Below are 53902 nucleotides of genomic sequence, written 5' to 3'. Positions count from 1 at the left end.
AGCCTCGTCGCTCACGAGGTGGTGAGGCGCGGCGTGGGTGACCACGACCTGCACCATGTCGCCCGGTCGGACGTCGTGGTCGCCGGGCACGAAGTGCACCAGGCGGTGGTCCCGCGCACGGCCGGTGAGCCGCTTGGTCTCGTGGTCCTTGCGGCCCCCGGCGGCCTTGTGGTCGGAGACGAGCAGCTCGACGGTGCGTCCCTCCAGACGTCGGTTCTCCGTCCAGGCGACCTCCTCGACCAGGGCGGCCAGTCGCAGGTAGCGCTCCTGCACGACCGCCTTGGGCAGCTGCTCGGGCAGGTCCGCCGCCGGAGTGCCCGGACGCGCCGAGTACTGGAACGTGTAGGCGCTGCTGAACCGCGCCTCCCGGACGACCTCGAGCGTCTGCTCGAAGTCCTCCTCCGTCTCCCCCGGGAACCCGACGATGATGTCGGTGGTGATGGCCGCCTCCGGCATCGCGTCGCGGACACGCTCGAGAATCCCCAGGTACTTCTCGCGGCGGTAGGAGCGACGCATCGCCTTGAGCACCCGGTCGGACCCGGACTGCAGCGGCATGTGCAGCTGCGGCATGACGTTCGGGGTCTCGGCCATCGCGGCGATGACGTCGTCGGTGAAGTCCTTGGGGTGCGGGCTGGTGAACCGCACGCGCTCCAGGCCCTCGATCTGACCGCACGCCCGAAGCAGCTTGCCGAAGGCCAGCCGATCACCGAACTCCACGCCGTAGGAGTTGACGTTCTGCCCCAGCAACGTCACCTCCACCACGCCGTCGGCGACGAGTGCCTCGACCTCCGCGAGCACGTCGCCGGGGCGGCGGTCCCGCTCCTTGCCCCGCAGGCTCGGCACGATGCAGAAGGTGCACGTGTTGTTGCACCCGACGCTGATGGAGACCCACGCGGCGAAGACCGAGTCGCGCTTGGTGGGCAGGGTCGAGGGGAAGACCTCCAAGGACTCCAGGATCTCCACCTGGGACTCCTCGGCCACCCGGGCCCGCTCCAGCAGGACCGGCAGGGAGCCGATGTTGTGGGTCCCGAAGACGACGTCGACCCATGGCGCGCGCTCGGTGATCGTGGCTCGGTCCTTCTGCGCGAGGCAGCCACCCACCGCCACCTGCATGCCGGGGTTCTTCTCCTTCAGGTGTGCTGCGTGGCCCAGGTTCCCGTACAGCTTGTTGTCCGCGTTCTCGCGCACCGCACACGTGTTGAAGACGAGGAGGTCGGGAACGCCGCGGGCGCCGCCGTCCTCACCGCGGGAGTGTGCGGCGTACCCAGCAGTCTCCAGCAACCCGCTCAGCCGCTCGGAGTCGTGCACGTTCATCTGGCAGCCGTAGGTACGGACTTCATAGGTCTTGGTCATGACGCCCCGATCGTACGTGGCGACTCGCGCGGGGGCGAGGTCTGCCGGGCCCACTCAGCCGGTGGACGCCGTGAGCTCCAGGGCGATGTTGTCGGGGTCGCGGAACTCCAGGATCGCGATGCCGGCGTCCCCCAGGTCCTTGACCCCGTCGTGCGCGACCCCGAGGCCGTCCAGCACCTGCGCAGCAGAGTGCAAGGCGTCGAGGTCGGGCACCGAGAAGCTCACGTGGTCCAGCCCGGCACGGTCCTCGTCGAAGCGGTCCTCGCCGGGTGCCACGGGGCGCAGGCCGAGCAGTCCGCCCCCGAAGCTGTAGATCACGCCGCCGAAGAGGAAGGACAACGCCTCCCTGGTCTGCTCGTCAGGGTCCTCCGGCAGCTCGAAGGCGACGTCGAAGCCGAAGACGGCGTCGTAGAAGCGCCGGGAGGCCTCGATGTCGCTCACGGTGAGACGGACGTGGCTGAAGTCGTTCACGGTGACGGGCATGCGCTCGACGATGCCACGCCGCGCGTCGCCTCGCAGACCAACCAGGACGGCCGTCCCTGCCCGGTCGAGAGCGCCTCACTCCGTCTCGGCGAGGATCTCCTCCATCCGCGAGATCTCCGCCTGCTGGTCCGAGGAGATGCCGCCGGCGAGCTCGTTCAGCTGCTGCTCGGAGCCGTCGCGGAGCACGTCCGCCGCCATGTCGACGGCGCCCTGGTGGTGGCGGATCATCAGCTGCAGGAACAGTGCGTCGAAGTCCGAGCCACGCGCCTGCGCCAGTGCCCGCATCTGCGTCTCGGTGGCCATGCCCGCCATCTGGTGCTCCCCGTCGTCAGGAGCGTCCTCGCCGGTGCCGGCGTGGTCGTGCTCCATGGGAATGTCTCCGGCGTCGATCTGCTCGCGGGTGGGCGCCTCGTGCCCGAGGTCGTCGAGCCAACCGGCCATGAACACGATCTCCGGCTTCTGCGCGCCGTTGATCCGGTCGGCCAGGATCTTCACCCGCTCGCTGCCGCCCGCGGAGGGCGCGAGCTCGCTCATCTCCAGCGCCTGCGCGTGGTGCGGGATCATCATCTGCGAGAACCGGACGTCGGCGTCGTTGGCCTCGGCGGGCTCGACGACGGGTGACTCGTCCAGCTCCTCGACCGGGTCACCGGGGCGGTCCGGCTGCAGCACGGTCCCGTCGACGCTCGGCCGGGACTGCGCGTCGTCACCACCGCTGCACCCCGCGAGCAGAAGGCCGACGGCCACGGCCGCGGCCGACAGGACTCGGCACATCGATCGCCTCACGTGACCACCTCTCCCCTCGATCCCGGGGCCGCCGACATCGGGTGTCACTTCGATGACGTCTGCCATGCCCCCTTGTCGCGGGGCCCCCGGTCGGGTCAGGATAAGGGCCTTCGGGGGAAGGACACCACCATGGTGCACACTGCACGCCCACGAGCCGCCCGAGCGGCTCTTCTCACAGCAGCCGCGGGACTCGTCGCGGCCGGCCTCGTCGCTCCGCTGCAGGCGGTCGCGGACGAGAAGCCATCGGAGCCGGACCCGTGCGAGGGGGCGGTCACCCTGTCCGAGGCCGACCGCCTCGCGGGGAACTGCCTGCCCGGCAACGACGTCGCTCGCCTCCTGCAGCGGGGCGCGGGCCCCACGCTCGACGTCGGGGAGGAGGACAGCAGCGAGAACGTGGAGTTCCTCGCGAACATCCCCAAGCAGGGAGCCTTCGCGCCGGAGGACGCCCTGGGCAGCGACCTCGCCTTCCAGGGCAAGTACGCGTTCGCCGGCAACTACAACGGCTTCACGATCTACGACATCAGTCGACCCACCAAGCCGAAGGTCGTCTCCCAGGTCGTGTGCCCCGGCGCCCAGAACGACATCTCGGTCTACGACGACCTCCTCGTCCTGAGCACCGACTCCTCCCGCAGCGACGACTCCTGCCAGAGCTCGGGCCAGTCGGCCACCATCAAGGACTCCTGGGAGGGCGTCAAGGTCTTCGACATCTCCGACCCCCGCAAGCCGGAGTACGTCTCCGCCGTCGAGACGCCGTGCGGCTCGCACACCCACACGCTCGCACCCGGACCGGAGCGCAAGCCCGGCAAGAGCGAGGGCAAGGGGCGGGGCAAGGGCCCGAAGGGCAAGGTCCAGGACCTCTACGTCTACGTCTCCTCCTACTCCCCCGACGCCAGCTTCCCGGACTGCCAGCCTCCGCTGGACACGGTCAGCGTGGTCAAGGTGCCGCTGAAGAAGCCCGAGAATGCCGAGATGACGGCCCAGCCCGTCCTGTTCCCCGACGGGGGCAACCCCGGCGGCAACGGGTCCTCGCAGACCACCGGCTGCCACGACCTGACGGCCTACCCCGAGAAGGACCTGATGGCCGGCGCCTGCATGGGTGACGGCATCGTCATGGACATCAGCGACCGGGAGCAGCCCGAGGTCACCGAACGCGTCCGCGACACCGAGAACTTCGCGTTCTGGCACTCCGCCACGTTCAACAACGACGCCAGCACCATCGTCTTCACCGACGAGCTCGGCGGCGGCGGTGCACCGACGTGCAACGAGGAGACGGGGGAGACCAAGGGTGCCAACGGCATCTACGACCTCGCCAAGGACGGCTCGCTGGAGTTCCAGAGCTACTACAAGATTCCGCGAGCCCAGTCCAACACCGAGAACTGCGTCGCCCACAACGGCTCCCTCGTCCCGGTGGAGGGCAAGGACATCATGGTCCAGGCCTGGTACCAGGGCGGTTGGTCGATGTTCGACTTCACCGACTCCGCCAACCCCAAGGAGATCGCCTGGTTCGACCGCGGCCCCATCTCCGACGAGCGCCTGGTCGTGGGAGGGGCATGGTCGACGTACTACTACAACGGCCACATCTACTCCAACGAGATCCAGCGCGGCTTCGACGTCTTCCGCGTCGACGACCGACGGCTCGAGGGAGCCGATCGGGTGCGGTTCAAGGAGCTGAACCCGCAGAGCCAGCCGAGGTTCCCCGAGCGCCGCGGCGGGGGCAGGGACTGAGCACCAGCTGGACGCCGACGGCGGCCCGGGGCCTCGGGGCCCGGGCCGCCGTCCGTCCGGACCCGGTGACGTTCTGGTTACGGGCTTGCCTGCGGACCCGGCGGGACCGATAGGTTGCCGTCCATGGCTGACACACCCATGGTGGCGATGCGGGGCGTGCAGAAGCACTTCGGAGCCCTGCATGTGCTGCAAGACATCGACCTCGAGGTCGGGCGCGGCGAGGTCGTCGTCGTCATCGGCCCCTCAGGCTCGGGCAAGTCCACCCTGTGCCGCACGATCAATCGGCTCGAGACCGTGGACGAGGGTGACATCAGCGTCGACGGCACTCCCCTGCCCGACGAGGGCAAGGCCCTGGCCCAGCTGCGCGCCGACGTCGGCATGGTGTTCCAGTCCTTCAACCTCTTCGCGCACAAGACCGTCCTGGAGAACGTCACCCTGGGTCCGGTCAAGGTGCGCGGGCAGAAGAAGGCCGACGCCGACAAGCGCGCCATGGAGCTGCTGGAGCGCGTCGGTGTGCAGAACCAGGCCCAGAAGCTTCCCGCGCAGCTGTCCGGCGGACAGCAGCAGCGCGTCGCCATCGCGCGGTCCCTCGCGATGGACCCCAAGGTCATGCTCTTCGACGAGCCCACCTCCGCGCTGGACCCGGAGATGATCAAGGAGGTCCTGGACACGATGGTCGACCTCGCCCAGGGCGGGATGACCATGGTGGTCGTCACGCACGAGATGGGCTTCGCCCGGACGGCCGCGGACCGTGTCCTGTTCATGTCCGAGGGCGCCATCGTGGAGGAGAACACTCCCGAGGAGTTCTTCACCAACCCACAGACCGACCGCGCCAAGGACTTCCTCGGCAAGATCCTCAAGCACTGATCCGACCGCACCACCACGACAGGAGAACGACCATGAAGTTCCGCACCGGGTACACGAAGGCGCGATGGGTCGCCCTCGCGGCCGCCACGCTTCTCGTCGCATCAGCATGTGGCGATGCAGGTTCCGACGACAGCGAGACCGGCGAGTACGAGGTCGCCGAGAGCCCGGAGTTCGAGGAGGGCAGCCGCATGGCCGAGCTCGCCGACCAGGGCTCGATCAAGATCGGCGTCAAGTACGACCAGCCCGGCATCGGGTTCCGCGGAGCCGGCCAGGACGCCCCCACCGGCATCGACCCCGAGCTCGGCAAGATCATCGCCGGCCAGCTCGGCATCGGACCCGATGACATCGAGTGGGTCGAGACGATCTCCGACAACCGTGAGCCCTTCCTGGAGAACGGCACCGTCGACCTCGTGATCGCCTCCTACTCCATCACCGACGAACGACTGGAGATCGTGGGCCAGGCCGGTCCGTACTACGTCACCGGCCAGAGCCTGATGGTCGCGGCCGACGACGACAGCATCAACGGGCCGGACGACCTGGAGGGCAAGACGGTCTGCTCGGTGCGGGGCTCCACCTCCATCGACACCGTCGAGCAGGAGTACGGCGCCGAGCCGGCCGGTTTCGACACCTACTCCGAGTGCAACGACCAGCTGATCAACGGCTCGGTCGACGCCGTCACCACCGACGGAGCGATCCTGCTCGGCTACGCCGCCGAGAACCCCGATGAGCTGAAGGTCGTGGGTGAGCCGTTCTCCGAGGAGCGCTACGGAGTGGGCTACAGCCCGGACGCCCCGGAGATGTGCGAGTTCCTCAACGAGACGATCCAGTCCTCCTTCGACGACGGTGACTTCGAGACCGCCTTCGACCTCACCCTGGGCAAGTCCGGCAACGAGATGCCCGAGGAGCCGGCGCTGGATCCCTGCGCAGCCTGATCGACCCAGCCTGATCGACCCAGCCTGATCGACCCAGCCTCGGGCCGGGTCCGTCCGACGGACCCGGCCCGAGACCCCTGAGACCAGCGAAGGAGGTGGACCGTGGACGCCCTGATCGAGAACTTCGACCTGATCCTGGACGGGTTCTGGCAGACCCTGAAGCTGCTGTTCACCTCCGGGGCGCTGGCCCTCGTGCTCGGCACGCTCGTCGGCATCGCCCGGGTCAGCCCGGTGTCGGTGCTGCGCGGGACCGCGGTCGCCTGGGTGACGGTCTTTCGCAACACCCCGCTGCTGATCCTGCTCTTCTTCACCTACTACGCGCTGCCGCCGATCGGCATCGACTTCGGGTTCTTCATCATGGTGACGATGGCCATGGGGCTGTACACGTCCGCCTTCGTCGCCGAGGCCATCCGCTCGGGCATCAACGGGGTCGGGGTCGGCCAGGCCGAGGCGGCACGCTCGATCGGCATGCCGTTCACGCTGACGATGTCGCAGGTCGTCCTGCCCCAGGCCCTGCGCATCGTCGTGCCGCCGATGGCCAGCGTGTTCATCGCCCTGACGAAGAACACCTCGCTCGCCGCCGGGTTCGGCATCGCCGAGGCGACCTTCCGGCTGAGCGGCGGCCTGCGGGACTTCCCGGGTGACCGCTGGTTCCTCTTCGGCGGCATCGCCCTCGGCTACATCATCATCGTCGAGACCATCTCGGTCGGCGCCAACCAGCTCGAACGACGATGGGCGGTGACCTGATGAGCGCTGTGCTCTTCGACGTCCCCGGGCCCCGCGCGGCCCGGCGACACATGATCATCGGCGCGATCTGGATCACCGTGCTCGTCGCGACGGCCGCCCTGGTGGTCTGGAAGCTCTACACCGAGGACCAGTTCACCGCTGCGCAGTGGGAGCCCTTCGTCACGCCCGATCTCGTCCTCATCCTGCTGGAGGGTCTGGGGTGGACCATCCTGGCGGCGGTGCTGGCGATCATCCCCGCCGTCGTGTTCGGGCTGCTGTTCGGCGTCGGCAAGCTCTCGGACCACGCCGCGCTGCGCTGGCCCTCGTGGCTGGTCGTGGAGTTCTTCCGCGCCGTCCCGCTGCTGATGCTGATCATCTTCATCTGGAGCGTCCGCGGCTTCTCCCAGGGCGATCTGTTCGCCCTCGTGCTCGGCCTCGTGCTGTACAACGGCTCGGTCCTCGCGGAGATCGTCCGGGCCGGCATCAACGCCGTGCCCAAGGGGCAGGCCGAGGCCGCCTACTCCATCGGCATGCGCAAGACGCAGGTGATGTCCATCGTCCAGCTGCCGCAGGCCATCAAGATCATGCTCCCGTCCATCGTCAGCCAGTGCGTCGTGGCGCTGAAGGACACCAGCTTGGGGTTCTACGTCCTCGCCCCGGGGCTGACGTACGCCGGCAGGGAGCTGTGGCGGACGTTCAACAACTACCTGGCCGTCGCCATCGTGCTGGGCCTGATCTACATCATATTGAACCTGCTGCTGACCGCCCTGGCGAACCACCTCCAGCGTCGCTACAGCAGCTCCGGAGCGGGCGAGGTCACGATCGTCGCCGGTGAGGTGCAGGCGAAGGCCTGAGGTCGATCAGCGCGGCGTCACCCACAGGTGGATGGTGCCCTCGACGGTGACGGTCCCGTCGGGCAGCGCTGCCTGCACGGTCACCGGGACGTCGGGACCGCCCTCCCAGTCCTGCGGCGTCGACGTGGCGGTGCACGTCAGCGGCCCGTCGGACTTGGCGACGTAGCGCACCTCCATGCCCTTGGGCAGCCAGCGCGAGTCCTCGGGACAGGTGGCCTCGGCGAGGAGGCCCATCGCCGCCTCCAGGCCGTTGCAGGCGGCGATGGCATGGACCGTGCCGATGTGGTTCAGCACGCTGCGCCGCTTGGGGATCGTGACCTCACCGCGGTGCGGGGCCATGTCCTGCACCATCATGTGGATGGAGCCGAAGTACGGCGCCTTCCTGCCGTAGGCCAGGGAGAAGAGCCGCCTGCCCTGGGGCAGCGCGGACATGGTCGTGTACATGGAGTAGGTCGAGGCCATGGCGCCACTGTAGGACCGTGACAGTGCCACTGTCGCGATGTGTGACGCGTCCCGCACCCCCGGAGGACGTCGCAGTGTCGCGCCACGCCACACATCTTCCTACTTGGAACCGTACGATGTGTGCATGAGCGCCGGCCTGTCGATGACGTCCTATGCCCTGCTCGGACTTCTCGCGCTCGACTCCCGGACTCGTGAGCACGGCCTCACCGGCTACGAGCTCAAGCAACGCGCCGATCGCACCCTGCGCTTCTACTGGGTCTCTCCCGCGATGAGCCAGATCTACACCGAGCTGGACCGCCTGGCCGTCCAGGACTTCGTGGACACCGCCGATGCCACCGAGGGCCGCCGGCGGGCCCGCCGGTTCACCATCAACGACGCCGGCCACGCCGCCCTCCTGGACTGGCTCGCCACTCCCCCGGACGACCCCCTCCCGATCCTGAAGCACCCGGTGGCACTGCGCCTGATGCTCGGCGCCATGACCTCACCGGAGTCCGTGGTGGGCGTCCTCGACGACTACCTCGAGAAGCTCGCGACTCGCCGCAGCGAGCTCCAGGAGGTGCGAGACGTCCTCGCCGACCAGCAGGAGCTGCGGTACCCGGCCCGGGTGGCCGACTGGGGCCTGGCGTACTTCGACTCCGAGCACGACATCACCGAGCGGCTCCGGGGCGACATCGACGAGCGCGGCTGACCCGCTCAGGCGGAGTCCAGTGGCTCGGCCATGGCGGAGAGCTCCTCGCGCACCACGTCCATGACCATCGAGGACGGATAGCCCTTGCGGGCAAGCATCCCCATGAGCCGCCGCATCCGGACCGTGTCGTCCAAGCCGCCCATCCCGCGCAGCTTCTTGCGCACGAGCCGCTGCGCGGCCGCCCGCTCGTCCTCGGGGTCGAGGTCGGCGAGCACGTCCCGGGCGAGATCGTCGGCGATGCCCTTGCGCCGCAGCTCCATGGCGAGCACCGCACGCGCGGTTCCCTTGCTCCGTTGACGCGATTCCACCCAGGCTCGGGCGAAGCTCGCGTCGTCGATGAGCCCCACCTCCTCGAAGCGATCGAGCAGGGCCTCTCCCACGTCTGCGGGGACGTTCTTGCGTGCCAGCACCTCGGCGAGCTCGAAGCGGCTGCGGGGACGCTCGGTGAGCCGGCGCAGCAGGATCGTCCGGGCGACCGACTCGGCGTCGCCCTCGTCCACCTGCGGCCCGGCACCCCCGCCGGAGTCCTGCGGCGGGGGTCCCGTGGGGGCCATCAGAACTCGGTGGCGGGCAGGTCCCCGCCCTCGGCGAAGCCGTCGTCGGCCGGCTCGTCGACCACCGGTCCGACGCCCAGCTGCTCCTTGATGCGCTTCTCCAGCTCCTCGGCGAGGTCCGGGTTGTCCTTGAGGAACTGCCGCGCGTTCTCCTTGCCCTGGCCGAGCTGGTCGCCCTCGTAGGTGTACCAGGCACCGGCCTTGCGCACCAGGCCCGTCTCGACGCCGACATCGATCAGGCTGCCCTCGAGGCTGATGCCCTGGCCGTACATGATGTCGAACTCGGCCTGCTTGAACGGCGGGGCCATCTTGTTCTTGACGACCTTGACGCGGGTGCGGTTGCCGACCATGTCGGTGCCGTCCTTGAGCGTCTCGATGCGTCGCACGTCAAGACGGACCGAGGCGTAGAACTTCAGGGCCTTGCCGCCCGTGGTGGTCTCGGGCGAGCCGAACATGACGCCGATCTTCTCGCGCAGCTGGTTGATGAAGACGGTCGTGGTGCCGGAGCCGTTGATGGCACCGGTCATCTTGCGCAGGGCCTGGCTCATGAGGCGGGCCTGCAGGCCGACGTGGCTGTCGCCCATCTCGCCGTCGATCTCGGCGCGGGGCACGAGCGCGGCGACGGAGTCGATCACCAGGATGTCCAGCGCGCCGGAGCGGATCAGCATGTCGGCGATCTCCAGCGCCTGCTCACCGGAGTCGGGCTGGGAGATCAGCAGGGCGTCGGTGTCGACGCCCAGGGCGCGGGCATAGTCCGGGTCGAGCGCGTGCTCGGCATCGATGAAGGCCGCGACGCCGCCGGCCTTCTGGGCGTTGGCCACCGCGTGCAGCGCCACGGTGGTCTTGCCCGAGGACTCCGGACCGTAGATCTCCACGATCCGGCCACGCGGCAGACCGCCGATGCCGAGCGCGACGTCCAGCGCGGCGGCACCGGTGGGGATGATGTTCACGGGGACACGACCACGCTCACCCAGGCGCATGACCGCGCCCTTGCCGTGGGAGCGGTCGATCTGGGCGATCGCGTTGTCGATGGCCTTGGTGCGCTGATCGACGTCGACGGCCGTGACGGGGGCCAAGGGGGTCTTGGGGGGCATGGGGTGATCCGTTTCTCCTGGTGGGTGGCCGGTCATCTTCGACGCTACGAGGTCCCGCAGACATTCCCGGGCCTCATCGACCCGCCTGTGGATCCGACCTCGTGGGCGTCAGACCTGTGGACAGATTAGCCCGAACACCTGTTCGAGCCGTGGTGCGACACGCCGAGCCTTCCGTCACGCCCCACGCACGGCGACGGGCGCGACCGAGTCGTTCGGTCGCGCCCGTCGGCGTCGCGGCATCGGGGCCACCGGCCCCGTCACCGATCAGTCGCCGGAGGTGGTGTTCACCGTGATCTGCGCGATGCCCACGAGGAGGTCCTCGGTCACCGCGTCGGTGTCGAACGTGTCGTTCAGCAGCTCGGCGGCCACCGGGGAGACGTACACCTCGGTCCCCTCCAGGACCGCGGTGTCACCCTCGGCCTCCAGCGGGTTCAGCGTGTTGCCGTTGAGCGCGAAGAGGTAGGCGCTCTCCACCGCGGTCTCGCCGTTGACCGAGACGTCTCCGTAGACGCGCGAGGCGCCGGGGTCGACGTTGAGGTTGGTCAGCTCGACCGTGGTGTCGCCCGCCGTCAGGCTCAGGCCGGAGTCGACGTGCTGGATCTGTCCGATCACGTACGGCGAGACCTCGCCGGGCTCGAAGACGGTGACGTTTCCGCCGGTGATCGGGAACCGCAGGGCTCCATCGATCAGGTCGGCGCCGCCGACCACGCCGGGCTCCAGGCCGAGCGACTCCAGCGCGTCGGCGAATCCGGCATCCAGGGTGATCTGGGTGGCGTCGCCGGTCAGGGAGTCTATGGCCGCGACGGGCTCGGGAGCGCCCTCGGCGCTCTGCTCCGAGCTCTCGCTCGAGGCGGAGGCGGAGTCGGAGCCCTCGTCGGACTCTGACGAGCAGGCGGCCAGGGGAAAGGCGACCAGGGCGGCCATCGAGATTCCGGCGGCGAGCCTGCGATGCTTGGGGAGAATGGTGCTCATGTGATCCACATCCTTCGATGTGTCGGGTGACGTGCTGTCACCACCCATTCGGCACGGACACCGAGAACGATTGGTCCAGGAGTGCTCAGCGCTCGGAGGCGGGCAGCTCGAGCCGCGCGTGCACGGCGCGCCAGACCTGCTTGGGCGCCACACCGAGCTCCAGGGCCTCCTGGGGCGTGCGGCCCTCGAGCTCGGCCATGACCTGGGTGTCCGCCCACACGCGCGCGTAGGCCTCCCCCAGGTGGGCGTCCATCCGTTCCCAGAACTCGCTGTGCCTCATCGTCGCCAGCATGACACGCCGAGGCCCACGCCCACCGGGCACACTTGACCCTGACGCGGCGTGAGGCCCGATGGTGGTCCGCAGACCGAAGGAGAGGCTCGGAGATGAGATCCACGACAGGCGAGACGACGCACACCGTCGGCGCCCTGGCCAGGCTGGCCGGCGTCACGGTGCGCACGTTGCACCACTACGGGGACGTCGGGCTGCTCTCGCCCAGCGGGCGCAGCGATGCCGGCTACCGGCTCTACGGCCCCGACGACGTGCAGCGTCTGACACGGATCCTCTACTACCGCGACCTCGGCTTCGGTCTCGACGAGATCGCCGTCCTCCTGGACGGCGACACCGACACCGCCGCGCATCTGCGGACCCAGCACGAGCTCCTCACCGAGAGGCTGCATCGTGTGCAGTCCATGGTCGCGGCGGTCGAACGAGAGATGGAGGCACACATGTCAGGAGTGAGACTGACCGCGCAGGAGCAGCTCGAGGTCTTCGGCGAGGCCTGGGACCCGAGCTACCAGGACGAGGCCGAGCAGCGCTGGGGCGACACCGAGGCCTGGGCGCAGTCGCAGGAGCGCACCGCGCGCTACACCAAGCAGGACTGGATCGAGGTCAAGGCCGAGACCGACGCGGTGAACGCGCGCTTCGTCGAGGCCTTCGACCAGGGTGTCGAGCCGGGGTCTGCACGGGCCGACGGGCTCGCGGAGGAGCACCGGGCCACGTTGAACCGCTTCTACGACGCGAACCACGAGCTGCACCGTCAGGTGGCGTCGCTCTACACCGACGACGAGCGCTTCGCGGCGACCTACGAGGCCCTGGCGCCCGGCCTGGCCGCCTGGGTGCGCGCCGTGGTGGAGGCGAACGCGAACCAACAGCGCTGATCAGGCAGGGGTCGTCGGGCCGAACGGCCCGACGGCCCCGTGCCTCAGGCCGCGGAGACCTCGACGTCGCCGGGGGCAATCGAGGAGACGCTCGCGAGGTCGGTTGCCTCCTCGATGGCCAGCAGCGTGCTGACGTCGAGCAGGACCTCCGAGAGCGGCACCTCCAGGGCGGTGGTCAGTGCTGCGAGGAGCTCGGAGCTGGGCTCCTTCTGGCCCCGCTCGACCTCGGAGATGTAGCCCAGGCTCACTCGTGCCCGGCCGGAGACGTCACGCAGGGTCAGGCCCTGGGCGAGACGGCGGGCGCGCAGGACCTCACCGACGAGCTGTCGCATCGTGTTCATCGCGCACCTCCGGTCTGGACTCAAGGACGTCAACGACGTCGGCCCTGCGTTTCTTCCCCCAGCCTAGCGACCACGAACGACAACGCGGCAGCCACCGTCTGCTCGCGGATGCTCCTGCGGTCGCCGGTGAGCTCGAGCGCCCGCACGTCGGTCCCCCTGGCGTCGGCCAGGGCGACGTAGACCGTGCCGACCGCCTTGCCCTCGCTCGGCTCCGGGCCGGCCACGCCGGTGGTCGAGACGGCGAGCGTCGCGCCGGGCACGACCGCCAGGGCGCCTGAGGCCATCTGCCGCGCCGTCTCGGGATCGACCGTGCCCTGCTGGGTCACCACCTCGGTGTCCACGCCCAGCAGCCCGGTCTTCACCTCTGCGGCATAGGCGACGACTCCCCCGGCCACGACGTCGGAGGCTCCGGGCACGTCCACGAGGGTCGCGCACAACAGGCCACCGGTGAGGGACTCGGCGGTCGCGACCCGATGGCCACCGTCCCGCAGCGCCTGCACCACCCTGCCGGCCAGCGCGGTCATGAGGCCACAGCAGTCATGAGCCCTGCGTCTGCTCCGCCCGCAGCCGGCGCGCATCGGCCACGTACTGCACGGCGGTGACCACGGTGATGGCGAACGCCACCGCGAAGGTCGCGTGCGTCGCGGCCCGCATGATGGTGCTGAACGTGCCCTCCCAGAGCTCGAAGGGCAGGACGTACCCACCGATCGCGAGCGCCTGCATCGTCGTCTTGATCCGTCCGCCCTGGCTCGCCGGCATGACGCCGTACTTCTTGACGACGAAGCGCATCAGCGTGATGCCCCACTCGCGCACCAGGATGATGACGACGGCCGTGGTGAACCACCACGACTCGAAGATGATGGCCAGCCCCACGAACGCCATGCCGGTCAACGCCTTGTCGGCGATCGGGTCGGCCAGCTTGCCGAAGTTCGTGACCAGGTTGCGGCTGCGGGCGAGGTCACCGTCGATGCGGTCGGTGATCATCAGCAGCCCGAAGGCGATGAACGCCCAGACACGCATCTCGATGCTGTCGCCGCCCTGGGTGAGCAGCAACCACCCGAACACCGGCACGCCCACGATGCGCAGCACCGTGAGCGCGTTGGCGATGTTGAGGTTGGGAGGGGACTCGGCCGGCTGCATGGGGCCCTTTCGGCGTGGACGGGGGACGTTTCAGTATGCGGCAGCCGCCTGGCGACGCGCCAGCTGGACCTCCGCCTCCCCCACCGAGGCCGTCGTGGCGAAGCCGACGGGCGCCCGGTGGATCCGCGACCCGTCGGGGCTCACCACCTTGATGCACGGGTCGTGCCGGCCGACGCGGGGCTCGACGTGGATCGCGGCCATCTCCCGCCACAACAGGCCGACCCACTGGCGTCCCACGCGCAGGCGGATCCCGTGGGCGTCGGCGACGAAGAGTGGGGTCCGGACGTCCAGCAGGCCCGGCAGGGAGATGAGGAACAGCAGCGCGAAGAACCCGCACCCGGCCCACAGCACCGGCTCGCGCTCGGACCAGGCGAGCCAGCCGAAGCCGCCGGCGATGGCCAACGGCACGAGCACCGCCGCGACGTACAGACCGACCCGGCGGCGGACCTCGAAGGGCTCCTCGACCACGACGTCCTCGGCGCGTGGCTGCGCCGCTGCCTCGCGGGTCATCCGACCTGGATGGACGCCAGCACGTCCTCGAGGTCGTCGGGCTTGATGAGCACGTCGCGCGCCTTGGAGCCCTCGCTGGGACCGACCACGCCGCGGCTCTCCATGATGTCCATCAGGCGGCCGGCCTTGGCGAAGCCGACGCGCAGCTTGCGCTGCAGCATCGACGTGGAGCCGAACTGCGTCGTGACCACCAGCTCGACGGCTTGCAGCACGAGGTCCATGTCGTCGCCGATGTCCTCGTCGATCTCGCGCGAGGCCTGCTGCGGAGCCGTGACGTCCTCCCGGTAGCTGGGCTGCAGCTGGGCCTTGCAGTGCGCCACCACCTCGGCGATCTCGGACTCGTTGATCCACGCGCCCTGCATGCGCATCGACTTGTTGGCGCCCATCGGCAGGAACAGGCCGTCGCCCTGGCCCACGAGCTTCTCGGCTCCGGGCTGGTCCAGGATCACGCGGCTGTCGGCGAGCGAGCTGGTGGCGAAGGCCAACCGGCTGGGGACGTTGGCCTTGATGAGGCCGGTCACGACGTCGACGCTGGGCCGCTGGGTGGCCAGGACGAGGTGGATGCCGGCGGCGCGCGCCAGCTGCGTGATGCGCACGATGGAGTCCTCGACGTCGCGAGGCGCGACCATCATGAGGTCGGCCAGCTCGTCCACGACCACCAGCAGGTACGGGTACGGTGCGAGCTCGCGCTCGCTGCCCGGCGGCACGGTGACCTTGCCGGCGCGCACGGCCTTGTTGAAGTCGTCGATGTGGCGGAACCCGAAGGTGGAGAGGTCGTCGTAGCGCAGGTCCATCTCGCGCACGACCCACTGCAGCGCCTCGGCAGCCTTCTTGGGGTTGGTGATGATCGGCGTGATCAGGTGCGGGACGCCCTCGTAGGCCGTCAGCTCCACCCGCTTGGGGTCGACCATGATCATGCGGACCTCGTCGGGGGTGGCGCGCATGAGCAGCGAGGCGATCATCGAGTTCACGAAGCTGGACTTGCCCGATCCCGTGGCGCCGGCCACCAGCAGGTGCGGCATCTTGGCGAGGTTCGCCACCACGAAGCCGCCCTCGACGTCCTTGCCGAGCCCGACGATCATCGGGTGGTGGTCGCCGCGTGCCTTGCCCGAGCGCAGGACGTCGCCGAGGGAGACCATCTCCTTGTCGACGTTCGGGATCTCGACACCGATCGCGGACTTGCCGGGGATGGGGCTCAGGATGCGCACCTCGTTGGAGGCGACGGCGTAGGAGATGTTCTTGCTGAGCGCGGTGACCTTCTCGACCTTGACCGCCGGGCCGAGCTCGACCTCGTAGCGGGTCACCGTCGGACCGCGGGTGTAGCCCGTGACGGTGGCGTCGATCTGGAACTGCTCCAGCACCTCGGTGAGGCGCTCCACCACGGCGTCGGAGGCCTCCGAGCGCGCCTTGTGCGGGCTGCCCTCGCGCAGCACGGTGCTGTCGGGAAGCGTGTAGACGACGTCGCCGGACAGCGCCAGCTGCTCGGCACGGACCGGCAGCGGCTCCATCGGTGGTGCGACGACCACCTCGTCGGACGTCTCGGTGGCAACCGGCTCGACGACCGGCTCGGCCTTGGGGCGTCGCTTGGGTGAGGCGTCGACCGGCTCCACGTCCTCGGGGCCGTCGACCAGCGGGTTCTCATAGGGCAGGTCGGCGCCGGTGCGGGGGTGCCGCTTGCGCGCTGCGGGCTTCTCCTGCACCTCGGCGTCCGCGTCGGGCTTGTCGCGGCCGAGCGCGCGGTCGCGCGCCTCGGCGAACCGGGTCGGGACGGCGTGCAGCGGCGTGCCGGTGACCACGAGCAGGCCGAACAGCACCACGAGCACCAGCAGCGGGACGACGACGTAGCCCGTCTTCAGCAGGTCGATCGGGACGGCGGAGAACAGGAACCCCAGTGCACCGCCGGCCTCGCGGACGGCCGCCATGTCGTCGGGACGCGGCACGCCGTGCGAGAGGTGCACGAGTCCGAGGACCCCACCGCAGATGGCGGCCCAGCCGATGAGCTGACGCCCGGCCGGTCCGTTGCGGTCGGGATGGCGCAGCGTGCGCCAGGCGACCACCAGCAGCACGAGCGGCACCGCCCAGGCCAGGACCCCGACGGTGCCCGTCGTGGCCGTGCGCACCCCGTCGCCCACGGCTCCGGGGACCTGCCACCACACCGAGGCCGCGGCAACGATGGCGATGGCGACGAGGCCGAAGCCCACCCCGTCACGTCGCTGGTCGGGGTCGAGGTCGGCCGCTGAGTGCCCGATGCTGCGCGCGACGGCGCCCACGGCACCGGCCAGGCCCAGCCAGAAGGCCGTGGAGGCACGCAGGATGCCGCCGCCGAGGGTGGCCAGCGGGCCAGGGCCGGACGGACGGCGTGCGGGCTTGCGCTTGGTGCTCGACGAGCTGCGGGAGGCAGGCCGCTTCTTCTTGGCCTGGCTGCCGGACGGCCGCTTGCGCGGCGGGGAAGACGTTCGGGTCGCCATGGCCGAAAGCCTAAAGCACAGGTCGAGGTTGACACTGTTCCCACGCCCGCTGGACGGGGCGTTTCCCCGCCCGCACCGTCGCCGGCACCACAGGCACGAGCGTCACAGGGAGGGTGCGCCGACGCCGAGCGCCTGGTGGAAGCGCGCGACCACCAGAGCGGCGATCCGCGGGTCCGGCGGACCGCCGTCCAGCAACGGAGCCGTGACGAGGTCCGCCCCGCAGTGCCGGAGCATGTCGGCGAAGCGGCCGGGTGTGAGCAGGTAGGACGCCACCACGACCCGGCCCCCGTGGGTCCGGGCGAAGTCCACGGCGTCGGTCAGCGGGGTCTCCCGCCCCCCGATGGCACCGATGTGGACCGGGCCTCCCCACACGGCACTGACCAGACGGGCCGCGCGGGTGTAGCCGTCGATCGACGACTCGTGCTGCCCACCGGCGACTCCGAGGACGATCGTGTCCTCCTTGCGGGCGCCGGCCTCGATGAGCCGCTGCACGCAGATCTCGGCGAGGCTCCAGTCCGGGCCCAGCGAGGCGGCGACCTGCAGGCTGGGATCGCTGCGGCGGGCCACGGCGAGGGCCGCTGACACGTCCGTCCCTTCCGTGAGCGTGAGCGGCACGGCGACGCGGACCGGCAGCTCGAGGTCGTCCGGAGTCAGCATCTCCACCGGGGTGTCCCGCACGTCGACCGACGGCGCGTCGCGCCGCACGGCGTTGACGAGCGCACCGAGCGCGGCTCGTTGCACCGGATCGGCGCTCCCGGAGGAGCATGCGAAGAGGACCTCACCTGTCGAGCGTGCCGCCACGTCCTCATCCCCTGCCCTCGGACGGCGGACGCGGCCGACGAGTTCCGTGCGCAACATCCCTCGCCGACCGCGGCCGGTGTCCCACCAGGTTCGGCCCCGCGCCGAACATGACTCGAGACTAGGAAGGCGTTGTTTCGGGGTGGGCAAGGTCAGGTTTCCACCGCGTAACGGTTGGGCCACGTCCGCGTCGAGGTCGGGACCCTCGGGTCGGGCTCAGGCCTGCAGCACGATGGGGATGATCATCGGGCGGCGACGCAGCTTGCGACCCGCCCACGACCCGACCACCCGCCGGACGACCTGCTGCAGCGCCTTGGTGTCGTGCGTCCCGTCGGCCAGCGCCTGTTCCAGGGCCTCGGCCAGACGCGGCTTCACCTCGTCGAAGGCGGAGTCGTCCTCGGCCAGGCCGCGGGCGTGCACCTCCGGGCCGGTGATGATCTTGCCGGTGGTGGAGTCGATCACCGTGACGATGGAGATGAAGCCCTCGTCGCGCAGGATGCGGCGGTCCTTGAGCTCGGAGTCGGTGATCTCACCGACCGAGGAGCCGTCGACGTAGACGTAGCCGCAGTCGACGGCGCCGACGATCGAGGCGTGCCCCTCGTGCAGGTCGATGACGTAGCCGTCCTCGGCGAGCAGGACGTTGGGGACGCCGGTCTGCGTCGCGAGGGCACCGTTGGCGTGCAGGTGACGGATCTCGCCGTGGACCGGCAGGACGTTCGTGGGCTGGACGATGTTGTAGCAGTAGAGCAGCTCGCCGGCCGAGGCGTGACCCGAGACGTGCACGAGCGCGTTGCCCTTGTGCACCACCCGTGCGCCGAGCTTGGTGAGCCCGTCGATCACACGGTAGATGGCGTTCTCGTTGCCCGGGATCAGCGAGGAGGCCATCAGCACGGTGTCGCCGGGCTGCAGGCTCACCTGCTGGTGGCTGTTGTTGGCCATGCGTGACAGGGCCGCCATCGGCTCACCCTGGGAGCCGGTGGACATCAGCACCATCTTGTTCGGCGGTGCGGCGTCGATCTTGTCCACGACGACACCGTCGGGGACGTGCAGGTAACCCAGCTCGCGGGCGATCTGCATGTTGCGGACCATCGAGCGGCCGACGTACGCGACCTTGCGCCCGTGCTTGGCAGCGGCGTCGATGACCTGCTGCACGCGGTGGATGTGCGAGGCGAACGAGGCCACGATGATGCGCTGGTTGCTCGTGGCGAAGACGGCGTCGATGGCCGGGGTGATGCTGCGCTCGGGCACCGTGAAGCCGGGGACCTCGGCGTTGGTGGAGTCGGTGAGGAAGAGGTCGACCCCGGCCTCTCCGAGACGGGCGAACGCCCGCAGGTCGGTGATCCGGTCGTCGAGCGGCAGCTGGTCCATCTTGAAGTCGCCGGTGTGCAGCGCGACGCCGGCGGGGGTGGTGATCGCCACGGCGAGGGCGTCGGGGATGGAGTGGTTGACGGCCACGAACTCGCACGAGAACGGGCCGAGGTCCAGCACGTCTCCCTCGGACACCTCGTGCTTGGGAGCGTCCTTGAGCCGGTGCTCCTTCAGCTTGGGCGCCACGAAGGCCAGCGTGAGCTTCGACCCGATGATGGGGATGTTCCCGCGCTCGCGCAGCAGGAACGGCACGCCGCCGATGTGGTCCTCGTGGCCGTGGGTGAGCACGATGCCGACGACGTCGTCCATGCGGTCACGGATGGGCCCGAAGTCCGGGAGGATCAGGTCGACGCCGGGATGGTTCTCCTCGGGGAAGAGCACCCCGCAGTCGACGATCAGGAGCTTGCCGCCGAACTCGAAGACGGTCATGTTGCGACCGATCTCGCCGAGCCCGCCGAGCGGGATGACGCGCAGGGCGTCGGGGGCGAGCGGCCCGGGGGCGGACAGCTCTGTGTGCATGTGGCTCATCCGCGCTCTCCCTGCGGCTCGAGAAGGTCGGAGCGGCCGCGTCGCGCGGCGCAGCCGGGGTGCATGTGGCTCATGGAGTGCCTCAGTTCGTGAGAAGTCCCGCGGACACCAACGCGTCGCGCACGATCGCGACCTCGTCGTCGGTGGCCTCGGGAAGGGGAGCACGGGTGGTGCGGTGGTCGAGGACCCCCAGCAGCTGCAGTGCAGCCTTGGACGTGATCGCACCTTGCGTGTGGGTCATGATCGCGCGGACGACCGGCAGCAGCCGATCGTTCAGCCCTCGCGCGGTGGGCAGGTCGCCCGCGTCGATTGCGGCGACCATGTCGACGTACTGCCGGGTGGCGACGTGGCTGACGACGCTCACGATGCCGCTGGCGCCCAGCGTCAACCAGGCGAAGTTCATGGCGTCGTCGCCGGAGTAGAGCTTGATGCCGGTCTCGCGCATCAACCAGGCGCCACGCTCCAGGTCACCGACGGCGTCCTTGACTGCGAGGACGAGCGGGTCCTGCACGAGCTCGGCGTACGTCGACTCCTCGATCTGCACGGCCGTGCGACCGGGGATGTCGTAGAACATGATCGGCAGGTCCTCGCCCGCCCGGCTCACCTGCCGCACGTGCGCGACGATGCCGGACTGCGGGGGCTTGCTGTAGTACGGCGTGACGAGGAGCAGCCCGTGGGCGCCGGCCTTGCGGGCCTGCTCGGCCAGCTCGACGCTGTGCCGCGTGTCGTTGGTGCCGACCCCGGCGATGACCGTCGCCCGGTCGCCGACCGCCTCCACGACCGCGGCCAGGAGCCGGCCGTCCTCCTGCACCGTCGTGGTGGGCGACTCCCCCGTCGTGCCACTGATGGCGAGACCGTCGTTGCCGGCCTCCACGAGGTGCGTGGCCACCCGCTGTGCCGCGTCGAGGTCGAGCTCGCCGTCGGCGGTGAACGGGGTGACCATGGCGGTCAGGACCCGGCCGAACGGCGCGGCCTCTGTAGCGAGCGGGGACGTCATGGTCCGAGGCTATCGCGAGCACCGTCACCCCGGCGGTGCAGGATGGGCGCATGTCCGACTCCTGCACGCCCGACGGGGAGCTCGATCGAGCCGTTGCCACGACCATCGGCACCGACGGCCTGCGTCACCTCGAGCTGACCGCCGACTGGAACACCCCGAACGGCACTGCCAACGGCGGCTACGTCCTGGCCGTCCTGCTGCGGGCCGCGCTGGACCACGCCACCACGGCCGCACCGGCCCATCCGGACCCGTTGACGGTCTCGGTGAGCTACTTCAGGCCGCCCGTGCCCGGGCCGGCGTCGGTGCAGATCCGCACGCTGCGCACCGGACGGCGGCTCTCGGTGCACGAGGCCACGCTGGAGCAGGACGACCGGCCGGTGTCCCACGCCGTCATCACCCTGCACGACTGGGATGCCGCCGGCGACGTGCAGCACACGCCCCACGCCGCCCCCGTGCTGCCCGCTCCCGAGGACTGCCTGGACCTGGCGACTCGCATCCCCCACGGCACCGTCCCCATCATCGAGCGCTACGAGACGCGCGCCGCCACGCTGCCCGGCTGGATGCAGGGAGAGCCGTCGGGAGTGCCCGAGGCCGCCGTCTGGGTGCGGCCTCGGGACGGCCGACGCGTGGATGCCCTGGCCGCTGCCGCGATCGTGGACGGGTACCCACCGGTCACCACCGAGATCGGGCACATCGCCTCGGCCACCGTGCAGATCACCGTCCACCTGCGGCGCCGCCCCGACACCCGCTGGGCCCTGCTGCACGTCACGACGCGGCACGTCGTCGACGGCTACCACGACGAGGACGTCGAGCTGTGGGACGAGCAGGGCAACCTCGTCGCGCAGTCCCGTCAGCTGGCGATCCTGCAGTAGGCGTGCAGCTCACGGGGCGCCACGGCCGGGATCGGGCGACTACAGTCCACGGCATCCGATCCGCATCGACACCGGGAGACCCCATGGACCTGTTCGAGATCGACACCACCCAACGACTGTCCCGCGAGCAGGCCGCCGCCAAGCTGCACGCCCTGGCCGACGCGCTGGCCCGTCACAACTCGGTCGAGCTCGAGCGCGACGGTCGCCGACTCACCGTCAGCATTCCCGACCAGGTCGACCTCAAGGTCGAGGTCGAGCTCGGTGACGAGAACGAGCTGGAGATCGAGCTCACCTGGTGAGTCGCGGTCCCCGGGCGGTGCTCGGCCGGCGGTCGTAGGTGGCGATGTCGTAGCCGTCGTGAGCCTCGCGGGCCACCTCGGACCAGGCCGACCAGTCGAGCTCGGGGAACCACGCGTCGCCGTCGACCGTCTGCTGCACGTGGGTGATGACCATGCGATCGACCAGACCCTCCGCCAGTGCCTGGGAGTAGACCTGGGCGCCGCCGATCAGGAACGCCTCGTCGTCGTGGTCCGATGCCAGGGTCAGCGCGTCGGTCAACGAGTGGGCGACCTCGAGACCGTCGGCGTGCCACTGCGGGTCACGCGTCAGCACGATCGACGTGCGCCCCGGCAGCGGTCGGCCGATCGACTCGTACGTGGAACGGCCCATGACGATCGGGTGACCCGTCGTCAGCTCCTTGAACTGGCGCTGGTCGCCGGTGCGCGGCCAGGGCATGTCGCCGTCGCGACCGATGACGCCGTTGGCGCCGACCGCGACCACGAGCGTCACCGTCATACGGCGATCGGGGCCTTGATCCCCGGGTGCGGGTCGTAGCCGGTGATCTTGATCGAGTCGAGCGTGAAGGCGTCGATGTCGGTGATCGACGGGTCCAGCCAGAGCTCCGGAAGGGGCCGCGGCTCGCGGGTCAGCTGCTGGCGCGCCTGGTCCAGGTGGTTGGAGTACAGGTGCGCGTCACCCAGGGTGTGCACGAAGTCACCGACCTCCAGCCCGGTCACCTGGGCGACCATGTGGGTCAGCAGCGCGTAGGAGGCGATGTTGAACGGAACGCCGAGGAAGACGTCCGCGGAGCGCTGGTAGAGCTGGCAGGAGAGCCGACCGGGGCCGTCGGCCTGGGGAGCGACGTAGAACTGGAAGAGCGCGTGGCACGGCGCGAGCGCCATCGCGTCGAGGTCGGCCACGTTCCACGCGCTCACGACGTGACGACGCGAGTCCGGATCGGCCTTGAGCGCCTCCACGACGCCCGCGAGCTGGTCGATGGTCTCGCCCGAGGGCGTGGGCCAGGATCGCCACTGGTGGCCGTAGACCGGGCCGAGGTCTCCGTTCTGGTCGGCCCACTCGTCCCAGATCGAGACGCCGTTCTCACGCAGGTAGGCGGTGTTGGTGTCCCCCGCGACGAACCACAGCAGCTCGGCGACGACGGACGGGAGGTGCACCTTCTTGGTGGTGACGACCGGGAAGCCCTCGCGCAGGTCGAAGCGCATCTGGTGCCCGAAGACGCTGCGGGTCCCGGTGCCGGTGCGGTCGGGCTTCTCGATGCCCTCGTCGAGGATCCGCTGGACGAGATCGAGGTACGCGCGCATGACGGGAGACTACCAACGGCCGGTGACCGATCAGCGACGCCGAGCCGGCTGCCGCCCGGGCCCCGTGCGCCGTCCGGGCCCTGTGCGAAACTCTGCGTCATGTTCCCGGACGAGTTCGATGCCACGGCACGGGAGGTCCGCAGCTTCGCGGCACTCCAGCTCGTCATCACCGCCGTGTTCCTGGTCATCCTCTACCTGGCCCTCGGCGGCATCGACGCCCCGGGACCGCCCTGGTGGGTGATCGCCCTGCTCGTCCTCGCCGTCATCGGGGCGGGCCTCCTCTCCGAGCGGGTGTGGATGAGCACCCCGCCCCTGTCGCCCGAGACCGACCCCGAGGAGCAGCAGCGGCGCGGCGTGGCCATCTTCGCCGCCCAGACCGTGCGGCGCCTCGCGATCTGCCAGGTGCCGGTGGTGCTGTCCATCCTCGTGACGTTCGTCGGTCCGTGGGGCGCCTGGCCACTCATGGCCGGCGCCCTGCCGGCCACCCTCCAGCTGGCCTGGGCCACCACGCCCAGTCTGCGCAACACCTCGCTCACCGAGGCCGTGCTGGACTCCGCGGGCGGACAGTCCGGGCTCGTCGAGAGCTTCCGGCGATGAACGCCGACGTCAGCGTCCGGCTCGCGTGGCCCGACGACGCCGAGGCCGTCGCCGCCGTGCAGCTGCGCACGTGGCGCGCGGAGTACGCCGACCTGCTGGGCGCCGAGGCCCTTGACGCCCTGGACCCGGACGAAGTGGTCGAGCGCTGGCGGTCCTCGGTCACCGCTCCCCCGGACGCCCGGATGCGTGTCCTGGTGGCGCTGGAGGGGCCGACCGTGCGCGGCTTCGCCATCGTCCATCCCTGCTTCGATCCGGACGCCGACCGGGTGGCCGACGGGGAGGTCGGCGAGCTCGTCATCGATCCTGCGCACCGCCGCGCCGGCCACGGGTCTCGGCTCGTGCAGGCGGCCATGGACACCCTGCGCGCCGACTCCTTCACCCGGGCGGTGTGGTGGGTCGCCAGCACCGACGACGCGATGCGCTCGTTCGTCACCAGCACGGGGTGGGCAGCGGACGGAGCGCACCGTGAGCTCGAGGACGAGACCGGGCACGGTGTCCGGCAGGTGCGGCTGCACACGTCCCTCATGGAGTCATCAGAGGAGCCGTGAGCGGGCAGGACACCGCCCGGCGCAAGGTCATCGCGGACTCGCTGGGCGTCGGCCTCGCGACGGGCGCCTACGGCATCTCCTTCGGCGCCCTCGGCACATCCTCGGGGCTCGACGTCGCCCAGACCTGCGCGCTGTCGCTGCTGGCCTTCACGGGGGCGTCACAGTTCGCCTTCATCGGGGTGGTCGCCGCCGGCGGCACGCCAGTCGCGGGCGCCCTCACGTCGGTGCTGCTGGGCTCGCGCAACCTGTTCTACGGCGTGAGCCTCGCCGCCCTGCTGCGTCTTCGCGGCCTGCGGCGGGTTCTCGGGGCGCACTTCGTGATCGATGAGTCGACAGCCATGGCCGTCGCCCAGCGGGAGCCAGGGCTCGGGCGACTCGGCTTCTGGTGGACGGGGATCTCGATCTTCGTCCTCTGGAACCTCTCGACCTTCCTCGGCGCGCTCGCCGGCACCGCGATCGGGGACCCGCGGACCTACGGACTGGACGCGGCCGTCGGGGCCGCGTTCCTCGGCCTGCTGTGGCCACGCCTGACCAGCCGGTTCTCCCGTGGTATCGCCTTGCTGGGCGCCCTGGTGGCGCTCGGGCTCGTCCCGCTGGGCCCGGCGGGCCTGCCCATCATCGCCGGGGGTGCCGTCGCCGTGGTCGCGGGCATGCTGTGGCCGCGCGGGGCCACGCCATGAGTGCGCTGTGGGTGGGCGTGCTCCTGACCGCCGCCGGGTGCTACGCGCTCAAGCTCACCGGTCTCTCGGTGCCGGAGCGCGTCCTGGACCACCCGGTCACCCAGCGCGCCACCGACCTGATCCCCGTCGCGCTGCTCGGCGCGCTCATCGGCGTGCAGGTGCTGGGAGGTGAACGGGCACTGGTGGTGGACGCACGGCTCGCCGGGCTGGGGGTCGCCGCGCTGCTGCTGTGGTTCCGGGTCCCCTTCCTCCCGATGGTCGTGGCGGCGGCAGCGACGGCCGCGCTGCTGCGCCTCTGACCTCATCGAGGGCTCACCATCCGGTGCAGGGCCGCCCACTGCCGGGCGTCGAGGTCGCGTGGGAGCGTCCGCGGACTCACCTCGGCCCGCGTGGCCCAGCGTCGGGCCAGGTCACGACCCTGCAGGCGGGCGACGACCTCGACCACTCCACGCCCACGTCCGGCGAACACCGCCCCCACCAGCGACTGGTAGGACCGCCGGTCGCCCACGAGCGGCTCGGGACGGCGCACGACGAGCAGGAGGCCACCGTCGACCGACGGAACCGGCCGGAAGGCTCGGGCAGGCACCCGGTCGACCAGGCCGAAGGTGAACCACGGCCACCACTGTGCCGTCATCATCGTGGTGCCGCCGACTCCCGCCCGCTTGCGCGCCACCTCCCACTGCACCAGCAGCAGGGCGTGCTGCCAGTGCGGCGCGGCCAGCAGGCGACGCAGCAGGGGGGTCGTGATGCCGTACGGCACGTTGGAGACGACGTCGGCGCCACCACCGAGGTCGTGCGCGAGCAGGTCGCCGTGCACGACCTCGACCCGCGCGCCGAAGCGTGCCGCCAGGCGATCTGCGCGACGGCCGTCGAGCTCGACCGCGGTCATGGGCCGGCCCAAGGGGGCCAGGGCGTCGGTCAGGGCGCCGTCACCGGGACCGAGCTCGACGAGGGGTCGGTCGTCGGGCCAGGAGGCGACGACTCCGACGACGGTGTCGACCACGCGGGGGTCGACGAGGAAGTTCTGGCCGAGCTCGTGCCGGCCGGAGGTACGGGACGTGTGGTGCATGTGGGGCTCCGTGGAGGGAGCCGGAGGCATCGAGGGGTCGCGTCGAGGCGTCACCCGGGCAGCACGTGGGGTGCCGACCCGGGGTGGTCGACGAGACGGCGCAGCGCTGCATCCGGCAGGTGGACTGGACCTGCGGGACGGCGCGCACCCGGCGCGAGTCAGTGAGCGAGGGCGCGGCCGTCAGGCGGCGCGCAACCTCATCGATGCGTTCATGGGCGTCACTCTAGACCGAGCACCGCGTCCAGTCCCACGGTGACCCCCGGGCGTCCTCCCACCCCGCGCAGCGCGGCGAGCACGCCGGGCATGAACGACTCCCGCGTGGAGGAGTCGTGCCGCAGGCTGAGGGTCTCCCCCTCGTCGCCGAGGATCACCTCCTGCGACGCGACGAACCCCCGCGCGCGCACCGCGTGGACCGGGATCCCGGCCACCGTGGCGCCGCGCGCCCCGTCCGGGTCGTGCGTCGTGGCGTCCGGCACCGGCTCGGAGCCGGCGTCCGCCCGGGCCAGGGCGATGACCTCGGCCGTACGGACTGCGGTGCCGGACGGAGCGTCGACCTTGTCCGGATGGTGCATCTCGATGACCTCGACGGACTCGAAGAACGGGGCGGCGACGGCAGCGAAGCGCATCATCAGCACCGCGCCGATCGAGAAGTTGGGGACGACGAGCACCCCGACCCCGGGGCGGTCAGCGAGCAGCTCCTCGACCTGCGCGACCTTTCCCTCGTCGAAGCCGGAGGTGCCCACGACCACGTGGACGCCCCGCTCGACGCACCATCGGACGTGCTCCAGCGCCACGTCGGGCGTCGTGAAGACGAGCGCGACCTCGGCGTGGGCGTCGGTCAGGAGGTCCAGCGAGTCCTCGACGTCCACCTCGGCGACGACCTCGAGGTCGTCGGTCGCCCGCACGGCGCGCACCGACGTCGCCCCCATGCGTCCCCTGGCACCCAGCACCGCGACTCGAGTCATGGGGCAAGGCTAGGACACGAGGTCTAGTCGGGCCGTCGCCCCGGCCGGACGACGCCGTGGTCGAACGCGCAGACGACGGCCGCCGCGCGGTCGCGCAGGTCCAGCTTGGCGAAGATGTGCCCGACGTGCGTCTTGACCGTCCCCTCACCGAGCACCAGCTCCGAGGCGATCTCGGCGTTGGAGGAACCTGCCCCGATCAGCGCGAGCACCTCCCGCTCGCGTGGGGTGAGCACGTCGAGACCGCCGTGCTCACCAGCCGGGGCGGTCCCTTCGCGGTACGTGGACAGCACGCGTCCGGTCACCGCAGGGTCGAGCCACGAGTCACCGGCGGCGACGCAGCGCACCGCACGCTGCAGGTCCTCGGCCGGGACGCCCTTGAGCACGAAGCCGGAGGCGCCGGCGCGCAGCGCCCCGGCCAGGACCTCGTCATCCTCGAACGTCGTCAGCACCAGGACCGGCGGGGCGTCCTGCTCCTGCGCCAGGAGACGGGTCGCGGTGACCCCGTCGACGTCGGGCATCCGCACGTCCATGACGACGACGTCCGGCCTCGTCTCGGTGACCGCCTCGACGACCCCGCGGCCACTGGCACGCTCCCCGACGATGCGGAAGCCGAAGCGCTCGCGGAGGATCCCGCGCAGCCCGGTCCGGATGAGCTCCTGGTCGTCGACCAGCAGGACCTTGACCTCGTCGTCCGGCGGAGCACTCACGCGGGCAACCTAGCCTCGACGGTCCACCCGTCCGAGGACGGCCCAGCCTCCAGGGACCCGCCAAGGGCCTCGGCTCGCTCGCGCATGCCGATCACCCCGGAGCCCTCCACGGAGCCGGCGAGGGACGTCCCCGCGTTGTGCACCCGGACGATCGTCTCCGTGGCCCCGACGTCGACCAGCACGCGCACGCCGGAGGCGTCCCCGTGGCGGACGGCGTTGGTGAGCGACTCCTGCACAATGCGATGGACGGCCAGACCCCGGGTCGCGCCCAGGGCCCCGGCATCGCCTCGGACCTCCAGCTCCACCGCTCGACCCGCACGCCGGTAGGAGGTGACGAGCTCGTCGAGCTCGGAGCCCGACGGCAGCGGGGTAACGCCGGCGCTCCCCTCCCCACGCACGAGCCCCACGGCGGCGCGGACCTCCTGCAGGCTCGCGCCGGCGAGGCGCTCGGCCTCGACGAGGGAGGATCGCGCGAGGTCCGGGTCGTCCTCCAGTGCCAGCCGCGCGCTGCTCACGTGCAGCAGGGAGACCGTCAGGGCGTGCCCGATGACGTCGTGCATCTCCGCTGCGATGCGCTGACGCTCCTCGGCTCTGGCCTGATCGGTGAGAGCCGCCTGGGCCTCACGCAGCTGGTGCACGAGCTCCCGCTGGCGGCGGGCGATCGTGCAGGCCGCGGTCGTGAAGATCGTCCCGGCCGTCCATGCCCCCCACCCGGGCTCGTCGGGCAGGGCCGCCCACTCCAGGGCGAACCCGGCCACGAGGACGGCACAGGCGGCGATCGCCCAGCGTGCCGGCAGCTCGAACGCGGCCCACCCCGCGATGACGCAGATCCCGAACCAGCCGACGTTGGCGGGGGTGCCGTGACACAGGACGAACTGGGCGGCCGTGGCCAGGCCGAGCAGGCCGAGCAGCGGCCATCCGCTGGGAGCGGCACAGACGATGGCGACACCGGCGGCGAGGACGACGCCGGCGGTGACCAGCACCGTCCCCGTCGCCTGCCCGCTCTGCAGCGCACCCGCCAGCACGAACAGCGCGAGTGCCGCCAGGGGCGACACCTGCGTCGTTCGCTCGCTCATGGTCTCGAGGATAGGGCCGATCTCACAGGGCGGTGCGTCGTCCGGCGAGGACCGTCGCAACCAGGGCCAGGATGGCGACCGCGACGAGCGGGCCGGTCGCGTCACCGAGCCCGAGCCACGGCTCACGGATGGCTTGGTTGGCCAGGGCCAGGGGCAGCACGTCGGCGATCTCGCGCAGGACATCGGACATGACGCTCGGGGGTGGGCCCCCGACCCCCAGGAGGAACGACGGGAAGAACAGCAGCATGCCCGTGGCCTGGGCGGCGCGCGCGGACGGCAGGAGCGTGCCGAGCAGGACCCCGATGCTCACGAACGCGACGGACGCGACCGCCACCCCGGCGACGACCCGAAGCGGGTCCTCGACGTCCGGGACGCCGTAGACCGGGGCGGCCACGGCCAGCAGGGCCGTCCCGGAGACCGCGATCGCCACGAGACCGACGACGAGCTGCGCGGCGGCGAACGACCAGCGGGGAAAGCCCGCCGCCGCGAAGCGCCGCAGCACGCCGCGCTCGCGGTAGGACGCGATGTGCACCGGCAGCATGATCAGACCGGTGGCCCCGATCACGACGGTGAAGTAGGAGGCGACGTACCAGTGGGCGGGATTGATCGGGAAGGCCTCGTCCGGCTCGGTGCCGAACGATCCGCCGATGATCAGCATCGTGACGATCGGGAACACCAGGACGAAGGTCAGGGTCATGGGGTCACGGGTCATGAGACGCAGCTCGCTGGCCAGCAGGCGGCGCGAGACCGAGCGGTCCGGTCGCCGCAGATCGGCGTCATCGACGGTGGGGACGGGGGCGGGGGCGGTCGAGGTACTCATGCTGCTGCTCCGGCGGGTCGGTGGTCGAGAAGGGTCAGCAGGGCGTCCTCGAGGTCCGGGACCTCGACGGTGAGGTCGGGTGGGATCGGCTCGCCACGTCCCACGAGCCAGGCGCCGACGTGGGCGATCGCCCGGCGGTCCCCACGGACGACGGTGAGGCCGTGCTCGCGGGTGACGCCCTGGACGCCGGGCAGACGGTTGACCTCCTGCAGGGCGCCCGCCGCGCCGACGCCGTGGCCCGGGTCCAGCGAGAACCGGATGGCTGCGGACCCGGCGTGCCGGGTGACGAGGTCGGCCGGTGTGCCCTGGTCCAGGACGGAGCCGTCGCGCATCGCGACGACACGGTCACACAGCACCTCGCACTCGTCGAGCTCGTGCGTGACCAGCAGGACGGTGGTGCCGGTGTCACGCAGCGTCGTGACGGCGGCCCAGACCTCGCGTCGGGCGGCCGGGTCGAGCCCCTGCGTGAGCTCGTCGAGAATGACCAGACGCGGCCGGTTGAGCAGCGCGAGCACAAGGAACAGGCGCTGCCGCTCACCACCGCTCATCCCTGCGAACGGGTAGCGGCGGCGATGGGCCAGGCCGAACTGCTCGAGCAGGCCGTCGGCATCGGTCGCGTTCGGTCCGGCGAAGAGTCCGATCGCCTCGGAGACGCGGATGCGGTCCGGGAGGGCCGAGCTCTGCAGCTGGCTGCCGATCTGCGGACGGAGCCGGTCAGCGTCGCGCACGGGGTCCAGGCCGAGGACACGGATCTGGCCGGCGTCGGATCGCCGGAGACCCTGCAGGATCTCGACGGTCGTCGTCTTCCCAGCGCCGTTCGCCCCGATCAGCCCGACGACCTCACCGGCGTGGACGTCGAGGTCGAGCGCGTCGACGACAACTCGGCCGTCGTAGGACTTGGTGAGTCCGCGGACGGCGACCACCGCAGGAGCGGTCGTCACGCCGGGCGGAGTGGGTGGTGTGCTCATGGCTCCACAGAAGCGCACGGAGCACGTGCCGCACATCGCCCTGCGGGCAGAACCCGTCTCCCCCCACGGACAGAGGCCGTCTACTCCTGCAGCACGTCGGTGAGCACGGCAAGGCCGCGCCTGGCCTCCTCGAAGGACGTGGTCAGCGGCGCGAGGCCGAGCCGCACGAGGTCGGGCTCGCGGAAGTCCGGGACGACGCCTCGCTCCACCATCGCCTCGGTGACGGCCCGGGCTCCGGGGACGTGGACGGTCACGTGGCTGCCGCGGCGTGCCGGGTCCCTCGGGGTCAGGACCTCGAGCCCGGCCTCGTCGAGGACGTCCAGGGCGAAGGACGTGAGCCGCTCGGACTTCGTGCGGGCCGCCTCGATCCCGGCCTCGGCGGCCATGGCCACGCCCTCTCGCACGGCCAGGAGCCCAGCGACGTTGGGCGTCCCGCTCAGCAGGCGCCGGACGTCGGGAGCGGCGCTGTACTCATCGGCCATCGCGAACAGGTCCGCGGCGCTCCACCAGCCGGGCAGCGGCTGCTCCAGGCCGGGGAGGTGCCGCTCGGCCGCGTAGATGAACGACGGCGCCCCGGGCCCGGCGTTGAGGTACTTGTACGTGCAGCCGACCGCGAGGTCCACGTCGGCGGCGTCGAGGCCCGTCGGCACGACCCCGAGGGAGTGGCACAGGTCCCACACCACGACGCCACCGGCCGCATGGATTTGGCTGGTCAGGGCGGGCAGGTCCAGCAGTGCGCCGGTGCGGTAGTCGACGTGGCTCAGCAGCACCACCGCGGTCCGCTCCCCCAGCACGGGCTCCAGGTCGAGTCCGCCGTCCGGCGTCGGCTCGACGTGCCGCACCGTCAGTCCGCGGTCGCGCGCGACCTTGGCCGCGATGTAGCGGTCGGTCGGGAAGTCCGCGCTGCTCAGCACCAGCTCGTCGCGACCGGGGCGCAGCGATGCAGCAGCGTGCAGGGCCTTGGCGATGGAGATGGTGGTGGAGTCGCCGACGACCACCTGGCCGGGCGCAGCGCCCACGAGCGCGCCGAGCTCGTCCCCGACCTGTGTGGGCAGGTCGACCCAGCCCTCGGACCACCCGCGGATGAGCCGCCCGCCCCACTCCTCCCGCACGAACGCGGCGAGGCGGTCCCGGGTGCGCAGCGGCAGCCGGCCGAGCGAGTTGCCGTCGAGGTAGGCGACGAGGTCCGGCTCGAGGACGAACTGCTCGCGCCACGGGGCCAGGGGGTCGCCGGCGTCCAGCGCTGCGGCCCGCTCACGGAAGTCGGTCATGGTGCCGAGATCGTCTCACGACCCCGACCACCACGACCGCGACGCCGGCCCCCACGAGGTCGTGGGAACCGGCGCCGCGAGTCATGCGCTCCCACGAGGTCGTGGGAGCCGACGATCAGAGGTCGGCGGCCGCCTGCTCGGCCTCTGCCTCGGCGTCGGCGGGGGCGCCGTTGCCGGAACTCTCCACGACGGGGATGAGCGAGAGCTTGCCGCGGTCGCCCAGCTCGGCGATCTCGACCTGGATCTTCTGGCCGACCGAGACGACGTCCTCGACGTTGTTGACGCGCTCGCCACCGTTGAGGTCGCGCAGCTTGCTGATGTGCAGCAGCCCGTCCTTGCCCGGGAGCAGGGAGATGAAGGCGCCGAAGTCGACCGTCTTGACGACGGTGCCGAGGTAGCGCTCGCCGACCTCGGGCATCGTCGGGTTGGCGATCGCGTTGATGGCGTCACGGGCTGCCTCGGCGGCCTCGCCGCTCTCGGCACCGACGTAGACGGTGCCGTCGTCCTCGAGGGAGATCTTGGCGCCGGTGTCGTCCTGGATCGTGTTGATCATCTTGCCCTTCGGGCCGATGACCTCGCCGATCTTGTCCACGGGGATCCGGATCGTGATGATCCGCGGGGCGTACTGGCTCATCTCGTCGGGAGCGTCGATGGCCTCGGCCATGACGTCCAGGATGGTCAGGCGAGCGCCCTTGGCCTGCGTCAGCGCACCGCGCAGCACGTCGGCCGGGATGCCGTCGAGCTTGGTGTCCAGCTGCAGCGCGGTGATGAACTCCGGCGTGCCTGCGACCTTGAAGTCCATGTCGCCGAAGGCGTCCTCGGCACCGAGGATGTCGGTCAGCGTGACGTACTGCGTCTCACCGTCGACCTCGCCGGAGATGAGGCCCATCGCGATGCCCGCGACCGGTGCGCGCAGCGGCACACCGGCGTTGAGCAGGCCGATGGTCGAGGCGCAGACCGAGCCCATGGAGGTGGAGCCGTTGGAGCTCAGCGCCTCGGAGACCTGACGGATGGCGTAGGGGAACTCCTCGCGCGTCGGCAGGACGGGCAGCAGGGCCCGGCCGGCGAGCGCACCGTGGCCGACCTCGCGACGCTTGGGCGAGCCGACGCGGCCGGTCTCACCTGTGGAGAACGGCGGGAAGTTGTAGTTGTGCATGTACCGGCGGCTGGTCTCGGGCGAGAGCGTGTCCAGCTTCTGCTCCAGGCCGAGCATGTTCAGCGTGGTGATGCCCATGATCTGGGTCTCGCCACGCTGGAACAGGGCCGAGCCGTGCACGCGCGGGACGACGCCGACCTCGGCGCTCAGCGCACGGATGTCGGCGAGCCCGCGACCGTCGATGCGCACCTTGTCGCGCAGGACGCGCTCACGCACGACGGACTTCGTGACGGCCCGCAGTGCGGCACCGATCTCCTTCTCGCGGCCCTCGAACTGCGCACCGAGCTGGTCGAGGACGTCGGCCTTGATCTCGCTCTCGCGGTCGGCGCGATCGGCCTTGTCGGCGATGGTCATCGCCTCGCCCAGCGGGCCGGCGGCGACCTGGGCGACGGCGTCGTGGACGTCGTCCTCGAACTCGGGGAAGACCTGGAAGTCCTGGACGGGCTTGCTGGCCACGGCGGCGAGCTCGGACTGCGCCTCGCAGAGCTGGCGGATGAAGACCTTGGCGGCGTCGAGGCCGTCGGCCACGACCTCCTCGGTGGGAGCGGTCGTGCCGACCTGCACGAGGTCCCAGGTGGCCTCGGTGGACTCGGCCTCGACCATCATGATCGCGACGTCGTCACCAGCGATGCGGCCGGCGACGACCATGTCGAAGGCGGCGTTCTCGAGCTGGCTGTGCGTGGGGAAGGCCACCCACTGGTCCTCGATGAGGGCGACGCGGGTGGCGCCGATGGGGCCGGTGAACGGCAGGCCGGAGATCTGGGTGGACGCCGAGGCGGCGTTGATCGCCAGCACGTCGTAGGGCGTGTCCGGGTTGAGCGCGAGGACCGTGATGACGACCTGGACCTCGTTGCGCAGGCCCTTCTTGAAGGTCGGGCGCAGGGGCCGGTCGATGAGACGGCACGTGAGGATGGCGTCCTCGCTGGGCCGACCCTCGCGACGGAAGAACGAGCCGGGGATGCGTCCCGCGGCGTACATGCGCTCCTCGACGTCGATCGTCAGCGGGAAGAAGTCGAGGTTGTCCTTGGGACGCTTGCTGGCCGTGGTGGCCGAGAGGAGCATGGTGTCCTCGTCGAGGAACGCCGCGACGGAGCCGGCGGCCTGCTGGGCCAGCTGGCCGGCCTCGAAGCGGACGGTGCGCTGGCCGAAGCGGCCGTTGTCGATGACGGTCTGGGCGGTGTGGATGTCGGATTCGCTCATGCGAGTCCCTTCCGCGGGCCGATGGCCCGCTCATGAGGGACGAGACGCAGGCAGGCGGGATTTCTGGTGCCGGTCTTCGATCGAGGCCCGCGGTGGCCGGCGCGAGCCGGCGTCCGAAGGCCACTACCGAGGACCGAGCCGAGCGTGCCTGGCTCTCGTCCGTGGTGGTGGTGTCGTTGTGCAGTTGTGGTGGTGGAGCGAAGCAGGCGGCCGCCCGTGGGGCGACCGCCTGTCGGGATCAGCGTCGCAGTCCGAGGCGCTCGATGAGCGAGCGGTAGCGGCCGATGTCGTTGTTCTGCAGGTAGTTCAGCAGGCGACGACGCTGACCGACGAGCAGCAGCAGGCCGCGACGGCTGTGGTGGTCGTGCTTGTGCTCCTGCAGGTGATCGGTCAGGTGCGCGATCCGGCCGGACAGGAGCGCGATCTGCACCTCCGGGGAGCCGGTGTCACCCGGGACGGTGGCGTACTGCTCGATGATCTCGGCCTTGGGCATGTTGGCCACGGTGGGCGCGGCAGTCTTCTTCGACACTGTTCTCCTCAGAGGTTGTTGCACGGCGCGCCCGGGCCGGTTCACCGGGGCACTACGATCCGTGGCCGTTGCACGGCACCGTTCAGAGTATCAGCGGCAGCGACGGCGGGGCGAATCGTGGTCCTCCCCGAGGCCGCGTCAGGGTCCACGACAACGGAGGCCGTCAGCGGCCGAGGACCTCTCGCGCCGCGCAGACGTCCTCGTGCATCTGGGCGACCAGTGCGTCGACGGAGTCGAAGGCGACCATCGGCCGAACGCGCTCGAGGAGCTCGACCCGTACCGACTCCCCGTAGAGCTCGAGATCGTGCCCGTGGTCGATGACGTAGGACTCGACGCGGCGCTCGGTGCCTCGGAAGGTCGGGTTGGACCCGACGGAGACGGCCGCCGGGAGCGTCTGGCTCGCCGTCACGAGCCGGCCCGCGTAGACGCCGTCAGGCGGCACGGCCGCCTGCTCGTCGACCGGCACGTTGGCCGTCGGGAAGCCGAGGTCACGGCCACGGCGGTCGCCCTGGACCACCACGCCCTCCACGGCGTGCGGTCGGCCCAGCATCACCGCGGCCTGCTCCAGCTGAGCTTGCGCGACGAGCTCACGGACCCGGGTGGAGGAGCACTCGTGCCCGGCCACGCTCTGCAGCTCCAGGTCGACGACGCTGAAGCCGTGGTGCACTCCGCTCCCCCGCATCCGCGAGGGGTCGCCCTGGGCGCGGGCGCCGTACCGGAAGTTGTGGCCGACGACGACGTGACGGGCCTTCAGCTCCTGCACCAGCACCCGCTCGACGAAGTCATCGGGCTCGAGGGCCGCCATCTCCCGGGAGAAGGACAGGACCCGGACCTCGTCCGCTCCGTGCTCGTGCAGCAGCTCCACCCGTCGCGACAGGCTCGTCAGGCGTGGGGGGACCAGCTCCGGGCGCAGGACAGCCATCGGATGCGGCTCGAAGGTCACTGCCACCGTCGGCGTGCCGTGGGACGCCTCACGGGTGCGTGCCAGGACCTCCTGATGACCCCGATGGACGCCGTCGAACATGCCGATCGTCACGGCGGACGGATCCGTGCGCGGGACGGTCGCTGCCCCGGGTGCCTCGAACCACGTTCTCACGTCGGAAACTGTGCCACAGCCCGTCGCGCCCGGGAGACGCGCGGGCCGATCGGATGAGAACCTTCTCATCAGTTCCTCATCACCCCTCTCACCCGCGGACGGCAGGCTGGCGCCATGACCCGATCTCGACTGGCCTCGGCGGTCCTCGTCGTCGTGGCGCTCGTGCTCGTCGCCCTCGCCGTGGGCCGGGTGGCGGCCCAGGGTGGCGGCGATGCCCCGACCTTCGACCCGATCAGCGTGCCCACACCCTCATCGACGCCGAGCCCCACGACGAGCGCTGGGCCCGAGCCGGACCCCTCGCCGTCGGCAACGGCACCTCCGGCGAACGATGGCGGCTACCAGCAGGTCAACCCCACCCCGCGGCCCATCGACGACGATGATGACGACGACAGCGACGATGACGGCGACGGCGACGATGACGACGACTGAGTGATGCGCTGGCGGCCCACCGTCCGGATCTCGGTCCGGCAACGACTGACCGCCGCCGTGGGACTGCTGTCCGCGGCGGCGCTGCTCGTCGTCGGCGCGACGCTCTACGTGATCGAGTCACGCGGGGTCGAGCAGCGGGTGGAGGACGCGATCGCCCAGGAGGTCGACGAGCTGCGGCGCCTGCACGCCGAGGGGGTCGACCCGGAGACGGGGGTTCCTTTTGCGTCCCCGGACCGTCTCGTCACCTTCTTCCTGTCCCGCAACCTGCCCGAGCGCGACGAGATGCTCTGGGCCTTCCCGCAGACCGGACAGCCTTCGTTCGTCGGCGAGGCCGACCCTGTCCTGGCACGCAGCACGGCCTTTCCTCGCCTGGTGCGTGAGCTCGCCGAGACCGGCGGACTCCGAGACCTGCGCATCGCCGGGGAGCGCTACCGGGTCGCCGTCCAGCCCGTGACGCAGGGTGCGGCGTCGGCGTCCTTCGTCGTGACCTCCGACCTCACCGCCGCGCGCGCCCCGCTGCGTGAGCTCATGGTCACCTACTCGATCCTTGCCGCGCTCTCCGTGCTGGTGATCGCGGCGATCGCGTCGTGGCTCGCCGGGCGGCTGCTGGCGCCGGTCACCCGGTTGCGCGACACGGCCCACGGCATCACCGAGGGAGACCTCAGCGGGCGCCTCGAGGTCACGGGGAACGACGACCTCACCGACCTGCAGCGCACGTTCAACGCCATGCTCGACCGTCTGGAGGAGGCCTTCGCGAGCCAGCGCCGGTTGCTCGACGACGCCGCCCACGAGCTCCGCACCCCCCTCACGGTGCTGCGAGGCCACCTGGAGCTGCTCGATCCGCACGACGTGCAGGACGTCCAGAGCACCCGCGCGCTGCTGACCGACGAGATCGACCGCATGGCCCGGCTGGTCTCGGACCTCCTGCTGCTCGCGAAGGTCGAGCGCCCTGACTTCGTGCGGCCCGAGACCCACGACGTGGAGGCCCTCACCCTCGGGGTCCTGGAACGCGCCCGTGCGCTTAGCGGCCGCGCCTGGGTGCTGGACGGTGTGGTCCGGGGGTCGCACGTGCTGGACGGGCAGAGGATCACCCAGGCGTTGCTGCAGCTGGCCGAGAACGCGGTGCGCCACACCGACGTCGGGGACGAGATCGGCATCGGCTCGCGATGGCACGACGGGTCCTTGGAGCTCTGGGTCCGCGACGCCGGCACCGGGGTGCCGGACGAGCTGCGGGAGCGGGTCTTCGAGCGTTTCACCCAGGACGAGCAGGCCCGGGAGGGCTTCGGCCTCGGACTCTCGATCGTGACCGCCATCGCCGAGGCACACCACGGACACGTCATGCTGGACCCCGCCACGCCGGGCGCACCCGGGGCGACCTTCCGACTCGTCCTGCCCGGGGAGGGCCCCGCATGAACCGGATCCTCGTCGTGGAGGACGAGCAGCGCATCGCCTCCTTCATCTCCAAGGGCTTGAAGGCCCAGGGCTACACGCCCACGGTCGTCGGCGACGGCATCACCGGGCTCGACTACGCGATGACCGGAGACTTCGACCTCGTCGTGCTCGACCTCGGTCTTCCGGGCAAGGACGGCTTCGAGATCCTGACGCAGGTCTCGGCCGAGCGGCCCGAGCTCCCCGTCATCGTCCTCACGGCGCGCGACTCCGTCGACGCCACGGTCTCGGTCCTGGAGGGTGGCGCGGCGGACTACATGAGCAAGCCGTTCAAGTTCGCCGAGCTGGTGGCCCGCATCCGGCTGAGACTGCGCTCCCCCACCACGACGAGTCCTCCCGACGACGAGCTGAGCGCCGGGGACGTCCGGCTGGACCTGCGCCGTCGTCGGGCCTTCGTGGGTCAACGGGAGGTGGAGCTGTCCGCGCGGGAGCTGTCGCTCGCCGAGGTGCTCATGGCTCACCGCGGGCAGGTGCTCTCGCGCGAGCAGCTGCTCTCGCACGTCTGGGGCTACGACTTCGACCCCGGCTCCAACATCGTCGACGTCTACGTCGGCTACCTGCGCCGCAAGCTCGGCGCGGAGCTCATCACCACCGTGCGCGGCCTGGGCTACCGCGTCGACTGACCGCGCACGGAGGATCAGCGCCTCAGGCTGAAGCCGGCCAGTCGGGCGCTCGGGAGCGTGGCGATGAGCGGCTCCAGCCGGTCGACCACCTCGCGGGGCGTGGGCCGGTCGGCCGGGTCCGGCCGCAGGCAGTCCAGCACGATGGCGGCGAACGCCGGGTCGACCCGCGGTGGGAGCGCAGCGGGCTCGTCGTGCAGCTGGGCCCACGGCCGGTCGCGGTCGAAGGCCCGGAAGCCGGCTGCGGCACGGAACAGGGTGCCGCCGAGCCCCCACACGTCGCTGGCCGGGCCGGGCAGCCCGCGGCTGCCGGGCTCGCACTGCTCGGGCGCCATGTACTCATCGCTCCCGACCGGGTGGTCCAGCAGCGCGGCCTCCTCGTGCGTCATCGCGATGGAGAGGTCGATGAGCTTGGCCGGCGCCCCGACGATGACGTTGCTGGGCTTGACGTCGAGGTGACACAGCCCCTCTCCCGCCAGGTAGTGCAGGGCGGAGGCGAGCTCGAGGGCGACCGCGTACAGCTGGTGGGAGGCCAGGGCCCCGTGCTTGCTGATCAGCCGGGAGAGGTTGGGACCCTCGACGTGCTCCAGGACCAGGTAGGGCCGGGGTCCGTCGTCGTAGGCGAACAGCCGCGCGATGCCCGGGTGACCCAGGGACCCCATGAGCGACACCTCCCGTGCCAGGGATGCCCGCGAGTGGGAGTCGCCCACGTGGGAGGGACGCATGATCTTGACGACCACCGGGGCCAGGAGCCGCTCGTCGTGGGCCAGCCACGCCTCGAACACGACGCCACCCCCGAGGTCCTTGAGAACCACCAGACCGGGGGCGACCTCGTCGCCCCCGGTCAGCTGCCAGTGGTCGTCGGACATCAGCGGTCGGTGTCGCGTGACGGCGCGCTGGGGGCAGACGGCTTGCTCGGTGCCGACTGCTTGCTCGGTGCCGACTGGCGCGAGGGCGCGGACACACGGCTGGGGGCCGACGCGCGCGAGGGAGCGGAGACCCGCGACGGGGCCGAGGCCACCGTCTTCATCGTGTTCCGGCTCGGCTGCGAGGCGACGCTCTGCCGCGTCTGCTTGGTGTCGCGCGTGGGGGCCGACGCCCGGGTGCCGCGGGTGTCCCGGTCACGATCGCGGTCGTCTCGGTCGTCTCGGTCGTCGTCGTCATCGGCCGCGGGGACCGTCCAGGACTCGATGGAGTCCTCGCGCTTGAGCGCAGGATCGTCGTTGCCGGCCTGGGCCGAGGACGCGAGGGCGAACCCGGCGGTGCCGAGGGCCACCGTGCCGGCGAGGCCGACGATGGCGGTGCGGAGGGTGGTGTTCATGGTGCTGCTCCTTCAGTGGGGTGATGACACCCACCATGGCCACCCAGCGTGAGCCCCCCATGAGGCCCGCGTGAGAGCCTTCTCATCCCCAGAGCAGAGGGCTCAGAGCAACGGTCGCAACGGGCGCAGCAGGATCTCGCAGGCCCGGGCCACGACGTCGCGCCGCGCCCAGGCGTCCCACGTCAGCTCCGTGCAGTTGGTCAGGTCCTCCGCGAACGCGGCCTCGAGGTCCTGCGCGAGCCCGTCGTCGAAGATCTCGAGGTTGATCTCGTAGTTGCCCGAGAGGCTGAGCCGGTCGATGTTGGCCGTGCCTACCGTCGACCAGCTCCCGTCGATCGTTGCCGTCTTGGCGTGGACCATGGCGTTCTCGTACTGGTGGATCCGGACACCAGCCCGCAGCAGCCCCCCGTAGAAGCCGCGCGAGAGCCAGTCGGCGAGCACGTGGTTGCTCACCTTCGGCACGATGATGTCGATGCTCACCCCGCGCCGGCGAGCCTCCTCGAGCGCCGCGAGGATGTCGTGGTCGGGGATGAAGTACGCAGCCGTCATCCGGATGTGCGAGGAGGCCCGGTCGATCGCCTCGAGATACATGCCCCGGATGGGAAACACGAGCTGGCGCGGCACGTTGCGGTGCGCCCGCACGTACGGCTGCCACGTCGGGCTGCCGACGCTCTCCATCGGGTCGTCCCGCCGGTGCAGGTTCCAGAAGTCGACGAAGGCGTTGGCCAGGTACCACACGGCGTCGCCGTCCACCCGCAGGTGCGTGTCGCGCCAGGACGTCTCGTAGAGGGAGCCGACGTTGTACCCGCCGACGAAGCCCACGGTGTCGTCGACCACGAGGATCTTGCGGTGGTCCCGGCCCCAGCGTCGGGGATTGAAGATCTGCCACCCGGCGTTGAACACCGGGTAGCGCAGAGTCCTGACGGGGGGCGGGAAGCGCAGGAAGTGTGGGTTGACGACCAGGTTGGCGAAGCCGTCGTAGACCACCCGGACGTCCACCCCACGGTGCGCGGCAGCCACCAGCGCATCTTTGAACCGACGTCCGGTCTCGTCCCCCTTGAGGATGTAGGTCTCGAACAGGACCCGGTCCTGTGCGCCCTCGATCGCGGCGAGCATGTCGGCGTAGAGACGGTCCCCGGCCATGTACGTGGTGGCCCGGGCGCCGCCACGGATGGGGGTGCTCAGGGGCTCCAGGCGCGGGAAGGGCTCGTCGGACTCGCCCCCGCGCAGGAGCTTGCGCACCTTGGTGATGCCCATCAGCGAGGCCGTGATCGCCAGCGCGGACAACAGCCAGGCCTCGAACCCGCGCCAGAGAATGCCACGGACGGGGATCTTCCTCATGCTGCGCACCCTAGATGACTTCCTTCTGCTCAGACGAAGACCGCGACCGGCCGGGCGTCGGCCCCGGACTGCTCGTACAACGCGAGGAAGGCGCCGTCCGGCGCGAACAGCGCCACGGGACCGACGAACGGCAGCTCGCGCTCGGCCAGGGTGCGCCCGAACCCGACGTCGCGGGCCGCTCCCTCGTCCAGGTCGACTGCGGGAAAGCACGAACGGGCGGCGCTGGCGATGTCCAGCACCGTGAGCTCCTCGGCGTGCTCATCGAGGGTCCGGGCGACGTCGAGCGCGAATCCACCCACGCGGGTGCGGCGCAGCATCGTCAGGTGGCCGCCCACCCCGAGCGCATCGCCGACGTCGCGGGCCAGGGCCCGGACGTAGGTACCGCTGGTGCACACCACCCGTACGTCGAGATCGACGACCGCGCCCTCGTGGCGCACGTCCTGCACGTCGAAGGTCGAGACGGTGACCTGCCGTGCCGGGATCTGCACGTCCTCGCCGGATCGCACCCGGGCGTAGGACCGTACGCCGTCGATCTTGACGGCCGAGACCGAGGACGGCACCTGCTCGATGTCCCCCGTCAGCGCTGCCACGGCGTCGCGGATCGCGGACTCACCGAGCCCGGAAGCGTCGTGCGTCCCGGTGGTCTCACCCTCCGCGTCGTCGGTGACCGTGGAGACGCCCAGCCGGATGGTGGCCAGGTACTCCTTGTCCGCGAGCTGCAGGTGCCCCAGCAACCGGGTCGCCCGGCCCACCCCCAGCACCAGGACACCCGTGGCCATCGGGTCGAGCGTCCCGGCATGGCCGACCTTGCGGGTCCCGGCCAGGCGCCGCATGCGTCCCACGACGTCGTGGGAGGTCCACCCGGGCGGCTTGTCGACGACGACGAGCCCGTTCACTCCCGCTCGTCCTGCTCCCCGTCCGCCGGCTTGACGCGGTACGGGTCGGCGTCGCCGGCGTACCGGGCGCCGGCGGCCCGGGAGGCCACCTCGTCGTCGGCCGCTCGGGCCTTGGCGAGAAGCTCCTCGATCTGCTGCGCCGTCTCCGGCACCGCGTCAAGGAAGAAGGCCAGGCTCGGCGTGTGCCGCAGGGAGAGCTGGTTGCCCACCTCCTTGCGGAGCAGCCCGGTCGCGCTGTCCAGGGCGGCCCCGGTGTCGTCGATGGCCTTCTGGTCACCCAGCACCGTGTAGAAGACCGAGGCGTGCTGGTTGTCACCGGTGAGGCGCACGTCGGTGATGGTGACGAAGCCCAGCCGGGGGTCCTTGACGCGACGCTCCAGCATCTCGGCGACGATCACCTTGATGCGGTCGGCCAGCTGGTGGTTGCGCTGTCCTGCCATGGTCTCTCCTCAGCCGGTCGACGACCGGTGTGCCGCCCGCCGGCCGTGGCAGGCAGGCGGCACACCCGTCGTCGGGGTCAGTCGCGTGACTTCTCGCGAAGCTCGAACATCTCCACGACGTCGTCGATCTTGACGTCGCCGTAGCCCTTGAGCACGAGTCCGCACTCGAAGCCCTCACGGACCTCCGAGACGTCGTCCTTCTCGCGCCGGAGGCTGGAGAGGTCGAGGTTGTCGGCCACGACCGCTCCGTCACGCAGCAGGCGAGCCTTGGCGTTGCGCCGCAGCGTGCCGCTGGTGACCATGCAACCGGCGATGTTGCCGATCTTGCTCGAGCGGAAGACCTCGCGGATCTGTGCCGTGCCGAGCTGGTGCTCCTCGAACTCGGGCTTGAGCATGCCCTTGAGGGCCGCCTCGATCTCATCGATGGCCTGGTAGATCACCGAGTAGTACTTGATCTCGACGCCCTCGCGGTCGGCGAGCTCGGTGGCCTTGCCCTGCGGGCGCACGTTGAAGCCGATGATGATCGCGTCCGAGGCAGCCGCCAGGTTGACGTCCGTCTCGGTGATCGCGCCCACGCCGCGGTCGATGACCCGCAGGTTGACCTCCTCGCCGACGTCGATGCCGGCCAGGGAGTCCTCGAGTGCCTCGACCGAGCCGGAGCCCTCGCCCTTGAGGATGAGGAGCAGCTCGTCGTTGCCACCCTTCTCCAGCGAGGACATGAAGTCCTCGAGGGTCCGGCGGCTGGTGCGCTTGGCGAGTGCGGCGTTGCGCTCGCGAGCCTCACGCTTCTCGGCGATCTGCCGGGCGATGCGGTCGTCGCTGACCACCATGAAGTTGTCTCCGGCACCGGGCACGGCGGTGAGACCGAGCACCATCACCGGACGCGACGGTGTCGCCTCCTGGACGCTGTTGCCGAACTCGTCCAGCAGTGCCCGCACACGGCCGAAGGCCGATCCGGCGACGAGGGTGTCCCCGACACGCAGCGTGCCGCGCTGGACCAGCACCGTGGCGACAGGACCGCGACCGCGGTCCAGGTGCGCCTCGATGGCCAGCCCCTCGGCGTTCTGGTCCGGGTTCGCCCGCAGGTCCAGGGACGCGTCAGCCGTCAGGATGATGGACTCCAGCAGCGTGTCCAGACCGATGTCGGCCAGGGCCGAGACGTCGACGAACATCGTGTCGCCGCCGTACTCCTCGGGCACCAGGCCGTACTCGGTGAGCTGGCCGCGCGCCTTCGACGAGTCCGCATCGGGCTTGTCGATCTTGTTGACCGCGACGACGATCGGCACACCGGCGGCCTTGGCGTGGTTGAGCGCCTCGACCGTCTGGGGCATGACACCGTCGTCGGCCGCGACCACCAGGACGGCGATGTCCGTGGCCTGCGCACCACGGGCGCGCATGGCGGTGAACGCCTCGTGACCCGGGGTGTCGATGAAGGTGATGCGGCGCTCGAGGTCGTCGACCTCGGTGGCCACCTGGTACGCGCCGATGGTCTGCGTGATGCCGCCGGACTCCTTGGCCACCAGGTTGCTGTTGCGCAGCGCGTCGAGCAGCTTGGTCTTGCCGTGGTCGACGTGGCCCATGACGGTGACGACCGGCGGACGTGCCGCCATGTCCTCGTCGTCGCCGGTGTCCTCGCCGAACTCCAGCGAGAACGACTCCAGCAGCTCACGGTCCTCGTCCTCGGGCGAGACGACCTCGACGATGTAGTTGAGCTCTTCGCCCAGCAGGTGCAGGGTCTCGTCGTTGACGGACTGCGTCGCCGTCACCATCTCACCCAGGTGGAACAGCACCTGCACGAGCGAGGCCGCGTCGCCACCGATCTTGTCGGCGAAGTCCGTGAGCGAGGCGCCCCGCGCCAGACGGACGGTCTGGCCGTCGCCCTTGCGGACGCGGACGCCGCCGATGGCGGGCGCCTGCATCTGGTCGAACTCTTGGCGCTTGGCGCGCTTGCTCTTGCGACCACGGCGCGGCGGACCACCGGCGCGACCGAACGCGCCCTGCGTGCCACCACGACCGCCGCGACCGGGGCCTCCGGGGCGTCCGCCGCCGAAGCCACCGCCGGGGCGTCCACCACCGGGACCGCCACCGGGACCACCGGGGCGTCCACCACCGGGACCGCCACCGGGACCACCGGGGCGTCCACCGCCACCGGGGCCGGGACGTCCACCGGGACCAGGACGTCCACCGCCGCCGGGGCCGGGACGTCCGGCGAGGCCGGACTGCTTGGGCATCATCGCCGGGTTGGGGCGCGGCATGCCGGGACGACCGGCGGGAGCACCGGTACCCGCTCCGGTGCCGGTGCCACCGCCCTCGCGGGCGGCCGGGGGTCGGGGCGCACGATCCTGCTGCATGCCCTGACGCGAGCTGAACGGGTTGTTGCCGGGGCGGGCCGGGCCGCCACGGGGGCCCGGGCGGGGGCCTGGGCTGGGCTTGGTGGATGCCTCGTCGGAGGCCGCCTCGCCCTCGGCCTCGGGCTCGGGGGGCGACTGCGGGCCGGGAGCCGGACCGGGCCGGGGGGCCGGCTTGGGGCCGGGCCTGGGCGCGGTGGGCTCGGAGGTCTCCTCGACCGACGCAGCAGCGGGCTCCTGGGTCGGCGCGGACGGCTCGGCGGCCTGCGGCTCGACAGCCTGGGGCTGCTCGACCTCGGGCTCGGCCTTCGTGGACTCCGCCGTCTTGGCAGGAGCCTTCTTGGCGCCCTTCTTGGCGCCCTGGGCGCGCAGTGCGTCGCCGTGCTCCTCCTGGAGTCGACGCACGACAGGTGCCTCGACCGTGGACGAGGCCGACTTCACGTACTCACCCATGTCCTTCAACGTGGACAGGATGTCCTTGCTCGCTACTCCGAGCTCTCGCGCAAGCTCGTGGACTCTGACAGCCACTGTTCTCCTTCGGGGAGTCCGAACCCGAAGAAGGTCCGAACCGCTAGTTGACGTGCAGGCTCATCGGAAAGTACTCATCGAGTGCTCATGAGCGTGTGCTCCGATTCGGGTCGTGGGACGAGGTCCCGTTGCTGTGGTCATGTTCCGGTCCCGGCGACGAGGGCGGTCACGCGGTCCAGGTCGAGCGATCCCTCCACACGGAGGGCCCGACCGAAGGCCTTGCGCCGTCTCGCCAGCTCCAGGCACCGGGTGTCGGGATGCAGGTGAGCGCCCCGACCCGGCATCGTCCGCCGCAGGTCCGGGGTGACGACGACGGGCGCCGTTCCCTGGATCGCGACGATCCGCACCAGAGTGGTGGCCTCCGCGCGCTCTCGACAACCGATGCACGTGCGGACGACCGGGACCACTCTACCGCTTCGGTCCTCGGTGTGCCGCATCGGCTCGCTCACGACGGGGCGGTGGCCGGCGGAGCGGGCTCGGTGTCGGACCTGATGTCGATGCGCCAGCCGGTGAGCTTGGCGGCCAGGCGAGCGTTCTGGCCCTCCTTGCCGATGGCCAGGGAGAGCTGGAAGTCGGGCACGACGACCCGCGCCGCGCGCGCCGCGGTGTCGACCAGCGTCACGCCCTTGACCTGCGAGGGCGAGAGGGCGTGGGCGATGAACTCGGCGGGCTCGTCGCTGAAGTCGACGATGTCGATCTTCTCGCCGTGCAGCTCGTGCATGACGTTGCGGACCCGCTGTCCCATGGGGCCGATGCAGGCGCCCTTGGCGTTGACGCCGGGGATGGTGGCACGCACCGCGATCTTGGTGCGGTGACCGGCCTCGCGGGCGATCGCGCAGATCTCGACCGAGCCGTCGGCGATCTCCGGCGCCTCGAGGGCGAAGAGCAGCTTGACCAGCCCGGGGTGCGTGCGAGAGACCTTGACCCGCGGGCCCCGCATGCCCTTCTCGACCTCGTAGACGTAGGCCTTGATGCGCTCGCCATGGGCGTACTTCTCCTCCGCGACCCGCTCGGCGGCCGGCAGGAGCGCCTCCACCCGGCCGAGGTCGATCATGACGTCCCCGGGTCGAGCCCCCTGCTGGATGATGCCGGAGACGATGTCGCCGACACGGCCGGAGAACTCGCCGTACTTCTGCTCGTCCTCGGCGTCGCGCAGCCGCTGCATGATCAGCTGCCGGGCGATCGTGGCGGCGAAGCGACCGAAGTCCTCCGGGGTGTGGTCGAACTCGTCGGTGAACCGTGGTGCGGGCCGCGCAGGCGGCGGATCCTCAGGATCGGCATCGGGGTCCGGCTCGGGCGCCGGCGGGTCCTCGAGGCGCTCCTTGGCCCAGACCGTCACGTGGCCACTGGAGCGGTCCAGCTCGACGCGCGCCTGCTGGTGGGCGTCGGGGGTGCGGTGGTAGGCCGAGAGCAGAGCCGTCTCGATGGCCTCCACGACGACCTCGAAGGAGATGTCCTTCTCGCGCTCGAGGGCACGCAGGGCGGCGATGTCGATGTCCATGTCAGGCGTCCTTGGTCGGTTTGAGCTCGGGATTGACGACGGCGTTCGCGACGTCCGTCAGCGGGATGCGACGCGGCTCGGTGCCGACCGTGAGGTCGACACCATCAGCGTCGCTGCCGACCACGCGGCCCTTCACGGAGCTGCCGTCGGCCAGCGTGACGCTCACCAGGCGGCCGGCCGCGCGACGCCAGTGGCGCGGCTCGGTGAGCGGGCGGTCCAGGCCTCGGGAGGTGACCTCCAGCGTGTAGGGCTGCTCGCCCATCGCGGCGTCGGCGTCGAGAGCCGCCGAGATCGCCCGTGATGCCTTGGCGATGTCGTCCACGCCGACGCCACCGTCGGCGTCCACGGCGACACGGACCAGGCGCTTGGAGCCGCTGCGGGAGACGTCGACCGTCTCCAGGTCCAGGCCCAGCATCCCGATCGGTTCCTCCGCCGCTGCTCGGACCGTTCGTTCGAGTCCCTCGGACATGTCCCGTGCCTCCCGTGTTCTGTTGTGGCCACCCGCGGACCACCCTATCGAACCCTCCTCCACTACTCTTCCGGTGTGATCAGCCGACGCGCAGCGCTGGGCGGAGCCGCTGCCGCCACCGTCGTCGCGGGCGCGGCGGGAGCACATGCGCTGGGAGTGGACGACGACGTCCTGCGAGCCCTCGGGGCTCGCCCTCGGCCGATTCCCGACACCGGCGACACCGCGCTGCTGACGTCCGCCGCGGGCGAGCAGGCCGAGGTCGTGGCGAGCCTGGACGCCTTGCTGGTGGCCTACGAGGACCCCGACCTGCAGGCACTGAGGGACGTCGCCGCGGAACAGCTCGAGGGACTCGGCGGTGCGGACCTGCCGACCGTCGCCGAGGCGCAGGACGAGCGCAGCGCGGCCACGGCGGCCGTCGCGACCCTCGTGGACGACGCGGAGCAGCGGAGCCGGCGCGATGCGCTCGCTGCACGCTCCCCCGCGCTGATGACCGTCCTCGCCTCCCTGTCGGCGGGTCGGGCCCAGCTGGCGCGTCGCCTCGAGGAGCTGGCATGAGCCGCGAGGAGCAGGACGCGGCACTCGTGGACACCTTGCAGGCACGCCTGGCCCTGGAGCACGAGGCGGTGTGGCTCCTGGGGACCGTCGGAGGTCGTGTCGAGCCGCTGCGCGAGCGTGCCGAGGCCGCCTTCGCCGAGCACCGCACCGCCCGTGACCGGCTGCTGCGGACGATCGACCGGTTGTCGGCCGCGCCGGTGGGCGCCCGGGCGGCCTACGGCACGCCGCCGGCCGACCGCACCGAGGCGGTGCGGGCCGTCGCCGACCTCGAGCTGCGGATCGCGGCGGCGAGCCTCGCGGGGCTGCGCGAGGCCACGACGCGGGGCCGACGCTCCGCGCTCGGCACGCTGCGCACCGCCAGCCTCGCGGCGATGGACTGGGGCGCGGAGCCCCAGGCCTTCCCGGGCCTGGACTGAGCTCAGCGGCAGACGCCGCGCAGGTCGTCGACGAGCGCCTCGATGGCGACGTCGCGGCGCGTCCCGGTGGCGCGGTCCTTGACCTCCACCACGCCGTCGGCGAGCCCCCGCCCCACCACGACGATGGTCGGCATGCCGAGCAACTCGGCGTCCTTGAACTTGACGCCCGGCGACACCTTGGGACGGTCGTCGTGCAGGACGGTGATGCCGGCAGCCTCGATGTCGGACACGAGTCCCTCGGCGGAGGCGAGCAGGTCGGGGTCCTTGCCGGCCACGACGAGGTGGACGTCGAACGGTGCCACCTCGCGGGGCCAGACGATCCCCAGCTCGTCGTGGAAGCCCTCGACGATCGCCGCGACAGCCCGGGACACGCCCACGCCGTAGGAGCCCATCGTGACCGTCACGAGCTTGCCGTTCTCGTCCAGCACCTGCAGTCCCAGGGCCTCGGCGTACTTGCGGCCGAGCTGGAAGATGTGGCCCATCTCGATGCCGCGGGCCAGCTCCAGCGGGCCCGAGCCGTCGGGGGCCGGGTCTCCCGCCCGCACCTCGGCGGCCTCGATGGTGCCGTCGGCGGTGAAGTCGCGGCCCGCCACGAGGTCGATGACGTGCGAGCCCTCGACGTTCGCACCGGTGACCCAGCGCGTGCCGTCCACGACCCGCGGGTCCAGGAGGTAGCGGATGCCGCTCGCGCTCTCGCTGCCGAGCGCGGCCGGACCGATGTAGCCCTTGACCAGCGCGGGGTGGGCCCGGAAGTCGGTCTCCTCGAAGGGCTCCACCTCGGCCGGCGAGACCTGGGTCTCCAGGCGCTTGGCGTCGACGCCGCGGTCCCCGGGCACACCGATCGCCAGCGGCTCGCGCGTGCCGTCGGGGTGGCGCAGGACCACGAGCACGTTCTTGAGGGTGTCCCCCGCCGTCCAGGGTCGGTCCTCGCGCGGGAAGGCCTCCTGGAGGTGCGCGACGAGCGTGTCGATGGTCGGGGTGTCCGGAGTCTGCTCCGCGTGGGCTGCGGGCACGTCGGCGGCATCGATCGGCTCCGGCACCACCGTGGTGACCGCCTCCACGTTGGCCGCGTACCCGCCCGGCGAGCGCACGAAGGTGTCCTCACCGGTCTCGGCGACGGCCAGGAACTCCTCGCTCGCGGAGCCGCCCATCGCTCCGGAGTCGGCGTGCACGACGGCGTACTCGAACCCGAGCCGGTCGAAGATGCGGACGTAGGCCTCACGGTGAGCCTGGTAGCTGGCCGCCAGGCCCTCGTCGGTGACGTCGAAGGAGTAGGAGTCCTTCATGATGAACTCGCGCCCGCGCAGGATGCCGGCCCGGGGCCGCGCCTCGTCGCGGTACTTGGTCTGGATCTGGTACAGGCTCAGCGGCAGGTCCTTGTACGAGGAGTACAGGTCCTTGACCAGCAGCGTGAACATCTCCTCGTGGGTCGGTCCGAGCAGCATGTCGGTGCCGCGCCGATCCTTCAGACGGAACAGGTTGGGCCCGTACTCCGTCCATCGGTTCGTGGCCTCGTAGGGCTCACGCGGCAGCAGCGCCGGGAAGCGCACCTCCTGGGCCCCCATCGCGTCCATCTCCTCGCGGACGATGGCCTCGACCCGCTCGAGCACCCTCAGCCCGAGCGGCAGCCAGGAGTAGACGCCCGGCGCGGCGCGGCGCACGTAGCCGGCCCGCACCAGCAGCCGGTGGCTGGGGACCTCCGCATCGGCGGGGTCGTCTCGCAGGGTTCGAAGGAACAGTCGGGACATGCGCATGGCGTGAGGCTATCGACCTCCCCCGCGTCACGCTGCGGCAGTCTCAGGCCGCGCGGGCAGCCTTGAGCGCCGTGCGGACCAGCGGGAGCTGCAGCGGCAGGCGAGCAATGGTCCCGGCCCGGTACCACCCGGGCGCCCGGGAGCTCCGCATCGCCGAAACGGTCATCTGCACGTTGGCCGGGAAGACACCGGCCAGCAGGACGGTGGAGGCGTAGCCGCCCCAGCGCCGTGTGCTCGGGTGCGCCAGCATCGCGGCGCACGCCACCTCCGCCGCGCCGGAGGCGTAGACCAGCTCTCGCTTCCGCGGCAGCGGCCGGGGCACCATGGCCTCGAAGACCGCGGGCTTGGCGGCGTGGGCGACTCCCGCGGCCGCGAGCAGCACCGCCAGGGCCTTCACGTCACGATCCATGGCTCGAGGGTAGAGCAGCCCCCGGGTGGGGGCCGGTGACCTCCTCGTGCCATCCACCCGTCATCGGTGACTGGCTCGTCTCATGGCTCCCGATTCGACCACTGAGTCACCGCCGTCCCCACCGACGGGCGGGTAGGACGAGCAGGTCACCGCTCACGTGGATCAGGACAGGGTCAGGGTGTGGGGGTCAGAGCAGGTAGGAGGAGAAGGTCGTCACCTGCTCGAAGCCGACGCGGGCGTAGAGGGCCCGGGCGGCGTGGTTGTGGTCGTTGACGTAGAGGGTCACCGAGGGAGCGATGCTGGCGCGCACCTGCTCGACGACCGACGCCAGGGCGGCGGCCGAGAGCCCGGTCCCCCGAAGCTCCGGGTGCACCCAGACACCTTGGATCTGGCAGGCCCGGGTCGTCGCGGCCCCGACCTCCGCCTTGAAGACGACGGTGTCGTCCTGGACGATCGCGAAGGCCCACCCCAGGCTGAGCAGCTGGGCGACCCGCGCACGGTAGTTGAACGATCCGTGGGCCTCCGGATCGACACCCACCTCCTCGCGGAACATGGCCACCGAGGCCGGGTAGAGCAGCTCGAGCTCATCGATCGCGAGCCGACGGACCCTTGCATCACCCGCCACGGCAGGATCCTGCTGCAGGCGCAGGAAAGGCTGCACGGGTCGAGACGAGCGGGCCGGCCCCCACGCGGGCTCGAGCAGAGCCCACAGGTCGGCGACCTGCTCTCGGGGTCCGACGACCGAGGCGGCCCGGTGGTGATCGAGCAGGAGCTGGTCGACGAAGCTCTCGATCGCTGCCGGGGTGGCCGCCACCGGCACGACGTTGGCGCCGGCGTGGCAGGCGGAGACGAGCTCGCTGCCCTCGTGGTACCCCCAGACCCGTCCCCCGAGGATGCTCTCCTGCAGGCCGGTCTGGTCCACCCGGTGCCGCACGAAGACGTTGACGTCCGGGTCACGGTCCAGCAGCGCGTTCAGCGCGGGGACGTCGCCTGGGCCCAGTGCCCGCACACGGGTCGTCAGGGCCCGGCTCTGCGGCGCGGTGTGTGACACGCGAGCCTCCCGGTGGTCGTCGTCGACCAGCGTAGTCCCGAGTCGGGTCCACCGCGCGTGCCACCGTCCCGGCCGTACGATCAGGACATGACCTCACCGCAGCGCATCGTCGTGGGACACGACGGCTCCCCGTTCTCCGAGTCGGCCCTGAGCTGGGCGCTGGAGTGGGCCCGGAGGGCCTCGCTCGACGTCACCGTGGTGCGCGGCTGGTCGATGACCACGGCCCCACGTCCGGCCACCGCCGCGCGCGGCTACGTGCCACCCTTCGCCGACTTCGCGGAGGCGGTCCGCCTCAGGCTCGAGCAGGACACAGCCAAGCAGCGCGCCGACTTCGAGGACGTCACCGTCTCCTTCGAGGCGCCCCACTCCGCGCCCGCCAACGCCCTGCTGGAGCTCTCCGCCGACGCCGCCCTCGTGGTGGTGGGGCCGCGTGGCCGCGGCGGCTTCCGCGGGCTCGTCCTCGGCTCGGTGGCCGAGCAGGTGTCCCGGCACGCCTCCTGCCCGGTGGTCATCGTCCGCGGCACGGGCGACCCTGCCGAGACCGAGCGCAGCATCGAGCTGGACGCCGGCCTCGGCGAGTGACCCGGCCGGGGCCCGCCGTCAGGAGACGCTGACGCTCGCGGATCCGCCGTCGACGGGCTCCATGCCCTCGGCGATGCGCATGGCCTCCTCGATGAGCGTCTCCACGATCTTGCTCTCCGGCACGGTCTTGATGACCTCGCCCTTGACGAAGATCTGACCCTTGCCGTTGCCGCTGGCAACGCCGAGGTCGGCCTCGCGCGCCTCACCCGGGCCGTTGACGATGCACCCCATGACGGCCACGCGCAGCGGCACCTCCAGCCCGTCGAGACCGGCCGTGACCTCATCGGCGAGCGAGTAGACGTCGACCTGGGCCCGACCGCAGGAGGGGCAGGAGACGATCTCCAGCTTGCGTGGGCGCAGGTTGAGCGACTCCAGGATCTGCTGGCCGACCTTGATCTCCTCCACCGGCGGCGCCGAGAGCGAGACGCGGATCGTGTCGCCGATGCCTTGGCTGAGCAGCGCACCGAACGCCGTCGCGCTCTTGATGGTGCCCTGGAAGGCCGGGCCGGCCTCGGTGACGCCGAGGTGCAGGGGCCAGTCGCCGCGCTCGGAGAGCATCTCGTAGGCCTTGACCATGATCACGGGGTCGTTGTGCTTCACCGAGATCTTGAAGTCGTGGAAGTCGTGCTCCTCGAACAGCGAGGCCTCCCAGACCGCGGACTCCACGAGTGCTTCGGGAGTGGCCTTCCCGTACTTCTCCAGGAGGCGCTTGTCCAGCGACCCGGCGTTGACCCCGATGCGGACCGAGACGCCGGCGTCCTTGGCGGCCTTGGCGATCGCGCCGACCTGGTCGTCGAACTTGCGGATGTTGCCGGGGTTCACGCGCACGGCGGCGCACCCGGCGTCGATGGCCGCGAAGACGTACTTGGGCTGGAAGTGGATGTCGGCAATGACCGGGATCTGGCTCTTGCGCGCGATGTCGGGCAGCGCGTCGGCGTCGTCCGTGCTCGGGCAGGCCACTCGCACGATGTCGCAGCCTGCGGCGGTCAGCTCGGCGATCTGCTGCAACGTGGCGTTGACGTCCGAGGTGAGCGTCGTGGTCATCGACTGCACCGAGACGGGCGCGTCGCCACCGACGTCGACGGTGCCGACCTTGATCTTGCGAGTCTTCTTGCGCGGCGCCAGCACCGGCGGGGGCGCCTCCGGCATGCCCAGGGAGATGCTCATGACAGGCTCACCGGGTTCACGATGTCGACGTAGATCAGGATGACGCTCATGACGATCAGGATGCCACCCACCGCATAGGCGACGGGCAGCATCCTCGCCACGTCGACGTGTCCGGGGTCCGGCAGTCCGCGCAGCCGGGCCCAGCCACGCTTGATCCCCTCCCAGATCGCACCGGCGATGTGCCCCCCGTCCAGCGGGAGCAGCGGCACGAAGTTGAACAGGGCGAGGAACAGGTTCAACGAGGCGAGCAGGGTGAGCAGCCGCTGTGCGCGCTCGGACCAGGACGGCTCGTCGATGGTCACGAGCTCTCCCGCGACACGGCTCGCGCCGACCACGCTGATCGGGCCGTCGTTCGGACGTTCCGCGCCGAAGGCGGCCTGCGTGACGTCGACCATGCGCACGGGCAGGCGGATGATCGCCTCGGTCGTGGCCTTCACCTGGCCCCACATGACCTCACCGACCACGAGGGGGCCCTGTCGCACCTGCTCCTGGACCGGCTCGACACCGAGGAAGCCGACCTCCTCGGTGCGCTCGGGGTCCTCCAGCGACGCCCGCGGGATGACGGTCGTGGGCACCTGCTCGGTGATGGTCGCGCCGTCGCGCTCGACGACGATCGTGGCCTCCTGGTCGCTGTTGGCGCGGATGAGCGTGGTGAGCTGCTCCCAGGAGG

Annotated in this window: 61 protein-coding genes (2 of these 61 only partly in view); 19 read left to right on the top strand and 42 right to left on the bottom strand. The window is 71.0% G+C overall.

Annotation, left to right across the window (positions count from 1 at the left end):
• From miaB to ACHAAC_RS15490, 3 genes are all read right to left on the bottom strand, one after another.
• Positions 1 to 1353 carry the 5' portion of a tRNA (N6-isopentenyl adenosine(37)-C2)-methylthiotransferase MiaB gene (gene miaB, locus ACHAAC_RS15500; protein WP_435717208.1) on the bottom strand. The gene continues 147 nt to the left of window position 1, outside the view, so only the first 1353 of its 1500 coding nucleotides appear in the window; its start codon is at positions 1351 to 1353; its stop codon lies beyond the left edge, outside the window.
• Positions 1354 to 1407: 54 nt separating this feature from the next.
• Positions 1408 to 1836, bottom strand: a complete 429-nt coding sequence (locus ACHAAC_RS15495) for a VOC family protein (RefSeq protein WP_435717207.1) — start codon at positions 1834 to 1836, stop codon at positions 1408 to 1410.
• Positions 1837 to 1911: 75 nt separating this feature from the next.
• Positions 1912 to 2607 (bottom strand): DUF305 domain-containing protein, encoded by a 696-nt coding sequence (locus ACHAAC_RS15490; protein WP_435717206.1) that lies wholly within the window; start codon positions 2605 to 2607, stop codon positions 1912 to 1914.
• 141 nt (positions 2608 to 2748) lie between these two features.
• Between ACHAAC_RS15490 and ACHAAC_RS15485 the strand changes: the two genes are divergently transcribed.
• From ACHAAC_RS15485 to ACHAAC_RS15465, 5 genes are all read left to right on the top strand, one after another.
• Positions 2749 to 4344 carry an LVIVD repeat-containing protein gene (locus ACHAAC_RS15485; protein ID WP_435717205.1) on the top strand — a complete coding sequence of 532 codons (1596 nt, stop codon included), beginning with the start codon at positions 2749 to 2751 and terminating at the stop codon, positions 4342 to 4344.
• Positions 4345 to 4482: 138 nt separating this feature from the next.
• On the top strand, positions 4483 to 5211 hold the full coding sequence (locus ACHAAC_RS15480; RefSeq protein WP_435717250.1) for an amino acid ABC transporter ATP-binding protein: 729 nt from the start codon (positions 4483 to 4485) through the stop codon (positions 5209 to 5211).
• Between the two features lie 32 nt (positions 5212 to 5243).
• Complete coding sequence (locus tag ACHAAC_RS15475) at positions 5244 to 6143, top strand: glutamate ABC transporter substrate-binding protein (RefSeq protein ID WP_435717204.1); 900 nt, start codon at positions 5244 to 5246, stop codon at positions 6141 to 6143.
• Positions 6144 to 6245: 102 nt separating this feature from the next.
• Positions 6246 to 6890 (top strand): amino acid ABC transporter permease, encoded by a 645-nt coding sequence (locus ACHAAC_RS15470; protein ID WP_435717203.1) that lies wholly within the window; start codon positions 6246 to 6248, stop codon positions 6888 to 6890.
• Positions 6890 to 7723 carry an amino acid ABC transporter permease gene (locus tag ACHAAC_RS15465; RefSeq protein WP_435717202.1) on the top strand — a complete coding sequence of 278 codons (834 nt, stop codon included), beginning with the start codon at positions 6890 to 6892 and terminating at the stop codon, positions 7721 to 7723. The genes ACHAAC_RS15470 and ACHAAC_RS15465 overlap by 1 nt, the downstream gene beginning before the upstream one ends.
• Before the next feature lie 6 nt (positions 7724 to 7729).
• Here the strand turns inward: ACHAAC_RS15465 and ACHAAC_RS15460 are convergent, their stop codons facing one another.
• Complete coding sequence (locus ACHAAC_RS15460; RefSeq protein WP_435717201.1) at positions 7730 to 8185, bottom strand: hotdog fold domain-containing protein; 456 nt, start codon at positions 8183 to 8185, stop codon at positions 7730 to 7732.
• 124 nt (positions 8186 to 8309) lie between these two features.
• Between ACHAAC_RS15460 and ACHAAC_RS15455 the strand changes: the two genes are divergently transcribed.
• The gene (locus ACHAAC_RS15455; RefSeq protein ID WP_435717200.1) at positions 8310 to 8873 is read left to right on the top strand and encodes a PadR family transcriptional regulator; all 564 of its coding nucleotides are present in this window, start codon (positions 8310 to 8312) and stop codon (positions 8871 to 8873) included.
• Between the two features lie 5 nt (positions 8874 to 8878).
• Here ACHAAC_RS15455 and ACHAAC_RS15450 read toward each other — a convergent pair whose 3' ends face one another.
• The 4 genes from ACHAAC_RS15450 to ACHAAC_RS15435 form a co-directional block, all read right to left on the bottom strand.
• Positions 8879 to 9427, bottom strand: a complete 549-nt coding sequence (locus ACHAAC_RS15450) for a regulatory protein RecX (RefSeq protein ID WP_435717199.1) — start codon at positions 9425 to 9427, stop codon at positions 8879 to 8881.
• Positions 9427 to 10521: a recombinase RecA gene (gene recA / locus ACHAAC_RS15445; protein ID WP_435717198.1), complete on the bottom strand. Its 1095-nt coding sequence runs from the start codon at positions 10519 to 10521 to the stop codon at positions 9427 to 9429. Before recA ends, ACHAAC_RS15450 begins: the two co-directional genes overlap by 1 nt.
• A 264-nt stretch (positions 10522 to 10785) precedes the next feature.
• Positions 10786 to 11493, bottom strand: a complete 708-nt coding sequence (locus ACHAAC_RS15440) for a hypothetical protein (protein WP_435717197.1) — start codon at positions 11491 to 11493, stop codon at positions 10786 to 10788.
• A gap of 85 nt (positions 11494 to 11578) precedes the next feature.
• A complete protein-coding gene (locus tag ACHAAC_RS15435) occupies positions 11579 to 11773 on the bottom strand; it encodes a DUF3046 domain-containing protein (RefSeq protein ID WP_435717196.1) in 195 nt (64 codons plus the stop codon).
• A 104-nt stretch (positions 11774 to 11877) separates the two neighbouring features.
• On the opposite strand from ACHAAC_RS15435, the gene ACHAAC_RS15430 reads away from it, so the two are divergent.
• Positions 11878 to 12651 carry a MerR family transcriptional regulator gene (locus tag ACHAAC_RS15430; RefSeq protein WP_435717195.1) on the top strand — a complete coding sequence of 258 codons (774 nt, stop codon included), beginning with the start codon at positions 11878 to 11880 and terminating at the stop codon, positions 12649 to 12651.
• Positions 12652 to 12695: 44 nt separating this feature from the next.
• Here ACHAAC_RS15430 and ACHAAC_RS15425 read toward each other — a convergent pair whose 3' ends face one another.
• The 8 genes from ACHAAC_RS15425 to dapA form a co-directional block, all read right to left on the bottom strand.
• Positions 12696 to 12992 carry a helix-turn-helix domain-containing protein gene (locus tag ACHAAC_RS15425; RefSeq protein ID WP_435717194.1) on the bottom strand — a complete coding sequence of 99 codons (297 nt, stop codon included), beginning with the start codon at positions 12990 to 12992 and terminating at the stop codon, positions 12696 to 12698.
• A 29-nt stretch (positions 12993 to 13021) separates the two neighbouring features.
• Positions 13022 to 13516, bottom strand: a complete 495-nt coding sequence (locus tag ACHAAC_RS15420) for a CinA family protein (RefSeq protein WP_435717193.1) — start codon at positions 13514 to 13516, stop codon at positions 13022 to 13024.
• Positions 13517 to 13529: 13 nt separating this feature from the next.
• A complete protein-coding gene (pgsA, locus tag ACHAAC_RS15415) occupies positions 13530 to 14132 on the bottom strand; it encodes a CDP-diacylglycerol--glycerol-3-phosphate 3-phosphatidyltransferase (protein ID WP_435717192.1) in 603 nt (200 codons plus the stop codon).
• Positions 14133 to 14162: 30 nt separating this feature from the next.
• Positions 14163 to 14642 carry a hypothetical protein gene (locus ACHAAC_RS15410; RefSeq protein WP_435717191.1) on the bottom strand — a complete coding sequence of 160 codons (480 nt, stop codon included), beginning with the start codon at positions 14640 to 14642 and terminating at the stop codon, positions 14163 to 14165.
• Positions 14639 to 17110 carry a DNA translocase FtsK 4TM domain-containing protein gene (locus ACHAAC_RS15405; RefSeq protein ID WP_435717190.1) on the bottom strand — a complete coding sequence of 824 codons (2472 nt, stop codon included), beginning with the start codon at positions 17108 to 17110 and terminating at the stop codon, positions 14639 to 14641. The genes ACHAAC_RS15410 and ACHAAC_RS15405 overlap by 4 nt, the downstream gene beginning before the upstream one ends.
• Positions 17111 to 17212: 102 nt before the next feature.
• Entirely contained in the window at positions 17213 to 17911 is a 699-nt protein-coding gene (locus ACHAAC_RS15400; RefSeq protein WP_435717189.1) for a sirohydrochlorin chelatase, read from the bottom strand.
• 213 nt (positions 17912 to 18124) lie between these two features.
• Positions 18125 to 19804, bottom strand: coding sequence for a ribonuclease J (locus tag ACHAAC_RS15395; RefSeq protein ID WP_435717188.1), 1680 nt, complete (start codon positions 19802 to 19804; stop codon positions 18125 to 18127).
• 82 nt (positions 19805 to 19886) lie between these two features.
• Entirely contained in the window at positions 19887 to 20801 is a 915-nt protein-coding gene (gene dapA, locus ACHAAC_RS15390) for a 4-hydroxy-tetrahydrodipicolinate synthase (RefSeq protein WP_435717187.1), read from the bottom strand.
• Between the two features lie 50 nt (positions 20802 to 20851).
• Between dapA and ACHAAC_RS15385 the strand changes: the two genes are divergently transcribed.
• Both ACHAAC_RS15385 and ACHAAC_RS15380 read left to right on the top strand, forming a co-directional pair.
• A complete protein-coding gene (locus ACHAAC_RS15385) occupies positions 20852 to 21673 on the top strand; it encodes a thioesterase family protein (protein ID WP_435717186.1) in 822 nt (273 codons plus the stop codon).
• A gap of 83 nt (positions 21674 to 21756) precedes the next feature.
• Complete coding sequence (locus ACHAAC_RS15380; protein WP_435717185.1) at positions 21757 to 21972, top strand: amphi-Trp domain-containing protein; 216 nt, start codon at positions 21757 to 21759, stop codon at positions 21970 to 21972.
• Here the strand turns inward: ACHAAC_RS15380 and ACHAAC_RS15375 are convergent.
• Complete coding sequence (locus ACHAAC_RS15375; protein ID WP_435717184.1) at positions 21962 to 22468, bottom strand: dihydrofolate reductase; 507 nt, start codon at positions 22466 to 22468, stop codon at positions 21962 to 21964. The two genes, ACHAAC_RS15380 and ACHAAC_RS15375, sit on opposite strands and share 11 nt — an antisense overlap.
• Positions 22465 to 23274 carry a thymidylate synthase gene (locus tag ACHAAC_RS15370; RefSeq protein WP_435717183.1) on the bottom strand — a complete coding sequence of 270 codons (810 nt, stop codon included), beginning with the start codon at positions 23272 to 23274 and terminating at the stop codon, positions 22465 to 22467. The genes ACHAAC_RS15375 and ACHAAC_RS15370 overlap by 4 nt, the downstream gene beginning before the upstream one ends.
• Before the next feature lie 99 nt (positions 23275 to 23373).
• Between ACHAAC_RS15370 and ACHAAC_RS15365 the strand changes: the two genes are divergently transcribed.
• The 4 genes from ACHAAC_RS15365 to ACHAAC_RS15350 are packed head-to-tail and all read left to right on the top strand — an operon-like array spanning position 23374 to position 25398.
• A complete protein-coding gene (locus ACHAAC_RS15365) occupies positions 23374 to 23871 on the top strand; it encodes a hypothetical protein (protein ID WP_435717182.1) in 498 nt (165 codons plus the stop codon).
• A complete protein-coding gene (locus ACHAAC_RS15360) occupies positions 23868 to 24419 on the top strand; it encodes an N-acetyltransferase family protein (RefSeq protein ID WP_435717181.1) in 552 nt (183 codons plus the stop codon). The genes ACHAAC_RS15365 and ACHAAC_RS15360 overlap by 4 nt, the downstream gene beginning before the upstream one ends.
• Positions 24416 to 25099: an AzlC family ABC transporter permease gene (locus ACHAAC_RS15355; RefSeq protein WP_435717180.1), complete on the top strand. Its 684-nt coding sequence runs from the start codon at positions 24416 to 24418 to the stop codon at positions 25097 to 25099. The genes ACHAAC_RS15360 and ACHAAC_RS15355 overlap by 4 nt, the downstream gene beginning before the upstream one ends.
• Complete coding sequence (locus tag ACHAAC_RS15350) at positions 25096 to 25398, top strand: AzlD domain-containing protein (RefSeq protein WP_435717179.1); 303 nt, start codon at positions 25096 to 25098, stop codon at positions 25396 to 25398. The genes ACHAAC_RS15355 and ACHAAC_RS15350 overlap by 4 nt, the downstream gene beginning before the upstream one ends.
• Positions 25399 to 25400: 2 nt before the next feature.
• Here ACHAAC_RS15350 and erm read toward each other — a convergent pair whose 3' ends face one another.
• From erm to ACHAAC_RS15300, 10 genes are all read right to left on the bottom strand, one after another.
• The gene (gene erm / locus ACHAAC_RS15345; RefSeq protein ID WP_435717178.1) at positions 25401 to 26168 is read right to left on the bottom strand and encodes a 23S ribosomal RNA methyltransferase Erm; all 768 of its coding nucleotides are present in this window, start codon (positions 26166 to 26168) and stop codon (positions 25401 to 25403) included.
• Between the two features lie 218 nt (positions 26169 to 26386).
• Positions 26387 to 27133: a 4-hydroxy-tetrahydrodipicolinate reductase gene (dapB, locus tag ACHAAC_RS15340; protein WP_435717177.1), complete on the bottom strand. Its 747-nt coding sequence runs from the start codon at positions 27131 to 27133 to the stop codon at positions 26387 to 26389.
• 23 nt (positions 27134 to 27156) lie between these two features.
• Positions 27157 to 27840, bottom strand: a complete 684-nt coding sequence (locus tag ACHAAC_RS15335; protein WP_435717176.1) for a response regulator — start codon at positions 27838 to 27840, stop codon at positions 27157 to 27159.
• Positions 27837 to 28916 (bottom strand): sensor histidine kinase, encoded by a 1080-nt coding sequence (locus ACHAAC_RS15330; RefSeq protein ID WP_435717175.1) that lies wholly within the window; start codon positions 28914 to 28916, stop codon positions 27837 to 27839. Before ACHAAC_RS15330 ends, ACHAAC_RS15335 begins: the two co-directional genes overlap by 4 nt.
• Before the next feature lie 22 nt (positions 28917 to 28938).
• Entirely contained in the window at positions 28939 to 29736 is a 798-nt protein-coding gene (locus tag ACHAAC_RS15325) for an ABC transporter permease (RefSeq protein ID WP_435717174.1), read from the bottom strand.
• Positions 29733 to 30704 (bottom strand): ABC transporter ATP-binding protein, encoded by a 972-nt coding sequence (locus ACHAAC_RS15320; protein ID WP_435717173.1) that lies wholly within the window; start codon positions 30702 to 30704, stop codon positions 29733 to 29735. The genes ACHAAC_RS15325 and ACHAAC_RS15320 overlap by 4 nt, the downstream gene beginning before the upstream one ends.
• A gap of 80 nt (positions 30705 to 30784) precedes the next feature.
• Positions 30785 to 31975 (bottom strand): kynureninase, encoded by a 1191-nt coding sequence (locus tag ACHAAC_RS15315; protein WP_435717172.1) that lies wholly within the window; start codon positions 31973 to 31975, stop codon positions 30785 to 30787.
• Between the two features lie 115 nt (positions 31976 to 32090).
• Positions 32091 to 34331 carry a polyribonucleotide nucleotidyltransferase gene (locus tag ACHAAC_RS15310; protein WP_435717171.1) on the bottom strand — a complete coding sequence of 747 codons (2241 nt, stop codon included), beginning with the start codon at positions 34329 to 34331 and terminating at the stop codon, positions 32091 to 32093.
• A 238-nt stretch (positions 34332 to 34569) separates the two neighbouring features.
• The gene (rpsO, locus tag ACHAAC_RS15305; RefSeq protein ID WP_435717249.1) at positions 34570 to 34824 is read right to left on the bottom strand and encodes a 30S ribosomal protein S15; all 255 of its coding nucleotides are present in this window, start codon (positions 34822 to 34824) and stop codon (positions 34570 to 34572) included.
• A gap of 199 nt (positions 34825 to 35023) precedes the next feature.
• Positions 35024 to 35956, bottom strand: coding sequence for a bifunctional riboflavin kinase/FAD synthetase (locus ACHAAC_RS15300; protein ID WP_435717170.1), 933 nt, complete (start codon positions 35954 to 35956; stop codon positions 35024 to 35026).
• 114 nt (positions 35957 to 36070) lie between these two features.
• On the opposite strand from ACHAAC_RS15300, the gene ACHAAC_RS15295 reads away from it, so the two are divergent.
• Genes ACHAAC_RS15295 through ACHAAC_RS15285 form a run of 3 tightly spaced genes read left to right on the top strand, consistent with a single transcriptional unit; the run spans position 36071 to position 38457 of the window.
• Complete coding sequence (locus ACHAAC_RS15295) at positions 36071 to 36385, top strand: hypothetical protein (protein WP_435717169.1); 315 nt, start codon at positions 36071 to 36073, stop codon at positions 36383 to 36385.
• Between the two features lie 3 nt (positions 36386 to 36388).
• Positions 36389 to 37798 (top strand): sensor histidine kinase, encoded by a 1410-nt coding sequence (locus tag ACHAAC_RS15290; RefSeq protein ID WP_435717168.1) that lies wholly within the window; start codon positions 36389 to 36391, stop codon positions 37796 to 37798.
• Positions 37795 to 38457 (top strand): response regulator transcription factor, encoded by a 663-nt coding sequence (locus ACHAAC_RS15285; protein WP_435717167.1) that lies wholly within the window; start codon positions 37795 to 37797, stop codon positions 38455 to 38457. Before ACHAAC_RS15290 ends, ACHAAC_RS15285 begins: the two co-directional genes overlap by 4 nt.
• Positions 38458 to 38471: 14 nt before the next feature.
• Here the strand turns inward: ACHAAC_RS15285 and ACHAAC_RS15280 are convergent, their stop codons facing one another.
• The 9 genes from ACHAAC_RS15280 to rimP form a co-directional block, all read right to left on the bottom strand.
• Complete coding sequence (locus tag ACHAAC_RS15280) at positions 38472 to 39323, bottom strand: serine/threonine-protein kinase (protein WP_435717166.1); 852 nt, start codon at positions 39321 to 39323, stop codon at positions 38472 to 38474.
• Complete coding sequence (locus tag ACHAAC_RS15275; RefSeq protein WP_435717165.1) at positions 39323 to 39775, bottom strand: hypothetical protein; 453 nt, start codon at positions 39773 to 39775, stop codon at positions 39323 to 39325. The genes ACHAAC_RS15280 and ACHAAC_RS15275 overlap by 1 nt, the downstream gene beginning before the upstream one ends.
• A gap of 102 nt (positions 39776 to 39877) precedes the next feature.
• A complete protein-coding gene (locus tag ACHAAC_RS15270; RefSeq protein ID WP_435717164.1) occupies positions 39878 to 41116 on the bottom strand; it encodes a phospholipase D-like domain-containing protein in 1239 nt (412 codons plus the stop codon).
• A 29-nt stretch (positions 41117 to 41145) separates the two neighbouring features.
• Complete coding sequence (truB, locus tag ACHAAC_RS15265; protein WP_435717163.1) at positions 41146 to 42012, bottom strand: tRNA pseudouridine(55) synthase TruB; 867 nt, start codon at positions 42010 to 42012, stop codon at positions 41146 to 41148.
• Positions 42009 to 42452, bottom strand: coding sequence for a 30S ribosome-binding factor RbfA (rbfA, locus tag ACHAAC_RS15260; protein WP_435717162.1), 444 nt, complete (start codon positions 42450 to 42452; stop codon positions 42009 to 42011). The genes truB and rbfA overlap by 4 nt, the downstream gene beginning before the upstream one ends.
• Before the next feature lie 77 nt (positions 42453 to 42529).
• Complete coding sequence (infB, locus tag ACHAAC_RS15255) at positions 42530 to 45328, bottom strand: translation initiation factor IF-2 (protein ID WP_435717161.1); 2799 nt, start codon at positions 45326 to 45328, stop codon at positions 42530 to 42532.
• Between the two features lie 137 nt (positions 45329 to 45465).
• Positions 45466 to 45777: a YlxR family protein gene (locus ACHAAC_RS15250; RefSeq protein WP_435717160.1), complete on the bottom strand. Its 312-nt coding sequence runs from the start codon at positions 45775 to 45777 to the stop codon at positions 45466 to 45468.
• Positions 45774 to 46829 (bottom strand): transcription termination factor NusA, encoded by a 1056-nt coding sequence (gene nusA, locus ACHAAC_RS15245; protein WP_435717159.1) that lies wholly within the window; start codon positions 46827 to 46829, stop codon positions 45774 to 45776. Before nusA ends, ACHAAC_RS15250 begins: the two co-directional genes overlap by 4 nt.
• Before the next feature lies 1 nt (position 46830).
• Positions 46831 to 47298: a ribosome maturation factor RimP gene (rimP, locus tag ACHAAC_RS15240; protein WP_435717158.1), complete on the bottom strand. Its 468-nt coding sequence runs from the start codon at positions 47296 to 47298 to the stop codon at positions 46831 to 46833.
• Positions 47299 to 47373: 75 nt separating this feature from the next.
• On the opposite strand from rimP, the gene ACHAAC_RS15235 reads away from it, so the two are divergent.
• Entirely contained in the window at positions 47374 to 47853 is a 480-nt protein-coding gene (locus ACHAAC_RS15235; protein WP_435717157.1) for a hypothetical protein, read from the top strand.
• Positions 47850 to 48269, top strand: a complete 420-nt coding sequence (locus ACHAAC_RS15230; protein WP_435717156.1) for a DUF4439 domain-containing protein — start codon at positions 47850 to 47852, stop codon at positions 48267 to 48269. The genes ACHAAC_RS15235 and ACHAAC_RS15230 overlap by 4 nt, the downstream gene beginning before the upstream one ends.
• A 2-nt stretch (positions 48270 to 48271) precedes the next feature.
• On the opposite strand, the gene ACHAAC_RS15225 is transcribed toward ACHAAC_RS15230, so the two are convergent.
• The 3 genes from ACHAAC_RS15225 to ACHAAC_RS15215 all read right to left on the bottom strand — a co-directional run bounded on the left by ACHAAC_RS15225 (position 48272) and on the right by ACHAAC_RS15215 (position 51483).
• Positions 48272 to 50017 carry a proline--tRNA ligase gene (locus ACHAAC_RS15225; RefSeq protein ID WP_435717248.1) on the bottom strand — a complete coding sequence of 582 codons (1746 nt, stop codon included), beginning with the start codon at positions 50015 to 50017 and terminating at the stop codon, positions 48272 to 48274.
• A gap of 49 nt (positions 50018 to 50066) precedes the next feature.
• Positions 50067 to 50432 (bottom strand): DoxX family protein, encoded by a 366-nt coding sequence (locus tag ACHAAC_RS15220; protein ID WP_435717155.1) that lies wholly within the window; start codon positions 50430 to 50432, stop codon positions 50067 to 50069.
• Between the two features lie 187 nt (positions 50433 to 50619).
• Positions 50620 to 51483, bottom strand: a complete 864-nt coding sequence (locus tag ACHAAC_RS15215; RefSeq protein WP_435717154.1) for a GNAT family N-acetyltransferase — start codon at positions 51481 to 51483, stop codon at positions 50620 to 50622.
• Between the two features lie 87 nt (positions 51484 to 51570).
• On the opposite strand from ACHAAC_RS15215, the gene ACHAAC_RS15210 reads away from it, so the two are divergent.
• The gene (locus ACHAAC_RS15210; protein ID WP_435717153.1) at positions 51571 to 52065 is read left to right on the top strand and encodes a universal stress protein; all 495 of its coding nucleotides are present in this window, start codon (positions 51571 to 51573) and stop codon (positions 52063 to 52065) included.
• Positions 52066 to 52083: 18 nt separating this feature from the next.
• Here ACHAAC_RS15210 and ispG read toward each other — a convergent pair whose 3' ends face one another.
• Positions 52084 to 53232 carry a flavodoxin-dependent (E)-4-hydroxy-3-methylbut-2-enyl-diphosphate synthase gene (gene ispG / locus ACHAAC_RS15205; RefSeq protein WP_435717152.1) on the bottom strand — a complete coding sequence of 383 codons (1149 nt, stop codon included), beginning with the start codon at positions 53230 to 53232 and terminating at the stop codon, positions 52084 to 52086.
• On the bottom strand, positions 53229 to 53902 hold the 3' portion of the coding sequence (locus tag ACHAAC_RS15200) for a M50 family metallopeptidase (RefSeq protein WP_435717151.1). The gene runs 616 nt beyond the window's last position; the window shows 674 of its 1290 coding nt (coding positions 617-1290); its start codon lies off the right edge, out of view; the stop codon is at positions 53229 to 53231. Before ACHAAC_RS15200 ends, ispG begins: the two co-directional genes overlap by 4 nt.

It is taken from the genome of Aeromicrobium sp. CF4.19, from assembly GCF_051262555.1.
GTDB lineage: Bacteria > Actinomycetota > Actinomycetes > Propionibacteriales > Nocardioidaceae > Aeromicrobium.
The sequence above is the reverse complement of the archived record's forward strand: the minus strand, read 5'-3'. Positions and strand labels throughout refer to the sequence as shown.

Coding starts and splice junctions, on each gene's coding strand:
- ACHAAC_RS15365 (WP_435717182.1), top strand. CDS start 23,374: ATGTTCCCGGACGAGTTCGATGCCACGGCACGGGAGGTCCGCAGCTTC.
- ACHAAC_RS15230 (WP_435717156.1), top strand. CDS start 47,850: ATGAGCCGCGAGGAGCAGGACGCGGCACTCGTGGACACCTTGCAGGCA.
- nusA (WP_435717159.1), bottom strand. CDS start 46,829: ATGGACATCGACATCGCCGCCCTGCGTGCCCTCGAGCGCGAGAAGGAC.
- ACHAAC_RS15420 (WP_435717193.1), bottom strand. CDS start 13,516: ATGACCGCGCTGGCCGGCAGGGTGGTGCAGGCGCTGCGGGACGGTGGC.
- ACHAAC_RS15410 (WP_435717191.1), bottom strand. CDS start 14,642: ATGACCCGCGAGGCAGCGGCGCAGCCACGCGCCGAGGACGTCGTGGTC.
- ACHAAC_RS15395 (WP_435717188.1), bottom strand. CDS start 19,804: ATGAGCCACATGCACACAGAGCTGTCCGCCCCCGGGCCGCTCGCCCCC.
- pgsA (WP_435717192.1), bottom strand. CDS start 14,132: ATGCAGCCGGCCGAGTCCCCTCCCAACCTCAACATCGCCAACGCGCTC.
- ACHAAC_RS15320 (WP_435717173.1), bottom strand. CDS start 30,704: ATGAGCACACCACCCACTCCGCCCGGCGTGACGACCGCTCCTGCGGTG.
- ACHAAC_RS15275 (WP_435717165.1), bottom strand. CDS start 39,775: ATGAACACCACCCTCCGCACCGCCATCGTCGGCCTCGCCGGCACGGTG.
- recA (WP_435717198.1), bottom strand. CDS start 10,521: ATGCCCCCCAAGACCCCCTTGGCCCCCGTCACGGCCGTCGACGTCGAT.
- ACHAAC_RS15295 (WP_435717169.1), top strand. CDS start 36,071: ATGACCCGATCTCGACTGGCCTCGGCGGTCCTCGTCGTCGTGGCGCTC.
- ACHAAC_RS15440 (WP_435717197.1), bottom strand. CDS start 11,493: ATGAGCACCATTCTCCCCAAGCATCGCAGGCTCGCCGCCGGAATCTCG.
- ACHAAC_RS15270 (WP_435717164.1), bottom strand. CDS start 41,116: ATGAGGAAGATCCCCGTCCGTGGCATTCTCTGGCGCGGGTTCGAGGCC.
- ACHAAC_RS15385 (WP_435717186.1), top strand. CDS start 20,852: ATGTCCGACTCCTGCACGCCCGACGGGGAGCTCGATCGAGCCGTTGCC.
- ACHAAC_RS15465 (WP_435717202.1), top strand. CDS start 6,890: ATGAGCGCTGTGCTCTTCGACGTCCCCGGGCCCCGCGCGGCCCGGCGA.
- ACHAAC_RS15290 (WP_435717168.1), top strand. CDS start 36,389: ATGCGCTGGCGGCCCACCGTCCGGATCTCGGTCCGGCAACGACTGACC.
- rimP (WP_435717158.1), bottom strand. CDS start 47,298: ATGTCCGAGGGACTCGAACGAACGGTCCGAGCAGCGGCGGAGGAACCG.
- ACHAAC_RS15460 (WP_435717201.1), bottom strand. CDS start 8,185: ATGGCCTCGACCTACTCCATGTACACGACCATGTCCGCGCTGCCCCAG.
- ACHAAC_RS15485 (WP_435717205.1), top strand. CDS start 2,749: ATGGTGCACACTGCACGCCCACGAGCCGCCCGAGCGGCTCTTCTCACA.
- ACHAAC_RS15310 (WP_435717171.1), bottom strand. CDS start 34,331: ATGAGCGAATCCGACATCCACACCGCCCAGACCGTCATCGACAACGGC.
- ACHAAC_RS15475 (WP_435717204.1), top strand. CDS start 5,244: ATGAAGTTCCGCACCGGGTACACGAAGGCGCGATGGGTCGCCCTCGCG.
- erm (WP_435717178.1), bottom strand. CDS start 26,168: ATGCACCACACGTCCCGTACCTCCGGCCGGCACGAGCTCGGCCAGAAC.
- ACHAAC_RS15280 (WP_435717166.1), bottom strand. CDS start 39,323: ATGTCCGACGACCACTGGCAGCTGACCGGGGGCGACGAGGTCGCCCCC.
- dapB (WP_435717177.1), bottom strand. CDS start 27,133: ATGACTCGAGTCGCGGTGCTGGGTGCCAGGGGACGCATGGGGGCGACG.
- ACHAAC_RS15380 (WP_435717185.1), top strand. CDS start 21,757: ATGGACCTGTTCGAGATCGACACCACCCAACGACTGTCCCGCGAGCAG.
- ACHAAC_RS15435 (WP_435717196.1), bottom strand. CDS start 11,773: ATGAGGCACAGCGAGTTCTGGGAACGGATGGACGCCCACCTGGGGGAG.
- ACHAAC_RS15425 (WP_435717194.1), bottom strand. CDS start 12,992: ATGAACACGATGCGACAGCTCGTCGGTGAGGTCCTGCGCGCCCGCCGT.
- ACHAAC_RS15350 (WP_435717179.1), top strand. CDS start 25,096: ATGAGTGCGCTGTGGGTGGGCGTGCTCCTGACCGCCGCCGGGTGCTAC.
- ACHAAC_RS15370 (WP_435717183.1), bottom strand. CDS start 23,274: ATGCGCGCGTACCTCGATCTCGTCCAGCGGATCCTCGACGAGGGCATC.
- ACHAAC_RS15495 (WP_435717207.1), bottom strand. CDS start 1,836: ATGCCCGTCACCGTGAACGACTTCAGCCACGTCCGTCTCACCGTGAGC.
- ACHAAC_RS15375 (WP_435717184.1), bottom strand. CDS start 22,468: ATGACGGTGACGCTCGTGGTCGCGGTCGGCGCCAACGGCGTCATCGGT.
- ACHAAC_RS15315 (WP_435717172.1), bottom strand. CDS start 31,975: ATGACCGACTTCCGTGAGCGGGCCGCAGCGCTGGACGCCGGCGACCCC.
- ACHAAC_RS15360 (WP_435717181.1), top strand. CDS start 23,868: ATGAACGCCGACGTCAGCGTCCGGCTCGCGTGGCCCGACGACGCCGAG.
- ACHAAC_RS15325 (WP_435717174.1), bottom strand. CDS start 29,736: ATGAGTACCTCGACCGCCCCCGCCCCCGTCCCCACCGTCGATGACGCC.
- ACHAAC_RS15490 (WP_435717206.1), bottom strand. CDS start 2,607: ATGTGCCGAGTCCTGTCGGCCGCGGCCGTGGCCGTCGGCCTTCTGCTC.
- ACHAAC_RS15210 (WP_435717153.1), top strand. CDS start 51,571: ATGACCTCACCGCAGCGCATCGTCGTGGGACACGACGGCTCCCCGTTC.
- rbfA (WP_435717162.1), bottom strand. CDS start 42,452: ATGGCAGGACAGCGCAACCACCAGCTGGCCGACCGCATCAAGGTGATC.
- dapA (WP_435717187.1), bottom strand. CDS start 20,801: ATGACGTCCCCGCTCGCTACAGAGGCCGCGCCGTTCGGCCGGGTCCTG.
- ACHAAC_RS15480 (WP_435717250.1), top strand. CDS start 4,483: ATGGTGGCGATGCGGGGCGTGCAGAAGCACTTCGGAGCCCTGCATGTG.
- ACHAAC_RS15220 (WP_435717155.1), bottom strand. CDS start 50,432: ATGGATCGTGACGTGAAGGCCCTGGCGGTGCTGCTCGCGGCCGCGGGA.
- ACHAAC_RS15455 (WP_435717200.1), top strand. CDS start 8,310: ATGAGCGCCGGCCTGTCGATGACGTCCTATGCCCTGCTCGGACTTCTC.
- ACHAAC_RS15450 (WP_435717199.1), bottom strand. CDS start 9,427: ATGGCCCCCACGGGACCCCCGCCGCAGGACTCCGGCGGGGGTGCCGGG.
- ACHAAC_RS15405 (WP_435717190.1), bottom strand. CDS start 17,110: ATGGCGACCCGAACGTCTTCCCCGCCGCGCAAGCGGCCGTCCGGCAGC.
- rpsO (WP_435717249.1), bottom strand. CDS start 34,824: ATGCCCAAGGCCGAGATCATCGAGCAGTACGCCACCGTCCCGGGTGAC.
- ispG (WP_435717152.1), bottom strand. CDS start 53,232: ATGAGCATCTCCCTGGGCATGCCGGAGGCGCCCCCGCCGGTGCTGGCG.
- ACHAAC_RS15430 (WP_435717195.1), top strand. CDS start 11,878: ATGAGATCCACGACAGGCGAGACGACGCACACCGTCGGCGCCCTGGCC.
- ACHAAC_RS15285 (WP_435717167.1), top strand. CDS start 37,795: ATGAACCGGATCCTCGTCGTGGAGGACGAGCAGCGCATCGCCTCCTTC.
- ACHAAC_RS15330 (WP_435717175.1), bottom strand. CDS start 28,916: ATGAGCGAGCGAACGACGCAGGTGTCGCCCCTGGCGGCACTCGCGCTG.
- ACHAAC_RS15225 (WP_435717248.1), bottom strand. CDS start 50,017: ATGTCCCGACTGTTCCTTCGAACCCTGCGAGACGACCCCGCCGATGCG.